This window comes from Salipiger bermudensis (genome assembly GCF_017309175.1).
GTDB lineage: Bacteria > Pseudomonadota > Alphaproteobacteria > Rhodobacterales > Rhodobacteraceae > Salipiger > Salipiger bermudensis.
The window spans coordinates 1-57,671 of record NZ_JAEKJV010000002.1 but is presented as its reverse complement, the minus strand read 5'-3'; the positions used below and the strand labels follow the sequence as shown (position 1 = coordinate 57,671).

General features: G+C 65.5%; 46 protein-coding genes and 2 tRNA genes (1 of these 48 running past the window's edge). 21 read left to right on the top strand and 27 right to left on the bottom strand.

The genetic code is table 11. The annotated features are described in order from the left end of the window. The 6 genes from JF542_RS03050 to JF542_RS03025 all read right to left on the bottom strand — a co-directional run. Positions 1 to 517 carry the 5' end (the start) of an ABC transporter ATP-binding protein gene (locus tag JF542_RS03050; protein ID WP_207074706.1) on the bottom strand. The gene continues 575 nt to the left of window position 1, outside the view, so the window shows 517 of its 1,092 coding nt (coding positions 1-517); its start codon is at positions 515 to 517; its stop codon lies off the left edge, out of view. Positions 518 to 536: 19 nt separating this feature from the next. Next, on the bottom strand, positions 537 to 2,192 hold the full coding sequence (locus JF542_RS03045; RefSeq protein ID WP_207074705.1) for an alpha-amylase family glycosyl hydrolase: 1,656 nt from the start codon (positions 2,190 to 2,192) through the stop codon (positions 537 to 539). Between the two features lie 15 nt (positions 2,193 to 2,207). Continuing rightward, entirely contained in the window at positions 2,208 to 3,464 is a 1,257-nt protein-coding gene (locus tag JF542_RS03040) for a carbohydrate ABC transporter permease (protein WP_007800396.1), read from the bottom strand. A gap of 2 nt (positions 3,465 to 3,466) precedes the next feature. Further along, the gene (locus JF542_RS03035; protein WP_207074704.1) at positions 3,467 to 4,441 is read right to left on the bottom strand and encodes a carbohydrate ABC transporter permease; all 975 of its coding nucleotides are present in this window, start codon (positions 4,439 to 4,441) and stop codon (positions 3,467 to 3,469) included. Positions 4,442 to 4,527: 86 nt separating this feature from the next. Further along, a complete protein-coding gene (locus JF542_RS03030) occupies positions 4,528 to 5,892 on the bottom strand; it encodes an ABC transporter substrate-binding protein (RefSeq protein WP_207074703.1) in 1,365 nt (454 codons plus the stop codon). Then, positions 5,889 to 6,119: a hypothetical protein gene (locus JF542_RS03025; RefSeq protein WP_207074943.1), complete on the bottom strand. Its 231-nt coding sequence runs from the start codon at positions 6,117 to 6,119 to the stop codon at positions 5,889 to 5,891. Before JF542_RS03025 ends, JF542_RS03030 begins: the two co-directional genes overlap by 4 nt. A gap of 25 nt (positions 6,120 to 6,144) precedes the next feature. Between JF542_RS03025 and JF542_RS03020 the strand changes: the two genes are divergently transcribed. The 11 genes from JF542_RS03020 to JF542_RS02970 all read left to right on the top strand — a co-directional run bounded on the left by JF542_RS03020 (position 6,145) and on the right by JF542_RS02970 (position 23,418). Then, the gene (locus JF542_RS03020) at positions 6,145 to 7,176 is read left to right on the top strand and encodes a LacI family DNA-binding transcriptional regulator (protein ID WP_040544837.1); all 1,032 of its coding nucleotides are present in this window, start codon (positions 6,145 to 6,147) and stop codon (positions 7,174 to 7,176) included. An 11-nt stretch (positions 7,177 to 7,187) separates the two neighbouring features. Beyond that, positions 7,188 to 8,519: a GH1 family beta-glucosidase gene (locus tag JF542_RS03015; protein WP_207074702.1), complete on the top strand. Its 1,332-nt coding sequence runs from the start codon at positions 7,188 to 7,190 to the stop codon at positions 8,517 to 8,519. After that, complete coding sequence (locus JF542_RS03010) at positions 8,516 to 9,499, top strand: glucokinase (protein WP_207074701.1); 984 nt, start codon at positions 8,516 to 8,518, stop codon at positions 9,497 to 9,499. The genes JF542_RS03015 and JF542_RS03010 overlap by 4 nt, the downstream gene beginning before the upstream one ends. Before the next feature lie 93 nt (positions 9,500 to 9,592). Beyond that, positions 9,593 to 11,977, top strand: coding sequence for a glycogen/starch/alpha-glucan phosphorylase (locus JF542_RS03005; RefSeq protein WP_207074700.1), 2,385 nt, complete (start codon positions 9,593 to 9,595; stop codon positions 11,975 to 11,977). 61 nt (positions 11,978 to 12,038) lie between these two features. After that, positions 12,039 to 14,225, top strand: a complete 2,187-nt coding sequence (gene glgB, locus JF542_RS03000; RefSeq protein ID WP_207074699.1) for a 1,4-alpha-glucan branching protein GlgB — start codon at positions 12,039 to 12,041, stop codon at positions 14,223 to 14,225. Positions 14,226 to 14,298: 73 nt separating this feature from the next. Then, positions 14,299 to 15,564, top strand: a complete 1,266-nt coding sequence (glgC, locus tag JF542_RS02995) for a glucose-1-phosphate adenylyltransferase (protein ID WP_083793944.1) — start codon at positions 14,299 to 14,301, stop codon at positions 15,562 to 15,564. After that, complete coding sequence (gene glgA / locus JF542_RS02990; protein ID WP_207074698.1) at positions 15,561 to 16,973, top strand: glycogen synthase GlgA; 1,413 nt, start codon at positions 15,561 to 15,563, stop codon at positions 16,971 to 16,973. Before glgC ends, glgA begins: the two co-directional genes overlap by 4 nt. Then, complete coding sequence (glgX, locus tag JF542_RS02985) at positions 16,970 to 19,027, top strand: glycogen debranching protein GlgX (RefSeq protein WP_207074697.1); 2,058 nt, start codon at positions 16,970 to 16,972, stop codon at positions 19,025 to 19,027. Before glgA ends, glgX begins: the two co-directional genes overlap by 4 nt. Continuing rightward, positions 19,024 to 20,880, top strand: a complete 1,857-nt coding sequence (gene malQ / locus JF542_RS02980; protein ID WP_207074696.1) for a 4-alpha-glucanotransferase — start codon at positions 19,024 to 19,026, stop codon at positions 20,878 to 20,880. Before glgX ends, malQ begins: the two co-directional genes overlap by 4 nt. 12 nt (positions 20,881 to 20,892) lie before the next feature. Then, positions 20,893 to 22,527, top strand: a complete 1,635-nt coding sequence (locus JF542_RS02975) for an alpha-D-glucose phosphate-specific phosphoglucomutase (protein WP_207074695.1) — start codon at positions 20,893 to 20,895, stop codon at positions 22,525 to 22,527. A gap of 6 nt (positions 22,528 to 22,533) precedes the next feature. Next, a complete protein-coding gene (locus JF542_RS02970) occupies positions 22,534 to 23,418 on the top strand; it encodes an EamA family transporter (RefSeq protein WP_207074694.1) in 885 nt (294 codons plus the stop codon). Between the two features lie 156 nt (positions 23,419 to 23,574). Here JF542_RS02970 and JF542_RS02965 read toward each other — a convergent pair whose 3' ends face one another. Then, complete coding sequence (locus JF542_RS02965; RefSeq protein ID WP_207074693.1) at positions 23,575 to 24,723, bottom strand: mechanosensitive ion channel family protein; 1,149 nt, start codon at positions 24,721 to 24,723, stop codon at positions 23,575 to 23,577. 231 nt (positions 24,724 to 24,954) lie between these two features. Between JF542_RS02965 and eno the strand changes: the two genes are divergently transcribed. Next, positions 24,955 to 26,229, top strand: coding sequence for a phosphopyruvate hydratase (gene eno, locus JF542_RS02960; protein ID WP_207074692.1), 1,275 nt, complete (start codon positions 24,955 to 24,957; stop codon positions 26,227 to 26,229). Positions 26,230 to 26,729: 500 nt separating this feature from the next. Beyond that, entirely contained in the window at positions 26,730 to 28,688 is a 1,959-nt protein-coding gene (locus JF542_RS02955; RefSeq protein WP_207074691.1) for a DUF4214 domain-containing protein, read from the top strand. Positions 28,689 to 28,992: 304 nt separating this feature from the next. Here JF542_RS02955 and JF542_RS02950 read toward each other — a convergent pair whose 3' ends face one another. Together JF542_RS02950 and JF542_RS02945 are read right to left on the bottom strand one after the other, a co-directional pair. Continuing rightward, positions 28,993 to 29,397 carry a cell division protein ZapA gene (locus tag JF542_RS02950; RefSeq protein ID WP_007800372.1) on the bottom strand — a complete coding sequence of 135 codons (405 nt, stop codon included), beginning with the start codon at positions 29,395 to 29,397 and terminating at the stop codon, positions 28,993 to 28,995. Further along, positions 29,394 to 29,939: a hypothetical protein gene (locus tag JF542_RS02945; protein WP_207074690.1), complete on the bottom strand. Its 546-nt coding sequence runs from the start codon at positions 29,937 to 29,939 to the stop codon at positions 29,394 to 29,396. Before JF542_RS02945 ends, JF542_RS02950 begins: the two co-directional genes overlap by 4 nt. A gap of 231 nt (positions 29,940 to 30,170) precedes the next feature. On the opposite strand from JF542_RS02945, the gene tkt reads away from it, so the two are divergent. Then, positions 30,171 to 32,189: a transketolase gene (gene tkt, locus JF542_RS02940; protein ID WP_207074689.1), complete on the top strand. Its 2,019-nt coding sequence runs from the start codon at positions 30,171 to 30,173 to the stop codon at positions 32,187 to 32,189. A gap of 113 nt (positions 32,190 to 32,302) precedes the next feature. Here the strand turns inward: tkt and JF542_RS02935 are convergent, their stop codons facing one another. After that, entirely contained in the window at positions 32,303 to 33,271 is a 969-nt protein-coding gene (locus JF542_RS02935; RefSeq protein ID WP_207074688.1) for a DUF808 domain-containing protein, read from the bottom strand. Between the two features lie 267 nt (positions 33,272 to 33,538). Between JF542_RS02935 and gap the strand changes: the two genes are divergently transcribed. Continuing rightward, entirely contained in the window at positions 33,539 to 34,546 is a 1,008-nt protein-coding gene (gap, locus tag JF542_RS02930; protein ID WP_207074687.1) for a type I glyceraldehyde-3-phosphate dehydrogenase, read from the top strand. Between the two features lie 113 nt (positions 34,547 to 34,659). On the opposite strand, the gene JF542_RS02925 is transcribed toward gap, so the two are convergent. The 5 genes from JF542_RS02925 to JF542_RS02905 all read right to left on the bottom strand — a co-directional run bounded on the left by JF542_RS02925 (position 34,660) and on the right by JF542_RS02905 (position 39,613). After that, positions 34,660 to 35,211, bottom strand: coding sequence for an NADPH-dependent FMN reductase (locus JF542_RS02925; RefSeq protein WP_083793970.1), 552 nt, complete (start codon positions 35,209 to 35,211; stop codon positions 34,660 to 34,662). 138 nt (positions 35,212 to 35,349) lie between these two features. Then, positions 35,350 to 36,558 (bottom strand): beta-ketoacyl-[acyl-carrier-protein] synthase family protein, encoded by a 1,209-nt coding sequence (locus tag JF542_RS02920; RefSeq protein ID WP_207074686.1) that lies wholly within the window; start codon positions 36,556 to 36,558, stop codon positions 35,350 to 35,352. Continuing rightward, a complete protein-coding gene (locus JF542_RS02915; RefSeq protein ID WP_040544829.1) occupies positions 36,555 to 36,815 on the bottom strand; it encodes an acyl carrier protein in 261 nt (86 codons plus the stop codon). Before JF542_RS02915 ends, JF542_RS02920 begins: the two co-directional genes overlap by 4 nt. A 38-nt stretch (positions 36,816 to 36,853) precedes the next feature. Beyond that, complete coding sequence (gene lpxD, locus JF542_RS02910; RefSeq protein ID WP_007800358.1) at positions 36,854 to 37,948, bottom strand: UDP-3-O-(3-hydroxymyristoyl)glucosamine N-acyltransferase; 1,095 nt, start codon at positions 37,946 to 37,948, stop codon at positions 36,854 to 36,856. A 30-nt stretch (positions 37,949 to 37,978) separates the two neighbouring features. Beyond that, the gene (locus tag JF542_RS02905; RefSeq protein WP_207074685.1) at positions 37,979 to 39,613 is read right to left on the bottom strand and encodes a L,D-transpeptidase family protein; all 1,635 of its coding nucleotides are present in this window, start codon (positions 39,611 to 39,613) and stop codon (positions 37,979 to 37,981) included. Between the two features lie 334 nt (positions 39,614 to 39,947). Between JF542_RS02905 and mepK the strand changes: the two genes are divergently transcribed. Beyond that, positions 39,948 to 40,517 (top strand): peptidoglycan L,D-endopeptidase MepK, encoded by a 570-nt coding sequence (gene mepK, locus JF542_RS02900; protein ID WP_207074684.1) that lies wholly within the window; start codon positions 39,948 to 39,950, stop codon positions 40,515 to 40,517. A gap of 206 nt (positions 40,518 to 40,723) precedes the next feature. Here mepK and JF542_RS02895 read toward each other — a convergent pair whose 3' ends face one another. The 4 genes from JF542_RS02895 to JF542_RS02880 all read right to left on the bottom strand — a co-directional run bounded on the left by JF542_RS02895 (position 40,724) and on the right by JF542_RS02880 (position 43,302). Continuing rightward, a complete protein-coding gene (locus JF542_RS02895; RefSeq protein WP_007800354.1) occupies positions 40,724 to 41,290 on the bottom strand; it encodes a GNAT family N-acetyltransferase in 567 nt (188 codons plus the stop codon). A gap of 110 nt (positions 41,291 to 41,400) precedes the next feature. Beyond that, a complete protein-coding gene (gene rpmA, locus JF542_RS02890; protein ID WP_207074683.1) occupies positions 41,401 to 41,679 on the bottom strand; it encodes a 50S ribosomal protein L27 in 279 nt (92 codons plus the stop codon). Positions 41,680 to 41,697: 18 nt separating this feature from the next. Next, positions 41,698 to 42,276: a 50S ribosomal protein L21 gene (locus JF542_RS02885; RefSeq protein WP_207074682.1), complete on the bottom strand. Its 579-nt coding sequence runs from the start codon at positions 42,274 to 42,276 to the stop codon at positions 41,698 to 41,700. 207 nt (positions 42,277 to 42,483) lie between these two features. Then, on the bottom strand, positions 42,484 to 43,302 hold the full coding sequence (locus tag JF542_RS02880) for a DUF2059 domain-containing protein (protein WP_007800347.1): 819 nt from the start codon (positions 43,300 to 43,302) through the stop codon (positions 42,484 to 42,486). Between the two features lie 168 nt (positions 43,303 to 43,470). Here JF542_RS02880 and JF542_RS02875 point away from each other — a divergent pair. Continuing rightward, positions 43,471 to 43,560: transfer RNA gene (locus tag JF542_RS02875), tRNA-Ser, on the top strand. Between the two features lie 269 nt (positions 43,561 to 43,829). On the opposite strand, the gene JF542_RS02870 is transcribed toward JF542_RS02875, so the two are convergent. After that, positions 43,830 to 47,258, bottom strand: a complete 3,429-nt coding sequence (locus tag JF542_RS02870; RefSeq protein ID WP_207074681.1) for a calcium-binding protein — start codon at positions 47,256 to 47,258, stop codon at positions 43,830 to 43,832. A gap of 314 nt (positions 47,259 to 47,572) precedes the next feature. Here JF542_RS02870 and JF542_RS02865 point away from each other — a divergent pair, with 314 nt between their 5' ends. Continuing rightward, positions 47,573 to 47,992, top strand: a complete 420-nt coding sequence (locus JF542_RS02865; RefSeq protein ID WP_207074680.1) for a hypothetical protein — start codon at positions 47,573 to 47,575, stop codon at positions 47,990 to 47,992. A 21-nt stretch (positions 47,993 to 48,013) separates the two neighbouring features. Here the strand turns inward: JF542_RS02865 and JF542_RS02860 are convergent, their stop codons facing one another. From JF542_RS02860 to purC, 6 genes are all read right to left on the bottom strand, one after another. After that, positions 48,014 to 49,348: a sigma-54-dependent transcriptional regulator gene (locus JF542_RS02860; protein WP_083793943.1), complete on the bottom strand. Its 1,335-nt coding sequence runs from the start codon at positions 49,346 to 49,348 to the stop codon at positions 48,014 to 48,016. 43 nt (positions 49,349 to 49,391) lie between these two features. Then, a complete protein-coding gene (locus JF542_RS02855) occupies positions 49,392 to 51,158 on the bottom strand; it encodes a sensor histidine kinase (RefSeq protein ID WP_040544825.1) in 1,767 nt (588 codons plus the stop codon). Between the two features lie 37 nt (positions 51,159 to 51,195). Further along, on the bottom strand, positions 51,196 to 51,864 hold the full coding sequence (gene purQ / locus JF542_RS02850) for a phosphoribosylformylglycinamidine synthase subunit PurQ (RefSeq protein WP_007800338.1): 669 nt from the start codon (positions 51,862 to 51,864) through the stop codon (positions 51,196 to 51,198). Between the two features lie 127 nt (positions 51,865 to 51,991). Next, on the bottom strand, positions 51,992 to 53,029 hold the full coding sequence (locus tag JF542_RS02845; protein WP_207074679.1) for a zinc-dependent alcohol dehydrogenase family protein: 1,038 nt from the start codon (positions 53,027 to 53,029) through the stop codon (positions 51,992 to 51,994). 140 nt (positions 53,030 to 53,169) lie between these two features. Further along, complete coding sequence (gene purS, locus JF542_RS02840) at positions 53,170 to 53,400, bottom strand: phosphoribosylformylglycinamidine synthase subunit PurS (protein ID WP_007800335.1); 231 nt, start codon at positions 53,398 to 53,400, stop codon at positions 53,170 to 53,172. 75 nt (positions 53,401 to 53,475) lie between these two features. Further along, the gene (gene purC, locus JF542_RS02835; protein WP_007800333.1) at positions 53,476 to 54,237 is read right to left on the bottom strand and encodes a phosphoribosylaminoimidazolesuccinocarboxamide synthase; all 762 of its coding nucleotides are present in this window, start codon (positions 54,235 to 54,237) and stop codon (positions 53,476 to 53,478) included. A 159-nt stretch (positions 54,238 to 54,396) separates the two neighbouring features. Here purC and JF542_RS02830 point away from each other — a divergent pair, with 159 nt between their 5' ends. Further along, complete coding sequence (locus JF542_RS02830; protein ID WP_007800332.1) at positions 54,397 to 54,711, top strand: DUF1476 domain-containing protein; 315 nt, start codon at positions 54,397 to 54,399, stop codon at positions 54,709 to 54,711. 293 nt (positions 54,712 to 55,004) lie between these two features. On the opposite strand, the gene JF542_RS02825 is transcribed toward JF542_RS02830, so the two are convergent. Continuing rightward, entirely contained in the window at positions 55,005 to 56,285 is a 1,281-nt protein-coding gene (locus JF542_RS02825; RefSeq protein WP_207074678.1) for an ATP-binding protein, read from the bottom strand. A 42-nt stretch (positions 56,286 to 56,327) separates the two neighbouring features. On the opposite strand from JF542_RS02825, the gene JF542_RS02820 reads away from it, so the two are divergent. Together JF542_RS02820 and JF542_RS02815 are read left to right on the top strand one after the other, a co-directional pair. Further along, positions 56,328 to 57,242 (top strand): MBL fold metallo-hydrolase, encoded by a 915-nt coding sequence (locus JF542_RS02820; RefSeq protein ID WP_207074677.1) that lies wholly within the window; start codon positions 56,328 to 56,330, stop codon positions 57,240 to 57,242. Between the two features lie 129 nt (positions 57,243 to 57,371). Beyond that, positions 57,372 to 57,446, top strand: a tRNA-Asn gene (locus tag JF542_RS02815). Positions 57,447 to 57,671: the final 225 nt, after the last annotated feature.

The window sequence follows — 57,671 nt, the reverse complement described above, 5'->3', positions numbered from 1 at the left end:
TGGCGACGCGCAGCGCCGCGTCGAGGTTCGAGAGCGGCTCATCGAAGAGAAAGACCTTGGGGTCGCGCACAATGGCGCGGCCAATGGCGACGCGCTGGCGCTGGCCGCCCGAGAGCGCTTTGGGCAGGCGGTCGAGATAGGGCTCGAGCTGAAGCATCTTTGCGGCACGGTCCACCGACTCGCGGATCTCGTCCTTGGACTTCTTGGCGATCTGCAGCGCGAAGGACATGTTCTCGCGCACGGTCATGTGCGGATAGAGTGCGTAGCTCTGGAACACCATGGCGATGCCGCGCTGCGCCGGCGGCACGTCGTTGACCCGCTGGCCGTCGATCTCGAGCGTGCCGGCGGTGATCTTCTCGAGCCCCGCGATCATCCGCAACAGCGTGGACTTGCCGCACCCCGAGGGCCCGACGAAGACAATCAGCTCGCCGGCCTTGATGTCGAGATCGATGTGTTTGAGCACCTCGACGGTGCCGCCATAGGTCTTGCCAACATCCGTGAGTTTCAGATCGGCCATTTGCGTACCCCCTCCGAGATCAAGATTTCAGCGCCAGCACGGGCTGCCAGCGCCCGAAATGCAGCTTGCCGTCGGGCGCAGGTCCAGCCGATCCGAGCTCGGCTCCGATCTGGTGCCAGGGTCCCGCCGGCGCGTTTATGGTCACGGGCTCGTCGCCGATGTTGAAGGCGCAGAACAGCTCTTCGCGACCGAGGCAGCGGCGGAAACTGAGCACCGTGCCGTCGCAGTGCACCTCCGAGATGTCGCCCTTCTTCAGCGCCTCGTGGCTGTGCCGGAACGAGATCGCCCGGCGGTAATGATGCAGCATCGCCAGCGGGTCGGCCTCTTCTCCCGCGACGGTGCGGCTGAGATGGGCGTGGCTCACCGGCAGCCAGGTGCGCATGGCACTGCTGAAGCCGCCATTGTGCTCGTTGGGATCCCAGACCATCGGCGTGCGAGCGCCGTCGCGGCCCTTGAAGGCGGGCCAGAAGCGCTTGCCATAGGGATCCTGAAGATCCTCGAAGGCGACCTCTGCCTCGGGCAGCGCCAGTTCCTCGCCCTGGTAGAGGCAGGCCGAGCCGCGCAGGCACATCATCAGCGTGATGTAGAGCCGGGCCGCCGCCTCGGGGATGTTCCAGCGGGTGATGTGGCGCACCACGTCGTGGTTCGAGAACGCCCAGCAGGCCCAGCCTCCCGGCGCCTTCTCTTCCATGTCGTCCATCACCTTCTTGATGAAGGCAGCAGTGGGCGCGTGGTCCGAGAGCAGCTCGAAGGCGTAGGACATATGCAGGTGATCGTCGCCACGCGTGTACTCGCCCAGTACCTCGAGCCCGCGCTGATCCTCGCCGACCTCGCCCACGGCGGCGGCGTCGTACTCGTTCATCAGCGTGCGCAGCCGCGCGAGGAAGTCGAGATTCTCGGGCTGGGTCTTGTCGTAGAGGTGGTTCTGCCAGGTGTAGGGATTCACCGCCGGAGCGGTGATCGGGTTGCGCTCTTCCGGCGGCAACGCCGGATTGTCGCGCAGCTGCTCGTCGTGGAAGTAGAAATTCACCGTATCGAGGCGGAAGCCATCGACGCCCCGGTCGAGCCAGAACTTCGTCACGTCGAGAAGCGCCTGCTGCAGCGCTGGCTCGTGGAAGTTCATGTCGGGCTGCTCGGTGAGGAAGTTGTGCAGGTAGTACTGGCAGCGGGTCGGATCCCATTGCCAGGACGAGCCGCCAAAGATCGACAGCCAGTTGTTGGGCGGTGTGCCGTCGGGCTTGGCATCGGCCCAGACATACCAGTTGGCGCGCGGGTTGTCCTTCGAGCTGCGGCTCTCCTTGAACCACGGATGCTCGATCGAGCTGTGCGAGATCACCAGGTCCATCAGCACCTTGATGCCAAGCGCGTGGGCGGTCTCGATCACCGTGTCGAAATCCGACAGCGTGCCGAACATCGGGTCGATGTCGCAGTAATCGCTGACGTCGTAGCCGAAATCATGCATTGGCGAGCGGAAGAACGGCGAGATCCAGATCGCGTCCACACCGAGCGAGGCGACATAGGGCAGCCGCTGGGCGATGCCCAGCAGGTCGCCGACCCCGTCGCCGTTGCTGTCCTGATAGCTGCGCGGGTAGATCTGGTAGATCACCGCGCCGCGCCACCAGTCGGGATCCTTCTTGAGGTGGCGTTGCGCGGTCATGTCCGGAGTGTCGGTCATGGGGTGTATTCGTCCTTATTTCACCGAGCCGGCCAGCAGGCCGCGCACGAGGTATTTCTGCATTGCGAAGAAGACCACCAGCGGCACCGCGATCGACACGAAGGCGGCGGCGGCGAGGATGCCCCAGTCGCCCCCGCGCGACCCCAGAAGGTCGTCGGCGATCTTGACGGTCATCACCCAGCTCTCGCTGTTGGACGGCAGGAAGACCTTGGCGACGAGCAGGTCGTTCCACGTCCAGAGGAATTGAAAGATGGCGAAGGAGGCCAGCGCCGGGAAGCTCAGCGGCAGCACGATCTTGGTGAAGACCTGGAAATCCGTGGCGCCGTCGACCTTGGCGCTTTCGATGATATCGCGCGGCAGGCCGATCATGTAGTTGCGCAGAAGGTAGACCGCGAGTGGCAGGCCAAAGCCGGTATGCGCGAGCCAGATGCCGAGGAAGCTCTGCCCGATGCCGATCTGGTTGTGCAGCGTCAGCATCGGCACCAGCGCCAGCTGCAACGGCACCACCAGAAGGCCCACCACGGCCGCGACGAGCCAGCCGCGCCCCGGAAAATCCATCCACGCCAGCGCGTAGGCCGCGAAGGCCGCGATCAGGATCGGAATGACCGTCGCGGGCACCGTCACCGTCAGGGTGTTGATGAAGGCACGGTCCATGCCATCGGAGGTCAGGATCTGGCGGTAGTTCTGCCAGCCGAAATCCGGCGGCTGCTTGGTGATGACATAGAGCGAGGGCGCGCGGCTGATCTCGCCGTCATTCACGTAGGAGAAATCGCCGTTTTCGGCAACGGTCAGAGAGCGTTGCAGCACCGCGCTGCCCGGCGTGATCGGCAACCCGTCCTCGGTGGCCTCGGGGAATTCGGGCTCGCCATCGGCGGGATAGGCGATCTCGATGCGCTCGTCGTCGATCTCACCATCCTCTTCTGTCACCTCGACCTCGAACCACGCGTAGGTCTGGCCCACCTCGGCGGCGCCCGGGTCACGCCCGGTCAGCCCGAAGCCCGACACGCTGCCCGAGCCGGCCTCGAAGACGTTGCCTTCGAGCACGTAATAGTCGCCGTCCTGCGTCACGCCCTCGGGCTCGGGGCGCATTCGCTCGGCGCTTTCGACCGGGAACATCGCGGCCCACCAGCCGGTCTCGGAGATCTGCTCGCGGTCGCGGAAAGACGACACCAGAAGCCCCACCGTGGGGATCAGCCAGATCACCACGAGACACAGCACCGCGATATTGGTGACAAGGCTGAGCGAGGATTTGTGGCCTGCAATATTGTCCATGATTACAGCTCCTTGTGCGCCTGGCGGATGTTGTAGATCATCACCGGCGTGACGATCAGCATGATCACGAAGGCGACCGCCGTGGCGCGCCCGTCATCGCGGAACATGTAGCTCATCATGTAGCTCGGCAGGATCTCGGTATCGAAATTGCCGCCCGTCATCGTGTAGACGATGTCGAACACCTTGAGCGTCAGGAAGGTGATGGTGGTCCAGACCACGGCGATGGTGCCGGCGATCTGCGGGATCTTGATGCGGAAAAAGATCTGAAACGGGTTGGCCCCGTCGAGGATCGCGGCCTCGATGGTCTCTTCCGGAATGCCGCGCAGCGCCGCCGAGAGGATCACCATGGCAAAGCCGGTCTGCATCCAGACCATGATGATCATGACGAAGAAGTTGTTCCAGAACGGGATCTGCAGCGGATCGATGGCGGCAAGGCCGAAATAGTCGCGCACCGCGTTGATGATGCCGATATTCGGGTCGACCGCGTAGACGAATTTCCAGATCAGCGAGGCACCGACGAAGCTGATCGCCATCGGCATGAAGATCAGCGACTTGGCGATGGAGCCCCATCTCAGCCGGTCGGTGAGCTGCGCCACCAGCAGGCCGAAGAAGGTCGCCGCGGCGGGCACGAAGAGCACCCAGAGGAAGTTGTTGAACAGCGCCACGCGGAAGCCGTGCTCGGAGAACATCTGCACGTAGTTGCCGAGGCCGATGAACTCGTCGCCCGATCGGTTGTAGAGCGAGCGCAGGAAGCTGCCGACAACCGGATAGACGAGGTAGAGCCCCAGAGCGAGGATCGCGGGCATCAGGAACAGCCACGGCCGCACCGCGGTCGCGCGGGCGATGTTGCGGCCCTGGTCGTCCTTGCGCGCCGGAAAGACGAAGCGGTCGAGAATGATGTTGGAGAGGTAGAAGTAGCCCACGCATCCGCCGACCCCGATGATGATGGTCAGAATGCCCTGAAGGATCGGTGACATGGCGTGCGTGCTCCCCTCGCGTTAGCCTTGTGGGCGGCCCCCCGCGCCCGGACGGCACGGGGGAGGTTTGTTGTGGCGTCAGCCGGTCAGCGGATCGAGTCCCAGCGGTCCTGAATCGTCTCGGCCACGCTCTCGGCATCGTCGCCGCCCACGTAGTCGATCATGCCCGTCCAGAAGGCGCCTGCGCCGATCTCGGCCGGCATCAGGTCCGAGGCATCGAAGCGGAAGGTGGTCGCGTCAGCGAGGATCTCGCCCATCGCGCGCTGCGCGTCGGTGGCATAGACCTCCGGGTTGACGCCGGCATGGGCGGTGAGGAACCCGTCCTGCGCCATCCACAGCTCATGCGCGATCGGCAGCTTGAGATACTCGAGCATCACGTTCGTCGCCTCGGACGGGTTGGTGATCGAGAACAGCGTCCCGGCGCCCAGCACCGGATTGCCGAGGTCCTTCTCCTCGTAGGACGGGAAGTAGAAGAAATCGACATTGTCGCCGAGTTCTGCGCTTTCGGGGAAGAAGGCCGGGATGAAGCTTGCCTGACGGTGCAGGTAGCAGGTCGGCGGCACCGCGAAGAGGCCCGAGGGGCTGTCGCGGAAATCGGTGGTGGCCGCGGCCTGCGCGCCGCCGCGCACGTACTCGTCGTTGCGGATGAACCAGCCGAATTCGTCGATGCTCTCGACAACCTGCGGGTCGTTGAACGGGATCTCGTTGGTTACCCACTGATCGTAGACCTCCGGCGCGTGCATTCGAAGCATCAGATCCTCGACCCAGTCGGTTGCCGGCCAGCCGGTGGCCGCACCGGACCCCAGCCCGATGCACCAGGGCGTGCCGCCATCGTCGACGATCTGCTCGGTCAGTTCCTTGAGCTCTTCCATGCTCTCGGGGATCTCATATCCCATCTCGTCGAAGGCAATGGGCGAGTACCACACGAGGCTCTTGAGATCGACGCGGTAGAACAGACCGTAGACATGCTCCTCGCCGTCCTCGCCCTCATAGGTCGACAGGTCGACCCAGCTGTCCCCGGCAGAGAAGTTCTCGGCCACCCACTCGGCGGTGTCGTCGGGCAGCGGCGTCAGCAGGCCCTGGCTCGCCATGTCGGCAGCAAGACCGGGTTGCGGGAACACCGCGAGGTTGGGCGCGGTGCCGGCGCGGGCCGAGATCACGATATCCTGCTCGAAGCTGTCGGAGCCGGAATAGTTGACGTTGGCGCCGGTGGCCTCTTCGAAGTAGCGGAAGACGACGTCCACCTTTTCCTTCTCGTTGCCTGTCCAGGGGCCGGTGATCTCGACGGTCTGGCCGCTGAGGTCGTGCTGTTCGGCAAAGGTCTCGTAACCGTCCCACTGGAAATCGCCCTCGCCCACCTCGAAGGGCATGTCCTGGGCAAAGGCGGCACCGGCGGACAGCGCAAGAACTGCGGCACTGCCTAGAAACGAGGGTTTCGAGAGATACTTCATGTGTGATCGTCCTCCACGGTTTCGCGAGATACGGCTCGCGCGTTCACCGCTTTGAAGCGAGTCACCCCAAAGCGCTTTGAAGTTGGCCGAGCGTTGCGTGTTTCCAACGGCAAGTCAATCGCCATATAGCTTCTTTTTCTGAGGTTTCCATGCTGCACTGCAGCTTTCCGCGGCTTGAACAAAACCCCTTTTCGTCGTGTTGGATTTGCGTCTATGGTGATGGTCATCCGAAGCGCTTTGGAGGGCCGTGCCATGAATCTGAAGCAACTCGCCGCCCATCTCGGACTGTCGCAGACGACCGTGAGTCGCGCCCTCAACGGCTATCCGGAGGTCAGCGAACAGACGCGCATCCGCGTGGCCGAGGCCGCGCGGGCGCTGAACTATTCCCCCAACGCCCGCGCCAAGGGGCTGGCGACGGGCCGCGCCATGGCGATCGGGCACGTGATCCCGATCTCGACCCAGCACGAGATGGTCAATCCGGTCTTCGGGGATTTCATCGCCGGCGCGTCGGAGGCCTATCTCAAGGCCGGCTACGACATGACGCTGTCGCTCTCGGGCGACGAGGACGAGGCCGACAATTACCGCCGGCTCAAGGCCAAGGGTCACGTCGATGGCATCATCGTGCACGGACCAAAGATGGCCGACGGGCGCATCCCCTTCCTGCGCGGGCTCGACCTGCCCTTCGTGGTGCATGGCCGCGCCTCCGAACTCGACATTCCCTACAGCTGGATCGACATGAACAACACCAGCGCCTTCAAGCGCGCGACCTCGTTCCTGCTCGATCTCGGCCATACCCGGATCGCGCTGCTCAACGGGCTCGAGTTCATGGATTTCGCCTATCGGCGCCGCATCGGCTATGAAGAGGCCCTGACCGACCGTGGCATCGCGCCGGATCCGGCCCTCATGCGCGGCGAGGAGATGACCGAGCCCTTCGGCTACCGCGCCGCCGCCGAACTGCTGGCCGCCGCGCATCCGCCCACCGCCTTCCTGACCTCTTCGCTGATCACCGCCATCGGCATCCGCCGGGCGATCCACGAGGCCGGGCTCGAGATGGGCCGCGACGTGTCTGTCATCACCCATGACGACGATCTGAGCTACCTCGCCAATGGCCGCGACATGCCGATCTTCACCGCCACCCGCTCCTCGGTGCGCGAGGCCGGACGGCTCGCAGCCGAGATGCTGCTGCGCCACATCGCGGCACCGGCGCGCGATCCCGAAACCCATCTGCTCGAAGCGCAACTGATCATCGGCGGGTCCACCGGCCCTGCCCCGAAACCGACTTAGGATTTGCACTCATGCTCTTGACCCGAAAGGACTTCCCCGAAGGCTTCACCTTCGGCACAGCCACCTCGAGCTACCAGATCGAGGGCCACAAGTTCGGCGGCGCGGGCCGCACCCATTGGGATGATTTCGCCGATACGCCCGGCAACGTGGTCCGGGCCGAGAATGGCGACGTGGCCTGCGACCACTATCACCGCTATGCCGAGGATCTCGATCTCGTGGCCGCCGCCGGTTTTGACGCCTACCGCTTCTCGATCTCCTGGGCGCGGGTGCTGCCCGAGGGCCGTGGCGAGGTCAATGCCGAGGGGCTCGATTTCTACGACCGGCTCACCGATGCCATGCTTGAGCGCGGGCTCAAGCCCTACGCCACGCTCTACCACTGGGAGCTGCCCTCGGCGCTGGCCGATCTCGGCGGCTGGCGCAACCGCGACATCGCGCAGTGGTTCGGCGATTTCACCGAGGTGGTGATGTCGAAGCTCGGCGACCGCATGGAGACCGTGGCCCCGATCAACGAGCCGTGGTGCGTGGCGTGGCTGAGCCATTTCCTTGGCGGCCAGGCACCGGGCCTCAGGGACATCCGCGCCGCCACCCGCGCGATGCACCACGTGCTTCTGGCGCATGGGCGCTCGATCGAGGTGATGCGTGGGCTTGGCATGTCGAACCTCGGCGGCGTGTTCAACCTCGAATGGTCGGAACCCGCCGACAGCAGCGAAGAGGCCTATCAGGCCGCCGCGCGCTATGACGGCATCTACAACCGCTGGTTCATGGGCGGCGTGTTCAAGGGCGAATACCCGCAGATCGTGCTAGACGGGCTCGAGCCGCACATGCCGGCCAACTGGCAGGATGATATGGCGCTGATCTCGCAACCGATCGACTGGTGCGGCATCAACTACTACACCCGCAAGCTCATCACCGCCGACAAGAGCCCGTGGCCCTCGCTCAAGGAGGTCGATGGCATCCTGCCCAAGACCTACATGGGCTGGGAGATCTATCCCGAGGGCCTGCTCAACTTCCTTGAGCGCACGGCACGGGAATATACCGGCGAGCTGCCGATCTTCGTCACCGAGAACGGCATGGCGGCGCATGACGACATCGTCGCGGGCGAGGTTCAGGACGAGCACCGCATCGCCTATATCGAGGCGCATCTGGCGGATGTCCGGCGTGCCATCGCGCGCGGCGTGCCGGTGAAGGGCTATTTCTGCTGGTCGCTGCTCGACAATTACGAATGGAGCTTCGGCTACGACAAGCGCTTCGGGCTGGTGCATGTGGATTTCGACACGCTTGCACGCCTGCCCAAAGCCTCCTACCACGCGCTTAAGGGAGCGCTAACGGAGGGCCAGTCATGAGCCACGCGATCACCGCAGTTCTTGCCGATATCGGCGGCACCAACACCCGCGTCGCGCTGGCAGCCGGCCCGACGGTGCAGGAGGCCAGCGTCAAGCGCTATCGCAATGCCGAGTGGAGCGGCATCGGCGCCGTCCTGCGCGACTATCTCGATGCCGCCGAGATCGCGCCCGACGCCGCCTGCGTCGCCATGGCGGGCCCGGTGCGCGACAGCGCCGGCAAGCTCACCAACCTCGACTGGGAGGTGAACCGCGAGATCTTGCAGAACGCCACCGGCGCCCGCACCCTCGCGGTGCTCAACGACATGCAGGCGCAGGGCCACGCGCTGGGGCACATCCCCGTCGAGAACCTCACCACGCTGCACGAGGGCGCGCCCGCCAGCCCGCATTCGGCGCGGCTGGTGGTGGGGGTCGGCACCGGCATGAACGCCGCACCGGTCTATCGCCTTGGCGAGCAGACGCTGGTGCCGCCGGGCGAGGCCGGCCATGCCACGCTTGCGCTGCGCTCGGATGACGAGTTGCGGCTGTTCCAGTACGTCTCGCGCAAGCATGACGGCGCAGGCGTCGAGCATTTCCTCTCGGGCCGCGGCTTCGAGCGGATCTGGCACTGGCTCTGCGAGGAGGACGGTGTCACCGATGCCTCCAAGGTCGACATCCCGGCCGCCGAGATCATGGCGCTGAAGGAAGCGGGCGATCCGCGCGCCGCGCGGGCGGTCGAGACCTTCTCGCGGCTGCTGGGACGGGTCTGCGGCGATCTGGCGCTGATCACCCTGCCCTTCGGCGGCCTCTACCTGATCGGCGGCGTGGCGCGGCATTTCGGCCCCTACCTGCTCGAGAACGGTTTCACGGAAGGATTCCGCGACAAGGGCCGGTTCAGCACCTTCATGGATCAGTTCCCGGTGCATCTGGTCACCGATGACTTCGCAGCGCTTACGGGTTGTGCATGTCACCTGACCGAACAGCTGCAATTGCAGAACCATTGAGACGGTAACCTTGTATTCTGACCGGAAGCGCTATTGATAGCAGGACACTCCGCTCAGGAGCACCTCTGACCCTATCGAGCGAGCCAAAAGACCATGCTGCAACTTTCCACGCCCTCCCTGCGCGACTCGATCCTGCGCCATCTGACCTATTCCTTCGGCAAGGATCCCGAGCACGCCATTCTCGAAGACTGGCGCATGGCGCTGAGTTACGCGGTGCGCGACCGCATTGTCGATGCGTGGTTCAAGGCCACTCACCAGACCTATGAGACCGGCGCCAAGCGGGTCTATTACCTGTCGATGGAATTCCTCATCGGGCGCCTGCTCGAGGATGGCATCGTCAATCTCGAACTGGTCGAGGAGGCGAAATCGGCGCTGGCCGAGTTCTCCAAGGATTACAACGACGTGCTGGCGGACGAGCCGGATGCGGCGCTGGGCAATGGCGGCCTTGGCCGGCTTGCCGCCTGTTTCCTCGAAAGCCTGTCGACCATCGGCTGCCCGGCGCATGGCTACGGCATCCGCTACGAGCACGGCCTGTTCCGGCAGAGCTTTGTCGGCGGCCGCCAGGTCGAACAGCCCGAGCTCTGGCTCGGCCAACGCCACGCCTGGGAATTCGAACGCCCCGAGGTCCGCTACCGCATCGGCTTTGGCGGCCACGTGACCAACCACGGCGAGACCGTGCGCTGGCACCCGGCCGAAGAGGTCGAGGCCGAGGCGTTCGACACGCCGGTGGTCGGCTGGAAGGGCCGCTGGGCCAATACCCTGCGCCTGTGGTCGGGCCGCGCGATCCACCCGTTCGACCTTGCCGCGTTCAATCACGGCGATTATGCCGCCGCCGCCGCCCCCGAGGCGCTGGCGCGGACCATCAGCCGCGTGCTCTACCCGGACGACACCACCGAGCAGGGCAAGGAGCTGCGCCTCAAGCAGGAGTACTTCCTGACCGGTGCTGCGCTGCGCGACATCCTGCGCCGCTTCAACAACCAGTTCGGCGACCTGCGCAAGCTGCCCTCGAAGGTGGCGATCCAGCTCAACGACACCCACCCGGCCATCGCCGGGCCCGAGCTGATCCGCATCCTGCATGACGAGCGCGGCATTCCTTTCGACGAGTCGATGGACATCGCCCGCAACACGCTCAGCTACACCAACCACACGCTCCTGCCCGAGGCGCTGGAAAGCTGGGGCGAGGCGCTGTTCGGCAGGCTGCTGCCGCGTCACATCCAGATCATCGACCAGATCGACAACGAGCACGCCAACCGCAACCCGTCGCGGACCCAGTCGATGCGCGCCGACCATCAGGTCAAGATGGGCCAGCTCTCCTTCGTCATGGCGCACAAGGTCAACGGCGTCTCGGCGCTGCACACCGAGCTGATGAAGACGACCGTGTTCGAGGAACTGCACAACCTGCACCCCGACCGCATCGTCAACCAGACCAACGGCGTCACGCCACGGCGCTGGCTGCTGGCCTGCAACCCGCGCCTCGCCGGCCTGATCACCGAGTCGATCGGCGAGGCCTGGGTCGACGATCTCGAGCAGCTCGAGAAGCTCGAACCCTATATCGAGGACGCCGGCTGGCTCGACCGCTACGGCAAGGTCAAGCGCGACAACAAGGTCGAGCTGTCGAACTGGATGGGCCAGGCGCATGGCTTCCATGTCGATCCCGACATGATCTTCGACGTGCAGATCAAGCGCCTGCACGAGTACAAGCGCCAGCATCTCAACATCCTCGAGACCATCGCCCACTGGCTCGAGATCCGCGACAACCCGGACGCGGACTGGACGCCGCGGCTCAAGCTTTTCGCCGGCAAGGCGGCGCCGGGCTATTTCTTCGCCAAGGACATCATCCGCCTGATCAATGATGCGGCGGCGGTGATCAATGCGGATCCGCTGACCAACAAATATCTCAAGATCGCCTTCCTGCCGAACTACAACGTGACGCTCGCCGAGCGGCTGGTGCCGGCAGCCGACCTGTCGGAGCAGATCTCGACCGCCGGCAAGGAAGCCTCGGGCACCGGCAACATGAAGTTCGCGCTCAACGGCGCGCCCACCGTGGGCACGCTTGACGGCGCCAATGTCGAGATCCGCGATCACGTGGGTGCCGAGAACTTCTTCCTCTTCGGCATGACCGCCGAGGAGGTGATGGAGCGCCGCATGGTCGAGAGCCACGCCCAGAAGGCCATCGCCGCAGATCCGCGCCTTGCCCGCGCGCTCGAGGTGATCCGCGAGGGCCGCTTCTCGCCCGCCGAGCCCGAGCGCTATCACAACATCACCGGCAATCTCGAAGGTGCGGATTACTTCCTCGTCTGCTCGGACTTCAGCGATTACTGGCGCGCGCAGCGCGAGGTGGATGCGGCCTTCAAGGACCAGCAGGGCTGGGCCCGGATGGCGGCCTTCAACACCGCACGCTCGGGCTGGTTCTCGTCCGACCGCACGATCCGCGGCTACATGAAGGATATTTGGGACGCCAAGAGCCTTCTCGACTGATACGCGATAAGAGTTGACGCGAGTCATTGCAGCTCGCGTCAATCGCACTAAAGTTCGAGGCATGACTGATGCAAATCATCCTCCCGCCTCGGAATTTCATCGCCTGACCCAAGGTCAGCACGACGATCCATTCGCCCTGCTCGGGCCGCACAGGACAGAGGGTGGTGACCGCCATGTCACCGCCTTCGACCCCGGCGCCAAGCAGATGTGGGCGGTGATCGGCTCAGACACCCACCCGCTCGATCCGCTTCCCGATGCGCCCGGAATCTTCCGTGGCAAGGTGCCGGGCGATGCGCCCTACCATCTGCGCGGTGCAGCCGGAGACGCGAGCTGGGATTTCGAGGATCCCTATCGTTTCGGCCCGGTCCTCGGCGAGATGGACGAATACCTGCTCGGCGAAGGCAGCCACCTGCGGATGTGGGAGGCGCTCGGCGCGCATGTCATGGAGCACGAGGGCTGCCACGGCACGCATTTCGCGGTCTGGGCGCCGAACGCCCGGCGCGTCTCGGTCGTTGGCGACTTCAACTGGTGGGACGGCCTGCGCCATACCATGCGCAAGCGCGGCGCCACCGGCGTGTGGGAGATCTTCATCCCCAATGTCGGCGATGGCGCATTCTACCGCTACGAGATCGTCGGCCCCGATGGCACCATCCAGCCGCGCAAGGCCGACCCGGTGGGCTTCGGTTCCGAGCATCCCCCCGCAAACGCCTCGATCGTACGCGACATCCGCGAATACGGCTGGTCGGACGGCGACTGGATGACCAAGCGCGAGGCCATGCAAAGCCGCGAGGCGCCGATCTCGGTCTACGAGGTCCACCTGCCCTCGTGGCGCCGCAAGGACTGGGGCCGCCCGATCTCCTATATCGAGGCCTCTGACGAGCTCATCGCCTATGTCAAGGAGATGGGCTTCACCCATATCGAACTGATGCCGATCAGCGAGTACCCGTTCGACGGCTCCTGGGGTTACCAGCCCATCGGCATGTTCGCGCCGACCATCCGCTGCGGCCTGCCGAACGAGTTCCGCGACCTGATGAACGCCGCCCACCGCGCAGGCGTCGGGGTGATCCTCGACTGGGTGCCGGGGCACTTCCCGTCCGACCCGCACGGGCTCGGCAAGTTTGACGGAACTTCGCTCTACGAACACGCGGACCCGCGCGAAGGCTTCCACAAGGACTGGAACACGCTGATCTACAATTACGGCCGCGCCGAGGTGTCGAACTTCCTCACCGCGAACGCGCTTTACTGGCTCGAGGAGTTCCACGCCGACGGCCTTCGCGTCGACGCGGTGGCCTCGATGCTCTACCGCGACTACTCGCGCAGCCCCGGTGAATGGGTGCCCAACAAGGATGGTGGGCGCGAGAACTACGAGGCCATCGCGGTGCTGCAGCGGATGAACACCGCCACCTACGGCGACAACCCCGGCATCATGACCGTGGCCGAGGAAAGCACCGCCTATCCGGGCGTGTCGCAGCCGGTTGATCAGGGCGGGCTTGGCTTTGGCTTCAAGTGGAACATGGGGTGGATGAACGACACCCTCGAATACATCAAGAAGGACCCGATCCACCGCTCGTATCACCACCACCAGATGACCTTCGGGCTGGTCTACGCCTTCTCGGAGAACTTCATTTTGCCGATCAGCCACGACGAGGTGGTGCACGGCAAGGGCTCGATGTTCGGCAAGATGCCGGGCAACGAGTGGGAGAAGTTTGCCAACCTACGGAGCTATTACGGCTTCATGTGGGGCCATCCGGGCAAGAAGCTGCTGTTCATGGGCCAGGAACTGGCGCAGCGCAGCGAGTGGAACCACGACGCGCAGGTCGACTGGGAGTGCCTCTCGGACCCGAACCACGCTGGCATCCAGCGCCTCGTGCGCGATCTCAACCACCTCTACCGCGACACCCCGGCCCTGCACGCCAAGGACTGCTTCGAGGATGGCTTCCAGTGGATCAATGGTGGCGACTCGCAGAACTCGGTGTTCTCGTGGGTGCGGCGCGGCGGTCCGGATGATCCGGAGGTCGTGGTGGTCTGCAACTTCACGCCGCAGGAGCACGGCGCCTACCGCTTGGGGATGCCGGCCGCCGGCACCTGGCGCGAGGCGCTCAATTCCGACGCCGAGATCTACGGCGGCAGCAATCGCGGCAATTACGGATCTGTCGAGGCAAGCGACGGGGAATATCACGGTCAGCCGGCCCATGCCGACGTGACCATCCCGCCGCTCTCGGCCATTTACCTGGTGCGCGACACCTGAGTAGCTGACGGGGCATTTCAATCGGTCACCAAACCACGGGGGAGAGGCGACCGGAAAATTAGGAGGAATTGACATGCCTTTGACACACCAGAGGCTGTCGGGACGGAGTATGGCCTTCGTCCTGGCGGGAGGTCGTGGATCGCGACTGCACGAGCTGACCAACAGCCGGGTGAAACCGGCGGTGTATTTCGGCGGCAAGGCGCGGATCATCGACTTCGCGCTGTCCAACGCGCTGAATTCCGGCATCCGAAAGATCGCGCTGGCGACGCAATACAAGGCGCACAGCCTGATCCGGCATTGCCAGCGCGGCTGGAACTTCTTCCGCGCCGAGCGCAACGAGTTCCTCGACATCCTCCCCGCCTCGCAGCGGGTCTCGGAGGGCATGTGGTATCGCGGCACCGTGGATGCGGTGGCGCAGAACATCGACATCATCGACAGCTACGATATCGACTACATCGTCATCCTCGCCGGCGACCACATCTACAAGATGGATTACGAGGCGATGATTCGCCAGCATGTGGAAACCAGCGCCGAGGTCACCGTGGGCTGTCTCACCGTCGACCGTCCCGAGGCAAGTGCCTTTGGCTGCATGGCCGTCGACAGCCGCGACCGCATCACCTCGTTCCTCGAGAAGCCCGCCGACCCGCCGGGCCTGCCCGACGATCCGGAAAAGACGCTGGTGTCGATGGGCATCTACGTCTTCAACTGGCACTACCTGCGTGAGCGGCTGATGGAAGACATGGCCAACGAGGCCTCGAGCCACGATTTCGGCAATGACATGATCCCCGAGATCGTCGCCAAGGGCACCGCGCAGGCGCACCGTTTCGAGGATAGCTGTGTTCGGTCGCGCCCCGATGCGCCGGCCTACTGGCGCGACGTCGGCACCATCGACGCGTTCTGGAAGGCCAATATCGACCTGACGGACTTTTCACCCGATCTCGACCTGTGGGACCGAGACTGGCCGATCTGGACCTATTCCGAGCTGGTCCCGCCGGCCAAGTTCATTCATGACGAGGACGACCGGCGCGGCGCTGCCGTCAGCTCGATGATCTCGGGCGGGTGCATCGTCTCGGGCACCGAGATCCGCAACTCGCTGCTCTACACCATGTGCCACACCAACTCCTATGCCTCGCTGCAGGGGGTCGTGGCGCTTCCATACGTCAACGTGTCGCGCCATGCGCGGCTTACCAATGTTGTCATAAACCGTGGTGTACACATCCCCGAGGGGCTCGTCGTCGGCGAGGACCCCGAGGAAGACGCCAAGTGGTTCCGCGTCAGCCCCGGTGGCGTGACGCTCATCACCCAGCGGATGCTGGATCGGAGGGAAGCCGAGAAATGACCAGAGTGCTGTCCGTCACGTCGGAATGCGTGCCACTCATCAAGACCGGAGGGCTCGCGGACGTGGCGGGCGCGCTGCCCGGCGCGCTGGCCACCAAGGGGGTCGAGATGCGCACCCTGCTGCCGGGCTATCCCAAGGTGATGGCCGAGGTCGGCCGGCGCCGCAAGGTGGCCGAATGGGATGACCTGTTCGGCGGCTTCGCGCGGGTCTACCGCGGCAAGCTTGGCGATCAGGTGCTCTACGCGCTCGATGCGCCGCATCTCTTTGACCGCGACGGCGGCCCCTATCTCGACAGCCACGGCCGCGACTACCCCGACAATGCCGAGCGCTTCGCCGCGCTCTCGGTGGCCGCGGCGATGCTCTGTGCAGAGGGAGTCGAGGGCTGGTTTCCGCAGATCATGCACTGCCACGACTGGCAGGCCGGCTATGCGCCGCTCTACCTGCGCGAGCTTGGCGCCAGCGATCGGGTGGCGTCTCTGATGACCATCCACAACATTGCCTTCCAAGGCCTGTCGCCGGCTTCGATGATCTCGCGGCTGGGACTTCCGCGCTCGGAATTCAACGAGCGCGGATATGAATACTGGAACAATATCAGCGCCTTGAAGGCCGGTCTTGTCTACGCGGACAAACTTTCCACCGTCTCGCCCACCTATGCCTCGGAGCTGATGACCGAGGAATATGGCATGGGGCTCGATGGCGTGCTGCGCGAGCGTCAGGAAGATCTTGTCGGCATACTCAACGGCATCGACGAAGCGCTCTGGATGCCGCCCTACAAATCGCCCTCGGGCAAGGCAAAGCACCGCGCCACGCTGCGCAAGGAGTTCGGCCTGCCGGATTGGCCGGGTCCGGTCTGTGTGCTGGTCTCGCGCCTCACCGAGCAGAAAGGGATCGACATCCTGCTGCAGGCCCTGCCCGCGCTGCTCGACCGTGGCGGCCAGCTGGTGCTTCTGGGCAGCGGCAACCGCGACCTCGAGCGCGCCTTCCAGGACTATGCCGAAGCGCATTCCGGCGTTGCTGCCACCATAGGCTACGACGAGGCTCTGGCGCGGAGAATGATCGCCGGGGGCGATGCCATCCTCGTGCCGTCACGATTCGAGCCCTGCGGCCTCACCCAGCTCTACGGGCTGCGCCACGGCACCCTCCCGGTGGTCGGCCTGACCGGCGGGCTTGCCGACACGGTGATCAACGCATCGCCTGCAGGATTGGCAGCCGGTGCGGCAACCGGGCTTCAGTTCCACCCGCTGACCGCGCAGGCCCTTGCGCAGGCCCTGATGAAACTGGTCAATCTCTACCAGGATCGAGATACCTGGACGAAAATGATGAAGAACGCCATGGCCGCCCCCGTGGGCTGGGACCAATCCGCCGCCACCTATGCGGCGCTCTATGCCGAGATGGTCAGACCCGGATGAGCGCACCGGAAATGCTGGCAGGCCGCGCCGCGCCCCTCGGCGCGAGCTTCGACGGCGACGGGGTGAACTTCGCCGTGTTCTCCGAGCACGCCGAAGCCATCCACCTGTGTCTCTTTGACGAGCATGGCACCGAGACCGCGCGGCTTGCCATGCCCGAGCGTGACGGCGATATCTGGTACGGTCGGGTTCCCGGCCTGACACCGGGTCAACTCTACGGCTACCGCGTCGAGGGGCCCTTTGCCCCGCGTGAGGGCCACCGTTTCAACCCCGCCAAGCTGCTGCTCGACCCTTACGCGCGGCGGCTCACCGGCCACCCCACGTGGCACGCCGCACTTTATGGCGGGTCCGAGGCGCCCGATCCGCATGACAGCGCCCGCTACATGCCGAAATGCGTGGTCGAGGACACCAGCTTTGACTGGGGCAGCCACAAGGCCCCCAACACACCGCTCGAGGAAAGCATCATCTACGAGGCCCATGTAAAGGGCCTGACAAAGAAATTCCCCGGCGCAGACCACCCGGGACATTTCCTTTCACTGGCTTCGGACGCGGTGCTCGAGCACCTGATCAAGCTCGGCATCACCGCGGTCGAGTTGCTGCCGGTGCATGCCTTTCTCAATGATCGCTTTCTGGTTAAGAAAGGCCTCGTAAACTACTGGGGTTACCAGACCTTGGGCTTCTTCGCGCCCGAGCCGCGCTATCTCAGCCACGGCCGCCTCTGGGAGTTCCAGTACATGGTCGCCCGGCTGCATTCGGTGGGCATCGAGGTGATCCTCGACGTGGTCTACAACCACACCTGCGAGGGCGATGAGAACGGCCCGACCTTCTCGTTCCGCGGGCTCGACAACCGCTCCTATTATCGGCTGCACGAGGACAAGCGCTTTTATCACAACGACACCGGCACCGGGAACACCGTCAATATCGAACACCCGATGGTGCTGCGCATGGTGCTGGACTCGCTGCGCTACTGGTCGACGACCATGGGCGTCGACGGCTTCCGCTTCGACCTCTGCTCGACGCTGGGGCGCACCGAGACCGGCTTCGACCCCAATAGCGCCTTCTTCAAGGCCGTCAGGCAAGACCCTGTTTTGGCGACGAAAAAGCTCATTGCAGAGCCGTGGGATATCGGTCCCGGTGGCTATCAGCTTGGCAATTACCCGCCGCCCTTCGCCGAGTGGAACGACCAGTATCGCGACGGTGTGCGGCGGTTCTGGCGCGGCGATCTCGGCCATGTGCCGGTGATGGCCGACCGCATCACCGGCTCGGCCGGCCTGTTCGACCATTCGGGGCGCCACGCCACCTCTTCGGTCAACCTGCTCACCGCCCATGACGGATTCACGCTGATGGACGTGGTGAGCTACACCGAGCGCCACAACGAGGCCAACGGCGAGAACAATCGCGACGGCCACGGCGAGAACTACTCGGACAATTTCGGTGTCGAGGGCCCGACCGGGGACGCCGAGATCGTCGAGAAGCGCGCACAGCGCCGCCGCAACATGATGGCGACGCTGCTCCTCAGCCAAGGCACGCCGATGATCCTGGCCGGCGACGAGCTCGGCAACTCGCAAAACGGCAACAACAACGCCTACGCTCAGGACAACGACACCACCTGGATCGACTGGGAGGCCGCCGACGAGGCGTTCCTCGCGTTCACGCGCTGGCTCATCAGCTTCCGCAAGGCGCACCCGATCCTGCGGCAGAAACGCTTCCTGCACTCGATTCCGCGCAAGGTCGACGGCGTCACAGACCTGTTCTGGTGGCGCCCCGACGGCGCTGAAATGACCCGCGCCGACTGGACCAACGGGCATATGACGGTGCTTTGCGCCGAGTTTCGCATGGCCAGCGGCACCCCGAAATACGCGCAGCGAGAGGAGGCGATCTATCTTGCCTTCAATTCCGGCGATGCCACCGCACTGACCCTTCCCAAGCTCCCCGACGGCTTCTGCTGGGTCCGCCATGTCGACACCGCAAGCCCCGATCTCGGCGCCGAGCGCGTCGGAACCACCATTCAGATGGCCGCAAATTCGGTGATCGCCCTTGTCGAGGAACCGGTATGAGTGACAGCATGAACGACCGCGCCGCAAAGGCTGGAATTATATCTGAATTCCGCGACTTGTACGGAGATATTCAGGTCGCAAGTGAGGAGACGAAGGCGGCCCTTCTGGCCGCGATGGGGCTCGAGGATGCGCCCGACCGGCCAGAGCCTGTCCTGCCGCGCTGGCATGTCTGTGAGCCGGGCGAGCCGGTGGGTCTCGTGCCCGCGGGCGCCTGGCAGCTGACCCGCGAGGACGGCAGCCAGACCGAGGGCCGCGGCGCGCTCCCCGAGTTGCCGCTGGGCCGGCACCGGCTCGAAAGCGGCGGAGAGCGCTGCTGGCTGCTCTGCGCACCCGCGCGCCTGCCGCTGCCGCGCAAGCTCTGGGGTCTCATGGCGCCGCTCGCTTGCCTGCGCAGCGAGACCGAGGGCGGGATCGGCAGCTACGAGGATCTCGCGCGGCTCGCCGAAGGGCTCGGTCCCACTGGCGCGGCTTTCCTCGGCATCAACCCGATCCACGCGGGCTTCCTGACAAATCCCGAGGGCTTCAGCCCCTACACGCCCTCGCACCGCCGCCGCGTCGCACCGCTCTACCTGCCGACCGCGGCCCGGGCCGAGACCCCCGGCCCGGTGCTGATCCTGCCCGAGGAGCTGCCGGCCCGTCTTGCCGCGCTCGAGGAAGAGTTTCGCGCCGCGCCGCCCGGGCCCGGCTTCGACGAGTATCTGCGCCACGAGGGGGCCTCGCTGCATCACTTCGCCACTCACCAGGCACTGTCAGAGAAATTCGGCGCCTTCTGGGACAGCTGGCCCGCCGCCTATCACGACCCTGACAGCCCGGAGGTGGCTCAGGCTGCGCATGATCTCGCCGACCGCGTGCGCTTTCATGCCTGGCTGCAATACAGCGCCGAGGGGGCGCTGTCGGAGACCCAGCGGCGGGCGCAGGCGGCAGGGCTCGAGCTCGGGCTCTATCTCGACCTTGCCGTGGGCACCCACCCGCACGGCGCCGAGACCTGGGAGGACCGCGAGAGCTTTGCCTTCGGCGCCAGCCTCGGCGCGCCGCCGGACGCCTTCGCGCCACAGGGCCAGAACTGGCACCTCGCGCCGTTCAACCCGGTGCACCTGATCGACACCGGCTTCGCGGCGCTGGCCGCCACGCTGCGCCAGCAGCTGCGCTTCTCGGGTGCGCTGCGCATCGACCATATCCTCGGCTTCGAGCGCGCCTACTGGGTGCCCGATGGCGACCTGCCCGGCGCCTATGTCACGATGCCACGCGAGGCCATGCTGGCGGTGGCGCGCATGGAGGCGGCGCGGGCCGGCGCGGTGATTGTCGGCGAGGATCTGGGCGTCATTCCCGACGGGCTGCAGCACGCGCTGAAGGACAGCGGCATCCTCGGCTGCCGGCTGATGTGCTTCGAGCACACCGGCGATCCGCCCTGGTACAAGGCACCGCAAGAGTATGACGAGGGCGTCATCGCCAGCTTTTCCTCGCATGATCTGCCGACCTGGAAAGGCTGGCGCGAGGGCCGCGAGATCGCGCTGCGCCGCGACATGGGGATCATTCCCGCCGAGCATACCGAGGGCATGTTCGGTTTCCGTGGCCGCGAGGTCGAGGGCATGGACGGCGCCACCGCGCCCTACCGCAATGGCTACGCCCCCGAGAGCCCCGAGGCGATGGCGGCGCTGCTGGCCGAAACCGCCTCTTGCATGGTGGCGTTACAGGTCGAGGATATGCTCGAGATGGAGAGCCAGCCCAACATGCCGGGAACGGTATGGGAGTACCCGAACTGGCGTCAGCGGCTGCCCGCTGGCGTCGACGAGATCGCGGCAAGCCCGGTGCTTGCAAACGCCGCCCGGATCATGAAACGTGCCGGGCGATAGGAGACAGGAATTATGACCAGCATTCGTACCATCCCGACCGAGCCGATCGAGGGCCAGAAGCCGGGCACCTCGGGCCTGCGCAAGAAGACCGAGGTGTTCCAGACGCATCACTACCTCGAGAACTTCATCCAGAGCATCTGGAACGGCATTGGCGGCGTCGAGGGCAAGACGCTGGTGCTTGGCGGCGACGGGCGCCACTTCAACTCGCAGGCCGCGCAGGTGGTGCTGCGCATGGCCGCAGCCAGCGGCGCCAAGAAGGTCATCGTGGGCAAGCGGGCGCTGCTGTCGACCCCCGCCGCCTCCAACCTGATCCGCAAGCGCGGCGCCGATGGCGGCATCATCCTGTCGGCCAGCCACAACCCCGGCGGCCCGAAAGGTGATTTCGGCGTCAAGTTCAATGCCGCCAACGGCGGCCCCGCCGCCGAGGGCATCACCGGAAAGATCTTCGACGCCACGAAGGAGATCGCCGAGTTCCACATCGCCGAAAGCCAGGATATCGGCCTGCGCATGACCGACACGGTGATGCTGGGCGAGATGGAAATCGAGATCGTCGACCCGGTGGACGACTATGCCGAACTGATGGCCGAGCTGTTCGATTTCGATGCCATCCGAGCGCTCTTCAAGTCGGGTTTCCGCATGCGCTTCGACGCGATGCACGCGGTCACGGGCCCCTATGCGACGCGGGTTCTGGAAGAGACCCTGGGGGCCTCGCCCGGCACCGTGTTCAATGCCATCCCGCTGCCGGATTTCGGCGAGGGCCACCCCGATCCGAACCCGACCTGGGCCAAGCAACTCTGGGACGAGATGATGTCGGACAGCGGCCCCGATTTCGGCGCCGCCTCCGATGGCGACGGCGACCGCAACATGGTGGTGGGCCGGCATTGCTACGTCTCGCCCTCCGACAGCCTCGCCGTCCTTGCCGCCAATGCCACGTTGGTGCCGGGCTACAAGGACGGGCTCAAGGGCGTCGCGCGCTCGATGCCGACCTCGCAGGCAGTGGACCGCGTGGCCGAGAAGCTGGGCATCGACTGCTACGAGACCCCGACCGGCTGGAAGTTCTTCGGCAACCTGCTCGATGCCGGCCGCGCGACTCTCTGTGGCGAGGAAAGCTTCGGCACCGGCTCCGACCATGTGCGCGAAAAGGACGGGCTCTGGGCGGTGCTGTTCTGGCTCAACATCCTCGCGGTGAAGAAATGCTCCGTCGCCGAGCTGATGGAGGCGCACTGGGCCGCGTATGGCCGCAACTACTATTCGCGCCACGACTACGAGGCGGTCGACAGCGACGCGGCGGCGGGCGTGATGGAGCATGTGCGCTCCCAGCTCACCACCCTGCCCGGCACCAGCTTCGGCAGCCTGACCGTCGCGGCGGCCGACGAGTTCGCCTATGACGATCCGGTCGACGGCTCGCGCGCCGAGGGCCAGGGCCTGCGGGTTCTGTTCGAAGGCGGAGGACGCCTCGTGCTGCGCCTCTCGGGCACCGGCACCGAGGGCGCGACGCTGCGGGTCTATCTTGAGAAGGTCGAGACCGATCCCGCTGCCTTCGGGCTCGATCCGCAGGAGGCGCTGGCCGAGGTCATCGCCGCCGCCGAGACCATCGCCGAGATCACGTCCCGCACCGGTCGCGACGCGCCCGACGTCATCACCTGATCCAAGGTGGACACGTTACGCGCCATCGCGCTGATGGTGGCCGGCATGGCGTTGCTGGCCGCCAGCGACGCCTTTCTCAAACTCGCCTCCCAGACCGCCCCCGTGGGTCAGGTCATGGTGATGCTGAGCATCGGGGCCACCGCGCTGTTCCTTGTGCTCGCCGCGCTCCGCGGCGTGCGGCTGAGCCTGTCCGAAGCCTTCGAGCCCAAGGTGATGCTGCGCAATCTCTTCGAGATGATCGGCGCTCTGGGCATGATCGTGGGGCTGTCGAAGATCCCGCTGGCCCTGATGGCGGCAATCATGCAGACCGCGCCTCTGGTGGTCACGCTCGGCGCGGCGCTGTTCCTGCAAGAGCCGGTGGGCTGGCGGCGCTGGCTGGCGATCGGCGTGGGGCTCGTGGGCATGCTGATGGTGATCCGCCCCGGCGGCGCGGCGTTCACCGGCTGGGAGATCTTCCCCGTCGTCGGCGTCACCGGACTGGCCGCGCGTGATCTCGTGACCCGGCTCCTGCCGGCGCGCATCCCCTCGCTCGCGGTGTCCGCCTACGGCTTCGCCGCCGTGCTGCCGGTCGGTCTCGTGGTGCTGCTGATAACCGGCGCACCGTTCTCGGGCGAGGGAGAGACCTTCGGCTACATGACCGGCGCCGTTGTGGTGACGGCAGCCGGCTACCTTGCCGTGACGATGGCGATGCGCATGGCGCCGGTCTCCTCCGTGGCCCCCTTCCGCTACACGCGGCTGGTGTTCACCGCAGGCCTCGGCATGGCGATCTTCGGTGAGCGTCCGGACGGCTGGACCTGGACCGGCGCAGCGCTGATCCTCGCCGCCGGGCTCTACAGCTTCCTGCGAGAGAACCGGCTGGCGCGGCAGCAGGCCGCTGTTCTTCGGCCCTGAAACCGCCTCCCGGCCGCCAGGAGCGGCCTGCCTCCGGCGGGAGTATTTTTGACGAAGAGAAGCCAAGGGCACAGCGCTGCTGGCTTCTTCTGGCTGAAAATATCCCGGGGGAGTCCGCGCGCATCGCGCGGGCGGGTGCAGCGCCCCCATACGTCCCTATCCGCCCACGACCTCGATCCCTGCCGGCATCGGACGGTTTCCGCCATCCACCGAAACCGTCTCGCGGGTGCGCGGCAGCGCCTCGGGCATCTCCTTCTGGATCCAGGTGATCAGCTCCTCGCGGATCTCGCAGCGCAGGTCATAGGTGCGCGGCGCGTTGCGGGCCGAGGCCAGCACCCGCACCTCCATCACCCGCTCGCGGAAATCGTTGACCTGCACGTGGCAGACATTGCCATCCCAGAGCGCCGAGTTGCGGCAGACCTCCTCGGTCTTGGCGCGCAGTCGCTTGATGTCGGCGCAATGGTCGAGATAGAGCAGCACGCCGCCGATCAGGGACGAGCTGTCGCGGGTCCAGTTCTGGAACGGCTGCTCGATGAAGTAGCTCAGCGGCACCACGAGCCGGCGCCAGTCCCAGATCTTGATCACCACGTAGGTGCCGGTGATCTCCTCGACCCAGCCCCATTCGCCCTCGACGATCACCGCGTCGTCGATGCGGATCGGCTGGGTGACGGCGAGCTGGATGCCGGCGATCAGGTTCTTCAGCACCGGCTGGAACGCGAAGCCAACCACGATCCCGGCGGCACCACCGGCCGCCAGCAGCGACACGCCCCATTGCCGCACCCCCTCGAAGGTCATCAGGATCGCCGCCGTGGCGACGATGACGATCACCCAGCCCGCCAGCCGTACCATGATGCGGCTCTGGGTGACGTGCTTGCGGGCGAGGTAATTGTCCTCCGCATCCAGCGTGAATTTGCGCAGATGCACCGTGGTCCAGATGTGCAGCGCCGTGTGCAGCGTCCAGGCGACCAGCACCATGAAGGCGATGAGCAGCGCGTGCTGGCCGAAATCGGTCTGCTCCGGACCGAGCGGCGCCACCGCCACCCCGATGAACAGCGACGCCACCACGAGCGCCAGCCGCAGCGGACGGCGCGTGCGCGCCACGAGGCTGCGCCAGAACAGGTCCTTGCCGGCCACTGCACGGTTGAGGATGGCATAGACCAGCCGGAACACCAGCAGCCCGAGAAAGAAGAACGCCACCACCACCGCCACCGGCATGACCCAGTCCGGCAGGACGGGAATGACCGCCTCGATATCGGTCGTGATCTCGGCCACCTGCTGCTCGATCTGATCCAGCTCTTCTTCCATGCGTGCTCCTTGCCGGTGCACGCCTCCTCTCGCGCCCGCGTTCGTTGCCTGTTGCCTCCCTGTCTCCACAAACAATAGCTGCGCCGCGGCATTTGGCAAAACCCCGACCCCGCGGCGAGAAATGTTAGCGATATCGCGCCACCTAGCCATCTGTTAGCGCTGCGCAAGTTTACTTTCGCGCACCGGCTGTTATAGCTCGCTCAAACCCAATTGGAGGCGAGGGACGCACCCATGAGCACCATCATCGACATTCACGCCCGCGAGATCCTTGACAGCCGTGGCAACCCCACAGTCGAGGTCGACGTCATGCTGGAAGACGGCACGCTGGGCCGCGCCGCCGTGCCCTCGGGTGCCTCGACCGGCGTGCACGAGGCGCATGAGCGCCGCGACGGCGACAAGGGCCGCTACATGGGCAAGGGCGTGCTCGACGCCGTGGCCGCGGTCAATGGCGAGATCGCCGAGGCGCTGGTGGGCTTCGACGCCACCGAGCAGGAAGCCATCGACGGCGCGATGATCGAGCTCGACGGCACCGACAATAAGGGCCGTCTCGGCGCCAACGCCATTCTCGGCGTCAGCCTCGCCACCGCCAAGGCCGCGGCAGAGTTCACCGCCCAGCCGCTCTATCGCTACGTTGGCGGCACCGCCGCCCGCGTCCTGCCGGTGCCGATGATGAACATCATCAATGGCGGCGAGCACGCGGACAACCCGATCGACATCCAGGAATTCATGATCATGCCGGTCAGCGCGGAGAACATCCGCGAGGCCGTTCGCATGGGCTCCGAGGTGTTCCACACCCTGAAGAAAGAGCTCTCCGCCGCCGGCATGTCGACCGGCCTCGGCGACGAGGGCGGCTTTGCCCCCGAGCTCGGCGGCACCCGCGAGGCGCTGGACTTCATCCTGAAGTCGATCGAGAAGGCCGGCTACAAGCCCGGCGAGGACATCTACCTCGCGCTCGACGCCGCCTCGACCGAGTATTACAAGGACGGCAAGTACGAGATGAAGGGCGAAGGCCTCTCGCTCTCCTCGGCCGAGAATGTCGACTATCTCGCCAAGCTCTGCGCCGACTACCCGATCATCTCGATCGAGGATGGCTGCGCCGAGGATGACTGGGAGGGCTGGAAGCTGCTCACCGAGAAGCTCGGCGACAGCGTGCAGCTGGTGGGCGATGATCTCTTCGTGACCAACCCCGCGCGCCTGTCGATGGGCATCGAGCAGGGCGTGGCGAACTCCATGCTGGTCAAGGTGAACCAGATCGGCTCCCTCTCCGAGACCCTGCGGGCGGTCGAGATGGCCCACCGCGCGCGCTACACCAACGTGATGTCGCACCGCTCGGGCGAGACCGAGGACTCGACGATTGCCGATCTCGCCGTGGCCACCAACTGCGGCCAGATCAAGACCGGCTCGCTGGCACGCTCGGACCGGCTCGCGAAGTACAACCAGCTGATCCGCATCGAGGAGATGCTGGGCGACACGGCGATCTACGCCGGCCGCTCGATCCTGCGCTGAGGGCTGGGCGCCCCTGTGGGGGCGTTTGATGGAGATTGTGGAGGGGCGGTGACCTGTGGTCGCCGCCCTTTTTTCTGGACCATTAAGGTCCATGCGAGTTCGAAATAAGAGTGACGACCTCTTTCACTCACCCCAAGCGGGCCGCACACACCGCTCATCGCAAGAAGAGTCTGGTCTGTTTCCTGAACGCTGTGCTCTGTGACGGAGTTGCGCACTCCTCACCGCGGCCCAGGTGGTGCTTCGAGAGCTTTCGATAATTCCGTATCACCATTTCTTCTCTGGAGGCTGCGACGGCGGGCACACAGGCTCGGGAACACAGTTCAGCGCGTGCACATTGCGCAGGTGGTGCCCTTTAGATCGTGCAAAACTTGTGCCTTTTCGAAGCAGTCTCATGACTGTTTCAGAGATATTTTCCGGTTCTTTTTGCATCAAATCAGAAACTATTCTGCGCAGGCCACGTGAGTAGTTGGTGTGACCCATGATGAAAGAGGAGATCACCAATGGCACATCTGGCTTCGTCTTACAGCTCGTTCGAAACGTTTCTTTCACGCGCAGACGCGTTCTGGACGGTCGACTTCAACGCGCTAAACAGTTCCGGTGTGAACGCGACTGCGATCATCGCCATGGAGACCGAGGAGGATGGTTCGTCCTACCTCAATGTGGCTATCGCGGGCAACGGCCTTACTCCATCGCAGACCCATGCGCAGCATGTGCACGGGCTTTTTGACGAGGATGGCAATCCCATCGATTCGACAGCCCCGACACTGGCGGATGACGCTGATCTCGACGGCATGGTCGAGGTTCTGGAGGGGCTGGGGAAGTACGGTGACGTGCTGTTGCCGCTGGTCTCCCCCGAGGGGGGGGCGATGCCAATGGCTGACGAGACGGGTGCGATCTCATTCGTTCAGAGCTACGATCTGACCGACGACAGCAACTTCTTCAGCCCGGTCTCGATGGCCGACTATACTGCCGAAGACCTCATGCCCCTCACGCTACGCGAGATCGTGATCCATGGTGTGGATGTCCCCGATGGCATCGGTGAGGGCACCGGGGGTGAGGTCGATGGCGGCGAGAACGGCTATACCAGCATTCTGCCCGCGGCCGCTGGCGACATTGAAGCGGCGACAATCGAAGAGGCCATGGCTCTACTGAGCGCGCAGCGCTCTCTGGCATCGACGACGACGATGCTTGGAGACGGCGACGACATGTATGACGCCGGTCTCGGAGACGACAAGGTCAATGGTCAAGCCGGCGACGACAGCATCAACGGCGGCGCGGACAACGATACGCTCATCGGCGAAGCTGGACGGGACGTCCTCTATGGCGCCGGCGGCGATGATGATCTCCGGGCCGGAACGATGGACCAAAATCAGACGGATGCTGCGGATGACGGTGCATCCGGAGCGTTGATGCTTGGCGATTATGACAACGGCTACGCCGGCGGCGCAGGCGATGACATTATCCACGGCGGCGCTGGCGACGACATCATCACCGGCGATGACGACAGCCGGGTGTCCGACGCGATCGGCACGACGTTCGACGCGTCTGCGGATGGCGCAGACACGATCTATGGCGGCGCCGGCAACGACGAGATCCACACCGGCACCTGGGCGGATGGTGATCAGGGCCTCAGCAATGCCTCGACGGGCATGACGGGCGACTGGGCGTCCGGCGGCATGGGCGATGATATCCTGCGCGGTGCAGGTGGTGACGATACGTTGTTCGGGGATCGTGGCGCAGACAATATTGGCGGCGGCGGCGGCGATGACATGATCTACGGGGATTTCGAGAACAGCGCGAGCCTCGAGGTCGAGACTGCCCAGATCTTCCGCCTCTACCAGACCGCCTTCGACCGCGATCCGGACAAGGGGGGGCTGAGCCGCTGGGTCGAGGACTACGCGACCGGCGAGCTGACGCAGCTCGGCGTCGCCAGTGGCTTCGTCGGCAGCGCGGAGTTCAATGAGATCTACGGCAACACCTCGAATGGGGAATATGTGACGGCTCTCTACGAGAACGCGCTCGATCGTGACCCCGACGCGCAGGGCCTGGCAAACTGGACAGCCCGCCTTGACGAGGGCGCTTCGCGCGCCGAGATCCTTATCGGCTTCGCACAAAGCCCGGAGTTCAGTGCGAAGACCGTGAGCGACATGAACGCCTGGGTTATGGCTCAGGATACAGACGACGTTCTGATGGGCAATGGCGGCGACAACACCCTCTCGGGCGGCGTCCTTTCGGATCACTTCGTATTCTCAACGGATACCGACAGCTCCCACACCGTCACTGACCTCGAATCCTGGGACGTGCTCGACTTCACCGCGTTCGGATATGACAGCGCCGATGACGTCATCGCGAACATGACTGAAGAGAACGGTGGTGTGGTCTTTGAAGACATGGATGTCACCGTCGTTCTAAACGATACCGGGCTGGCCGATCTTGACAGTGACATGATCATGGTTTGACCTCGCAATCTCTCACGGATCCGGCCCGAGGGCCGGATCCGTTCTTTAACGTTGGCGCTCGGCGCATGTGGTCAAAGTGGACAGTTTACCGGTTTGAGGCATTCTTGAATGCCTCCTAGTTTCGTGACCGCTCCCTGCGCATCTTAGTCATACAAGACTTGACCTCCTGCATGTCTTTGAGACTGGGTGCAAAAATCTCCGAAGGGATCGGAGTGGCGCCTTTAGGCAAGTTCAGCCCCACAGGGTCCAAGAGGCGGTCACCAAAATCGATCTCCTCTTTCTCAGCTCGAACTCCAAGCAGCCCTCAGCCCGCCGCCTTGGCCTCGATCTCCTCGGCCACCGCCTCGGCGCGCGCGGCGAGTTCGGCGAGCGTATCAGAGACGCTCGCCGGGATCACCGGGACCTCGACCTTCTCGGGCTCCGGCAAGGGCCGCTCGCGGAGCTCGCGCAGCTCCTCGGCCATTTCGCCCAGCTTGTCCTCGGCCTCGCGCAGGCGATCCTCGAGACCGGCGGTCTTGTCGGCCAGCATCAGCCCCGACATCAGCAGCATCCGCGCCTCGGGCATGCGGCCGATCTGGTCCACCAGCACCGAGGCCTCGGTGTCGAGCATGCGCGCGGCGGTGAGCAGGTATTGCTCCTCGCCCTCCTGGCAGGCGACGTCGAAGGTCCGGCCACCGATGTTGATCTGTACTTCGATCTGCTGGCTCATTGCGCCGCCTCCTCTTCGCCTGCAGCCTGCGCCAGCACCGGCTCGAGCGCGCCGAGCACCGCCCGCGCCTCGGCCACCTCGACCGCGCGGGCCGCGCGCAGCGCCTCGAGTTCGGCCAACATCGCCTCGTTGATCAGGTGCGGCTCGCCGAGGTTCTCGGCCAGCGCCTCGCGCATCTCGGTGCAGCTTTTCAGCAGCGCGTCATTGGCCTGACGCAGGCGCTGCAGCTCGCCGTCGAGCGCCTGCATGCCCTCACGCTGCGCCGCGATCTGTTCCTGCAGCGCGGCGTCGGGCTCGGGGGCCTCCGGGGTCTCGGGCTGCGCCTCGATCTGGTCGTGCAGCGACTTGACCCGTGCCTCGAGCTGGGCATTGGCCATCTGCTCGTCCTCGAGCGCCGCGCTCAGGCGGGCGATCTCTTCGGCGGAGCCGTCATCCACAGGCTCCGGCGCGGGAGGCTCCATCGCGGACAGCGTCTCGACCCCTTTCGAGATGCGGTCGAGCGCCCGCGTCATCCGTGACTGCAACTCGTCAATCTGGCTCATCTTGCCCTCTCTCGATCTGCCTTCGGGACCTGTCGCGTCGATCGTTGCGAATCGAACCCGCCCCGTTTCGCATCAGTTTATCAAGCGCTCACGGAAAATGCGCCCCATATGTCCCAAGTGGTTACGGGCGGGAGTTCACCCACCGGCGGCGCATTGCCGGCGCTAACGCTTGATCTTCGGCCCCACACTGCTATTAGCCCCGAAACGGCTCTGGGATAGAGAGGACTGCCCGTGGATATCAATGCCCTTCGAGACGCACATCCCGATCACTGGATGCGTGCCACCGCCATCCGTGCCCTGACGCTCGACGCGGTCGCGGCAGCCAATTCGGGCCACTCCGGCATGCCCATCGGCATGGCCGACGTGGCGACCGTGCTGTGGTCGAAGCACCTGAAATTCGACGCGAAGACACCGACCTGGGCGGATCGCGACCGCTTCATCCTGTCGGCGGGCCACGGCTCGATGCTGCTCTATGCGCTGCTCTATCTCAGCGGCGACGAGCAGATCACCCTCGAGCAGGTGAAGAACTTCCGCCAGTGGGGCTCGCGCACCGCCGGCCACCCGGAGAACTTCCACGCCGACGCCATCGAGATGACCACCGGTCCGCTCGGCCAGGGCATCGCGCATTCGGTCGGCTTCGCCATGGCCGAGGAAATCCTGCGCGCCCGCTTCGGCAAGGCCGCGATGAACCACCACACCTACGTCATCGCCGGTGACGGCTGCCTGATGGAAGGCGTGAGCCAGGAGGCCCTCGGCCTCGCCGGGCGCTACGAGCTCGGCCGCCTGATCGTGATGTGGGACAACAACGACATCACCATCGACGGCAAGGTGTCGCTGTCGGACCGCACCGACCAGGTGGCGCGCTTCAAGGCGTCGGGCTGGCACGTGCAGGAGATCGACGGCCACGACCCCGAGGCCATCGACGCGGCCATCACCGCGGCCAAAAAGGTCACCGACAAGCCGTCGATGATCGCCTGCAAGACCCACATCGCACTGGGTCACGCCGCGCAGGACACCTCCAAGGGTCACGGCGCACTGACCAATGCCGAGCAGAACGCCGACGCCAAAGCCGGCTGGGGCTGGACCACCGGCCCGTTCGAGGTGCCCGCCGAGATCAAGAGCTGGTGGGAAGAGATCGGCACCCGCGGTGCCGCCGAGCGTGAGGCCTGGGACGGCCGGATCGCGTCGATGTCGGACCGCAAGCAAGCCGAGTTCGCCCGCACCATGGCCGGCGACGCTCCCAAGAAACTGTCCTCGGTGATCCGCGCGCTGAAGAAGCAGAGCACCGAGACCGAACCCAAGGTTGCGACCCGGAAGGCCTCGGAGATGGTGCTCGAGGTGATCAACCCGGTGATGCCCGAGACCGTGGGCGGCTCGGCCGACCTCACCGGCTCGAACAACACCAAGACCGGCGACATGGGCGTGTTCGACACCGACAACCGCGGTGGCCGTTACGTCTACTGGGGCATCCGCGAGCACGGCATGTCCTCGGCGATGAACGGCATGGGCCTGCATGGTGGCATCCGCCCCTATGGCGGCACCTTCATGGCGTTCACCGATTACGCCCGTCCGGCGATGCGTCTGGCCGCGCTGCAACAGACCCCGACGGTCTTCGTCATGACCCATGACAGCATCGGCCTTGGCGAGGACGGCCCGACGCACCAGCCGATCGAGCATCTCGCGATCTCGCGCGCGACGCCGAACACCCTCGTGTTCCGCCCCGCCGACGTGGTCGAGACCGCCGAGGCGTGGGAGATCGCTCTGACCCAGAAGACCACGCCCTCGGTGCTGTCGCTGACGCGTCAGAACGTGCCGACCGTGCGCACCCAGCACAAGACCAACAACCTCGTCGAAAAGGGCGCCTACGTCCTCGCCGATGCCGAGGGCAAGCGTCAGGTGATCCTGATGGCCACCGGCTCCGAGGTCGCGATCGCGCTCGAAGCGCGCGATCTGCTGCAGGCCGAGGGCATCGGCACCCGCGTGGTCTCCATGCCCTGCTTCGAGCTCTTCGAGGCGCAGGACGAAGCCTACCGCAAGCGCGTGCTGCCGGGTGGCCCGGTCCGCGTCGCCGTGGAAGCCGCGACCCGCTTCGGCTGGGACAAGTGGCTGCTGGGCGAACGTGGCCGCGAGGCCAAGGCCGGCTTCGTGGGCATGGACAGCTTTGGCGCGTCGGCCCCGGCAGAGACGCTTTACGAGCAGTTCGGCATCACCGCCGAAGGCGTGGCCGCGAAGGCGAAGTCGCTGCTCTGAGCCCTGCCCTTCATCGTGAGACAGAAAAGCGCGCCGCAGCTGCGGCGCGCTTTTTTCGTCTGGCCCTATGACACGAGCGTAAAGCGCAGCTGCGTCAGTAACCCGTTCAGGCGTCAATGCGCCTCTTTCGCGCCCCCGAAGAGCGGCATGACCAGCTTGGTGACGATCGGCACCAGCACCAGCCCCCAGGCCAGGCCAACAACGAAATCCATCGCAGCCGTGGCCAGCCAGAGCACCGCCCCCTGCCATTGCTCGCTCACCGCGTGCTCGGCGATCACCGCGTAGTGGTGGATGAACTCCTCCGGCGCGTGCCAGCCGATCTGCGCCAGCGAGTGGATGATGATCGAGCCGCCGACCCAGAGCATCGCCGCTGTGCCGACGATGGACAGCAGCTTCATCACGTAGGGCATGCCCTTGACGATGCCGCGGCCCACGGCGCGAGTGACCGAGAGCTTGCCCACCTGCGTGAGCCACAGGCCCACATCATCCATCTTCACGATCAGCGCCACCGCGCCATAGACCAGCGCCGTGATGCCAATGGCCACCAGCGCCAGCACCACCGCCTGGATCCAGACCTCGGGCGCCTCGATGGTCGAGAGCGCCAGCGTCATGATCTCGGCCGAGAGAATGAAGTCGGTCTTGATCGCGCCCTTGACCTTGGTCTCTTCAAGATGCGCCGGGTCGCCGATATCGTGGCTGCCATCCGGTCCACCGGAGTGGTCGTCATGCGGCAAAACCACGTGGGCGACCTTCTCAGCGCCTTCGAAGCAGAGATAGGACCCGCCGAGCACAAGCAGGTACGGCACCAGCCATGGCGCGAAGGCCGCCATCAGCAGCGCCGCAGGCAACAGGATGATGAGCTTGTTGAAGATCGACCCGCGGGCGATCTTCCAGATGATCGGCAACTCACGCGAGGCTTCGAACCCGTGCACGTATTTCGGCGTCACCGCCGCGTCGTCGATCACCACGCCCACGGCCTTGGAGCCGGCCTTGGCGGCGTGGGCCGAGATGTCGTCGACAGAAGCCGCCGCGATCTTGGCGATGCCCGCCACGTCGTCGAGTAGCGCCAGAAGCCCGCTCATGTCTGTCTCCGTCCGTTCGTTTCGCTCAACCTAGCGGACGCCCTGCCCGGTTCAAGCGCCGTTCTCTTCAGACCCGCGCCTGGCGTGGCCGGAGGAGCGTTACCGCAACCGTGCAAGATGCCATGGCGACAGGCTCAAAAATGTTAGCGCAACCCACATGTTTATCGCTAACATATTGTCTTTTCTGCATAATTAGGATTGAGCGCGTGGTGTACATACGTATACAGATCAGGAAATTCCGAGCCACAGCCAAGAGGACATCGCCCCATGACCGTCACCGTCGGGATCAACGGATTCGGCCGCATTGGCCGCTGCACGCTGGCCCATATCGCCGAGAGCGCCCGCAACGACGTGCAGGTGGTGAAGATCAACGCCACCGGCCCGATCGAAACCTCCGCCCACTTGCTGCGCTACGACAGCGTGCACGGCCGTTTCGGCGGCGAGGTGAAGGTGGTGAACGGCAACGCTCTGGATCTGGGCCGCGGCCCGATCGACGTCATGTCGACCTACGAGATGGGCGAGCTCGACTGGACCGGCTGCGACGTGGTGCTCGAGTGCACCGGCAAGTTCAACGACGGCGACAAGGCGGTGCAGCACATTCACCAGGGCGCCAAATCGGTGCTGATCTCGGCCCCCGCCAAGAACGTTCAGAAGACCATCGTCTACGGCGTCAACCACCGCGAGCTCGTGCAGGGCGACGTGATGATCTCGAACGGCTCCTGCACCACCAACGGCCTTGCGCCGCTGGCCAAGGTGCTCGACGAGGCCATCGGTATCGAAAGCGGCGTGATGACCACGATTCACAGCTATACCGGCGACCAGCCGACGCTGGACCGTCGCCACAACGACCTCTATCGCGCCCGTGCCGCGGCCATGGCGATGATCCCCACCTCGACCGGTGCCGCGAAGGCACTTGGAGAAGTATTGCCAAATTTGAAGGGAAAGCTTGACGGATCGGCCATTCGTGTGCCAACTCCTAACGTCTCGGCCGTGGACCTGACCTTTCAGGCCTCCAAGGACGTGACCGTCGAGGATGTGAACGAGATCGTGCGCGAAGCCGCGTCTGGCCGGATGGGAATGGTCCTGTCCTATGACCCGGAACCCAAGGTCTCGGTTGATTTCAACCACACGACGGCCAGCTCGATCTTTGCACCCGAGCAGACCAAGGTCGTCGGCAAGCGCACGGTGCGTGTGCTCGCGTGGTATGACAACGAGTGGGGCTTTTCCGCCCGTATGGCGGATGTGGCCGCAGCAATGGGTCGCCTTCATCACTGATGGAGCGACCTCGGTCCTGACCCCACATCGAGGGGCGGCGGAGGGGAGACCGCCGCCCCTTTTTGCGTCTTGCGCAATGTCGGGCGCCCCTATCGGCGCCCGCCTGCTTCGCCTCAGGTCAGCTTCTCGATCCACGCGGCGAAGGCCTGCATGAAGCCTTTCAGGAAGTCCTTCGTGCCCTCGTTGGTCAGCCGCCCTTCCTCATCGAAGAGCTTGGCGATATTGCCGATATAGGCCTCGGGCTGCTGCATCGGTGCGGCGTTGAGGAACACCAGGCTCTGGCGGAGGTGGTGGTTGGCGCCAAAGCCGCCGATGCCACCCGGCGAGCCGGTGACGATGGCCGAAGGCTTGCCGTCCCAGACGCTCTCGCCCATCGGGCGCGACCCCACGTCGAGCGCGTTCTTGAGGTTGGCGGGCACCGAGCGGTTGTACTCGGGCGTCACGAACAGGATGGCATCGCTGCGGCCGACGCAGCGGCGGAAGCTCTGCCACGCCTCGGGCGGCGTCCCCTCGTCGAGATCAGGGTTGTAGAGCGGCAGCTCTCCGGTGCGCACGAAGCTGAACTCAAGCCCCTCGGGGGCGAGCTCGGTAAGGGTACAGGCGAGCTTGCGGTTATAGGACCCCTCGCGGAGGGATCCGACAATGACAGTGACGTGTTTGGACATGATGGTCTCCAATGTTCGGTGACCAAAAGGTAAGCGCTTCGAGCGACTTACTTTAGGGGCCGAAACGCACCGCCGCTGTTCATGGATTGACGGAACGTCAGACCGGGCCGCGACCGGAAGAGGCGTACGGCGCCGGGCTCAGGCCCGGCGCAGCGCGAGCACCGCGTTCAATCCGCCGAAGGCAAAGGCGTTCGACAGCACCACCGAGACATCCGCCTCTCGGGCCTCGTTCGGCACCACGTCGAGGGCGCATTCCGGGTCGGGTTCTTCGTAGCCGATGGTCGGTGCGATGATACCGTCGCGCAGCGCCATGATGCAGGCCAGAAGCTCGATCGCCCCGGTGCCGCCGATGCAGTGGCCGTGCATCGCCTTGGTCGAGGAGATCATCACCCGGTCCGCCTGACCGCCGAGCGCATCCGCGACGGCGGCGCATTCGGTCTTGTCATTGGCAGCGGTGCCGGTGCCATGCGCGTTGATATAGCCGACCTCGGAGGCATTGATGCCGCCGTCGCGCAGCGCGCCGGTAATGGCTCGCGCCGCGCCCTGCTTGGAGGGCATCACGATGTCGGAGGCATCCGAGGTCATGGCAAAGCCCACCACCTCGGCGAGGATCTCGGCGCCGCGCGCCTTTGCGTGCTCGTATTCCTCGAACACGTAGACCCCGGCGCCCTCGCCCTGCACCATGCCGTTGCGGTTGGCCGAGAACGGCCGGCATGCGTCGCGCGACATCACCCGCAGCCCTTCCCAGGCCTTCACGCCGCCGAAGCAGAGCATGCTCTCGGAGCCGCCGGTGAGCATCACCGAGCAACTGCCGCCGCGCACCATGTGATAGGCCAGCCCCATGGCGTGGTTCGACGAGGCACAGGCGGTGGCGACGGTGAAGGTCGGACCGCGCAGGTTCATCTCCATGCTGACATGGGAGGCGGCGGCATTGTTCATCAGCTTCGGCACGACGAAGGGATGAACGCGGTTCTTGCCCTCCTCGTAGACCGAGCGGTAATTCTCGTCCTGCGTGGTCAGACCGCCGCCGGACGTGCCCAGCACCACGCCCGAGCAATCCGCCAGGGCGCCGGTGAAATCGAGCCCGGACTGTGCCACCGCCTGCCTTGCGGCGAGAAGCGCGAACTGGGTGAAGCGGTCATAGAGCGACATCTGCTGGCGATTGAAGGAGCTCTCGGGCTCGTAGCCCTTGATCTGGCCACCGATGCGGATCGCCAGCCGCTCCACGTCGCGGAACTCGAGCCCGGAGATACCGCAGCGGCCTTCGCGCATCGCTTCGAGGGTTTCCGGCACGTCGCGCCCGAGAGCATTGATCGTGCCGGCGCCGGTAATGACGACGCGTTTCACTTCTTCTGCTCGGCGATCAGCGCTTCGATGCCGGCCACGATGCTGGCGACCGACGAGATGTCGAAATCGCTCTTCTCGGGCTCGTTGGCGTTGAAGGGGACTGAAATGTCGAACTCTTCCTCGATGGCGAAGATGCTTTCGACGAGGCCGAGGCTGTCGATGCCCAGATCCTCGAGCGTGCTCTCCATCGTGACATCGGACGGTTCCAACACGGCCTGTTCGGCGATGATCGCGATCACGCGGTCCTTAACACTCATGGGCGGCGCTCCCTATTCGTCGCAGAGTCCCGGCTCGTCTACTCATTCCCCGTCAGCTTGGAAACCGCTTTCTTCAGCTCCGCGACATCGCGGAACAGCCGTGGCAGGCGGCGCATCCCCTTGTAGCTTTCCACGTGCTGATCCATCTTGATCGCCGGGTAGCCGAGCATGGCGCGGCCGGCAGGCACATTGGCCAAGACCTTGGCGCCGGCGCCGATCACCACGTTGTCGCCGACGAAGACGTTGTCGACGAGCCCGCTCTGACCGGCCATCACAACGTTGTTGCCAACCTTGGCCGAGCCGGCGATCCCGGACAGACCGCAGAGCAGGCAATTCTCGCCCACGATGGTGTTGTGGCCGACCTGCACAAGGTTGTCGATCTTGGTGCCCGCGCCGATCATCGTGTCGCGCACGGTGCCGCGGTCGATACAGGCATTCGCGCCCACCTCGACATCGTCGGCGATGGTCACGCCGCCCAGCGAGTGGATGCGGGCCCAGGCCTGCGCCTCGCCTCCGGCCTCCTTGCCGAGGCTCTCGCGCACCTTCTCGACCCCCGAGGGCTCGGGCGTCACGAAGGAGAAGCCGTCGCCACCGATCACCGCGTTGGGCTGGGCAATGAAGCGCGCGCCGATGGTGCAGCGCGCGCCGATCCTAGCGCCGGCATGGATCAGCGCGCTCGCGCCGATCGTGGTGTTCCAGCCGATATTGACCTGCGGCCCGATCACCGAACCCGCCCCGATGCTGACACCGGCCCCGATCACCGTGAATGGCCCGACCGAGACGCCTTCGCCAAGCCGTGCCGAGGGGTCGATCACCGCCATCGGGTGGATCCCCTCGTGATAGCCCTGACCGGGATCCATCATCGCCGAGACGCCGGACAGAGTATGACGCGGGCGCTTCGGCAGCAGCACCGCGCTCAATCCCATGGCCTGCCAGTCAGCGCCCTCCCAGAGCAGCGCGGCGCGCGCCCTGCCCTCGGAAAGCTGCTCGGCGTATTCCGGCTTCATCGCGAGTGCGAGGTGCTCCTCGCTCGCCATCGCAGGCTCGGCCACGCCGCTGACGCGGATATCGGTGTCGCCAAGCGCCTCGAGCCCGAGGGCAGCGGCAATGTCGGAAATGCTGTAGGTCGGCATCGGATCCTCCGGGATGTCTCCCCGAAGGACTTAACTCTCCACGCCGCCCAGTGCCACCCCTGCTGCCGCGAGGGCGTCCCAGATCTTGGCATCACGCCCGTAGACATCGGCGCGGTAATTGACCCGGCCCTTCGCCTGCGTGAACGCGGTGCGGTAGATCAGGTGCACCGGCACCGGCTGCTCGAGATTGACCCGGCTCTCCGAGCCGCCTCGCAGACGCGACGCGAAGAAACCCTCGGGATCATCGGTCTGCAGCGCCAGCAGCGCATAGGCGAAATCCTTGGGATCGCCGAGCCGGATGCAGCCGTGCGAAAAGGTCCGCTGGCCACGCGCGAACAGGTGCTTCGACGGCGTGTCATGCAGGTAGATGTTGTACTTGTTCGGGAACATGAACTTCACCTGCCCGAGCGCGTTCTTCGGGCCCGGGGGCTGGCGCATGGCAAACGGGAAGCTTGCGGCAGAGTACTGGGCAAAGCCGTTGCCGCGATTGACCCGTCGCCCTCGGCTGTCGGTGATCACCAGATGGCTCACCGCACCCGGGTTGCGGCGCAGCAGCGGCAGGTACTCGTTCACCACGATCGAGCGCGGCACGTACCACGACGGGTTGATCACCATGAACTCCATCACGTCCGAGAACTCGGGCGTGCGGCGATCAGGGTCCTGATGGCCCACCACCGAGCGCGTCTCGAAGGTGACCTTGCCGTCATCGATGATGCGGGCGTGGAAATCGACGATGTTCACCAACACATGACGCTCACCCAGACCGTCGGCGAAGTTGATCCAGCGTTCGCGCTCCATCGCCACGATCACCGATTTCAGGCGCTCGGTCGCAGGCACGTTCACGGCGCTCAGGGTCGAGGAGCCGGCCACCCCGTCCGCTTCGAGCCCATGGTCACCCTGAAAGGCCAGCACGGCGTCGCGCAGCGCATCGTCATAGCGCGCAGACAGCGTCGGCTTGAGGTAGCCCATCTCGATCAGCCGGTCGCGCAGGATCACCACGCCGGGACCGCTGTCGCCGGGATCGAGCTTTCCCACAGTCACCGGCGCGCCCCAGCCGCCGCGGGCGATGACCCGCTCGAGGCTCAGCTTCTCGCGCATCAGGCGCGTGTACTCGGGCGTTTTCGGCGCGAGATCGCGAAACACCGCGCGCGGCTCACCCGTCGCGAGCGCCTCGAGCAGATCCTCCGAGGCGCGGCGAGCGGGCTCGCGCTTGATGCCGCTGTCGATGCGGCGGCCATCGAGGGCACCGCCGCTGAGATCGCGGGCGAATTGCAGATAGGCGCGCGACAGCTCGATCTCGAGCTGCCCCCGGTCACGATCACTGCGGACCGCGCGCATCCGGGCCAACAGCGACACGGGATCGTAGCGACGGGCCGGCAATCCGTGCTGGCCAGCACTCGAAAGCGCCTGGATCAGTGCCGCGCGCCGCGCCGTGGCAGCGTCATCCGCAGAGGTCCAGATCGGCTCGAAACCGCGAGCCCGGTAGAACGCCGCCATGCCTTCGTCTTCCGAGAGCGACTCGGCCACCGCCTGTTTGTACCCGGTCAGTGCGAGGCTCTGGGCCTGCGCCGCCTGTGGCGCGGCGGCACACATCCAGCCAGCGGCCATCCCGGCCACGAGACCGAGTTTCAGAGCGGTGGAAAGCTGCCTGCGTGAATTTGTCATAGTGATCCCTGAACTCGAACGGCCTGCTACAAAACTAGTGTTGGACGTCAGTATCCTACACTGTCCACTCACATTTCCCGAAGGCGTGATAATTCCGCCGCAGCGCGGCAGCGCTGCACCGGTCATGCGTGTCGGCGCGTTCCGGCCACAAGATGTACGCTATTTGCGCAGGATCTTGCCGAAAACGGCTCAATCTCTTCGACCCACCGAAAACCGCCTTCTCAGAATTTTTACTCTGTGGCATATAATCCACGCATCTGGGGATAGATGGCAGGTGTCGTCCAACGAGGCGACGCAAACAGGTACAGCGACTTAACGGGACAGGCGCTTTCACATGACAAAATCAACTGCAGGCGGCCTCACACGCCGCGGCCTTCTTGGCGCATTTGGCGCTACACTCGTCACAGCAGCTCCGACATACGCAAACGCGGCAGGGTTCCTGCGCGGCGCTGGCGATATTCGCCGGCTCAAGATGTATTCCGGGCGCACCGGCGAGAAGATCGACATGATCTATTGGATCGAGGGTGAGTACATCTCTGAATCCCTCAAGCAGATCAACTACTTCATGCGCGACTGGCGGACCAACGACGTCACGTCGATTGATCCGCGCACCATCGACATCATGACCGCGGCGCACAATCTGCTCGATTCCGATGAGCCGTACATGCTGATCTCGGGCTATCGCAGTCCCAAGACCAATGCCATGCTGCGTGCGCGCAGTTCGGGCGTTGCCAAGAATTCGCGCCACCTCCTCGGCGAGGCGGCCGACCTTCATCTGAAGTCGCGCTCCGTCAACCAGATCGCGCGCGCAGCCTCTGCCTGCAAGGCCGGTGGCGTCGGGCGCTACACCAGCTCGAGCTTCGTTCACATGGATTGCGGTCCGGTGCGCACCTGGGGAAGCTGAGCACCGACTTTTACCGCGTGTTGAGAGTATAACATGTTGCAAGGCGTCCGGTTCCGGGCGCCTTTGCTTTTTTCAGCAATTCATGACTTTTTCACGGACCATGCGCGTCGGCTGCGCGCCGCCTGCCCCAAGCCGCCCAGAAATCGAAAAGCGCCCCGCGATGGGGGCGCTTCCGGAACGGGATTTCAGGTAAGCCTGCGTGCGGATCAGGCCATGCGACGCAGGTAGGTCCAGGTCGGCACCTTCGCGTTGCGTGCCACTGAAAAGGCCTCGGCATCGCCGATATACTCGAAGCCGCAATTCGTCAGCACCCGCGCCGAGGCCGGGTTGTCCTGAAACACGCTGGCGAACATGGTTGCCGAGCCGAAGGGGTTCGCCTCGATCAGCGCACGCAGCGCCTCGGAGGCGTGTCCGGTGTTCCAGTATTGCGGCGCCACCCAGTAGCCGATTTCGCTCTGGTTGCCCTCGAGACGCTCGAGCGAGATGACACCCATGACCTCGGGGCCCTCCTGCGCCGAGGCGTCCAGGACCCAGATATCCTCTGCCCGGTCCTCGGCGGTGCCGCGCGCGATGAACGCCTCGGTGGCGCCGGGCGGCAGCGGGTGCGGGATCGAAGTGGTCATGCGGGCGACGCGCTCATCCGAAGAATAGAGCGAGATCAGCCCAGCGTCCGAGCGCCGCAGCGGGCGCAGGACAAAGCGCTCCGTCGGGATCTCGGGCTGCAGAACGACGGGCTTGGGCCGCGTCGGCATTTTCAGTTGGTCCAGACTCATGTGCATACTCCTCAATGCACGTTCCGGTGGATCGGCGCCCCCTCCTCAAGAAACGCCGAAGGGGACCGGCTTTCGCCGATCCCCCTGATTTTCACATCCTGTGGATCGGCTTACTCGGCAGCCTCGGCAGCCTCGGCCACCGGCAGGACGGATACGAAGGTGCGGCCCTTCAGGCCTTTGTGGAAGGTCACGGAACCGGCTTCGGTTGCAAAGATGGTGTGATCCTTGCCCATGCCGACGCCGTTGCCCGGCCAGAACTTGGTGCCGCGCTGACGGATGATGATGCTGCCCGGAGCCGCGTCCTGACCGCCATAGAGTTTGACGCCAAGACGGCGGCCAGCGGAGTCGCGGCCGTTACGGGACGAACCGCCTGCTTTTTTATGTGCCATGGGTTAGTCTCCTTGTTCTCAGGCGAGGGTCTTGGCCTGCTCGACCCACTCGGGCTTCACCTTGGTGGCCTCGAAGGTCTCGGGGTTCACTGCGGCGAGCTCGGCGTAGGTGGTGATGCCGGCCTCGTTGAGCTTCTTGGCGGCGGCGGGGCCGACACCGGTGATTGCGGTCAGGTCGTCACCTGCGGCAGCGGCCTGAGCGGCAGCCTTCGGTGCGGCAGCAGCAGCCGGAGCGGCCACGGAGCCTGCGCCAGCGGCAGCCTTGACGCCCGATGCGTCGGCGCCCGAAGCAAGGATCTCGGTCACGCGGACGAGGGTCAGCTTCTGGCGGTGGCCCTTGGTGCGCTGCGAGCTGTGCTTGCGGCGACGCTTGACGAAGTGGATGACCTTGTCACCCTTGATCTGGTCGATCACCTCGGCCTGCACGGCGGCACCAGCCACCAGCGGCGCGCCGACGGTGACGCTGTCGCCGCCCAGCATGAGGATATCGTTGAACTGCACGGTTTCACCCGCGTCTGCGGCCAGCTTTTCCACGCGGAGCACGTCGCCCGCCTGGACCTTGTATTGCTTGCCGCCGGTTTTCATCACCGCGAACATCTGCATCTTCCTTCGTTTCCCGCGTCCTATGGTGCCCTTGCGGGTCTTTCCCGAGCCTTAAGGCCCACCTCGGACAGCGCGCCCTCTTGGGGCTGTCATTGATATAAGAATCGAAACCGGGGCCGCAATAGCCCCGATCCGAGCCGCGCTTATGCGAGGATACCGCCGCTTTGTCAACCCGCACGGGTGACGAGCGGGAGAAAAGCCTTACAGCTCTTGCGCCTGCATCTGCTTGGCCGCCGCAAGGCCGAGCGCGTAGGAGATATTGTCGTACATCGTGTTGAAGCCGGCAAACAGCGCGCGGTTCATCGCCTTGCCCTCGGGGCTGGACGACAGATCCACATAGGCCTCGAGATCGCCCTCCGGCAGAGGCTCGTAGGCCATCAGAAGGTAGGCGTAGAGCCATTCGCGGCTGTCAGCCCGGGTCTCTGGCTCCTGCGACCAGACCTCGTCGAGGATCTCGCGCTCGGTCATCTCGAGCGCGCCACCATCCACCAGCCCGGCATAGAACTGGAAGCTGGCGTTGAGCGCGCCGGTCACGTTGGCTTCGACCAGATCGTTGGCCTGCACGAAATCGGTCACCAGCCCGAGCCGCTCGTCCGATGAACCGTCGAGCCCACGAAACACCTCGCGCGCGGCGGCCTCGACGCCGTCGTCGATCAACGCGCGCCGCGCCGAGAGCTCGACCTCGACCACCCGCTCGCCGGTCTCGCTGCCGAAGAAGCGCAGCAGCGGCGTGGCATCGGTGTCTCCAAAGCTCTCCTGAAACTCGGCCCGGACGACCTCTTCCATGGCGTCGGTGTCGTAGATCCGTGCAACGGAGGCCTGCCACCCCTGTGTTGCGCCCCCCGGAATCAGGTCGCGCGCCATCTCGGTGCCGTAGCCGATGCCCTCCTCGCGCATGATCTGAACGATCTCGGGAAGGCCCAGACGGTCGAGCAGCGCATCCGCCGGGCGCGCCGGATCGGCGATCACCGGCGAGGCCAGGGTTGCGGACAGAAGGCAGGCGACGAAGCGCAGGGCCATGTGAAAGATTCTCCGGTCATCGGGTCGGGGCGAGACTAGGCTCGGACACGAGGTTTTCCAAGGCCGCAGGGGCTGACGGACCAACTTCGACAAGTTCTGCACGGTTCCGCAAATTTCCCTGTTGCACCCCGTCGCGCATCTCGTTAAACGGCCCTCCACGACCCCCGCGGAGAGGTGCCGGAGTGGTCGAACGGGGCGGTCTCGAAAACCGTTGACCCTTCACGGGGTCCCAGGGTTCGAATCCCTGTCTCTCCGCCACTTACCTTTGTTTTCAAAGGTGAAACGGCAGTTCGCGGCACACCCGATGGTGCGCGCTACGCAGATTATCCTTGATCACGTCAGGTTCCACTACCCCGGCAGGGGTAGCGCGTGCCATTGGCGTCGCGACCACCCGCGAGGCCGGTTCGGTGCTCTGCGCAGGCGCAGGTCCCCCTTTCGACAAGGCGGCGTGAAGCCTCGTGACGGTTCGAACCCCTTGCGGCATCGTCGGGATTTTTCATCGCTGCCGAAGCGAAGACGTGCGCCCGTTACAAGAACACGAAGTTTCGCGCCGCGTTCACGTCGGCGATGCGCAGGTCGCCCTGCAGAAGAAGGCTGCCCTCCGAGCCGAAGCGGACGGTGATGCCGTCCTCGCCTGCGACGAAGGACACATCCGAAAGACCGGCGATCCCGGGCAGATCAACCTCGATCACGTCCTCGCCAGGCGTGAAATCCGTCACCACGTCGCCGCCCGTGAGATCGCCCTCCGCGAGAGCGAAGATGTCCGCCCCGAACCAGCCGGTCACGGTGTCGGCCCCCGGCCCGCCGACGGCGCTGTCGTCGCCCACCATGCCGTTCAGCTCGTCGTCGTCCTCGGCCCCGTTCAGGGTGTCGTTGCCCAAGCTGCCGACCAGCGTGTCATCGCCCTGGTTGCCCGAGATCTGGTCGTCGCCGTCGGCGCCCTTGAGGTAATCGGCGCCGCCCCAGCCCCGCAGCCGGTCGTCGCCTTCGCCGCCAAGCACCCGGTCGTCGCCCTTGGCGCCGGTGAGCGTGTCGTCCCCGGCCAGACCATCGAGCGTGTCGTCGCCATCACCACCGGTGAGCGTGTCGGCCCCGGGCGTGCCGGTGACCGTCAGGCCTTCGGGCGCCTCGGGCTCGGGCGGCGGTGCGTCGATGCCGGTGGTGTCGAAGGTGATCTCGATCACCTCGAAGGGGCGCAGCGTGACCGGCACCGTGGTGCCGTCGATCTCGAGGTCGGTGAGCGCGGCGCGCACGTCGTTCTCGTTGATGTAGTAGCGCTGGCCGTCGATCAGCAGGCTCTCGGCCTCCTGATAGCCCTCGCCCGGCACGAAATGCACGCCATCGCTGGAATTGGTCGAGAAATCGGCGCTGATCCGGATCGCCGAGGCCTCGACGTACTCGGGCACCAGCTCCGACAGATCCAGGTCCAGGTCCAGCGTGTCCGTCGCGCGCGAGGCGACGTAGACCACGGTACTGTCCTCGCCCTGCCAGGCGTGGAAGGTGAAGCTGCCGTCTTCCAGCGACAACTCGGTGTCGAGCGCCTCGAGCCCCACGAGGCTCGACGACATCAGGTCGAAGGCCGCGCCGTTGATGGTGTTGATCACCCGCCCCTCGGCATCCGTGATCACGTCTTCCTGCTGCTTGCCGGCAAGATCCGTCGGCGTGTTGTGCTGCACCGGCCAGACATGCGCCGCGTCGACGCCCAGATCGCTCATGTTCGAAGTCATCTCGAGCATCACCGAAGCCGAGCGCAGCCCGGTCTCGGATGTGGTCGAGGTGCGCACGTTCCACTCGGTGATGTAGAGGTCGAGCTCCTTGTCGAAAGCCTCGTCCCAGGTCGAGAAGTCGCGGCTGATGAAGTTGACCTCGCCGGTGGTGCCTTCGAACCCCAGCACCTGCTTGTCGAAATAGTAGTGCTCCACGACGCCGTCGATGGCATCGCGCGATGCCTCGCCGAGCTGGTCGATGATGGTCTGGTTGGCAAGGTCGACGCGCTGCGCGAAGGGCCGGTCATCGACCGAGACGTGGAATTCCGAGCCCGCGAAGGGCGAGGCCATCTGCACGAGGATCGCCGCCTGATCGTCTTCCTCGACCCCCGCCGCCTCCATGCCCCGCGCCAGAGCGCCGGCGGCGACATCGGCCTTGGATCCGTAGGCCGTCTCGCCCATGCTCCAGTATTCGTTGCCGATCTCGAAGGCCTCGACCACGTCGGCGTAATCGCGCACCACCGCCTCAGCGAAGCGTTCAATATCGCCGCCCAGGTCCTCGTACTCGGCCACGGTATAGTTCTTGGTGGGCAGCACCAGCGTGAGCTGGGCATCGTTCTCGCGCGCCCATTCCAGCGCCGAGACCAACTCGTCGCGCAGCTCGTATTCGCCGTCGGCGCCCTGCTCCATGACAAGGATGTTGAGGAAGCCCTCGCCGTCCACCTCGAGATCGCCCGCGTCGCCCTGCCCCGCCGGAAAGCGCAGATGCGAGATGTCGAGCGCCTCGGCGGCGGGGCCGAAGGTCGGCTTCGGGACGCCGTCGATGGTGTTGACGCTGAACACCATGTTGCCGCCGAAATAGGCCTCGTTCATGACCTCTCCGGTGCCGCTGGACGACAGAACCGTGATCTCGGTGGCCGCTGGCGGAGGTGGCGCCGCCGCGAGCGGCGTGGCGGGCCCGAGATTGCCGAGCCAGTCCGAAGGCGGGCCCATGTCATCGGGTGCGATGCCCTCGACCACCGCGATGACCGTGCCGTTGAACACCAGCGCCGTGCCGCTGCCATCCTCGGCCTCGGTTACGGCCCCACCTGCCACGGCCTCGGCGGCAGAGAGCGGCGTGCCGTCGGCGGTGACCAGCGTGATGGTCTCGCGACCGCCCTCGTTGCCCTGAAGATCGTAGGTGTAGATCCGCATCGGCTCGAAATCGCCCTCGCCGTCGGGCACCACCAGTTCGTAGCGGTCATTGCCGAGCCCACCGGCCAGCGCGTCGCCTTCGTCACCGCGCAGCGTGTCGTCGCCGCCATTGCCGACCAATGTGTCGCCCACGGTCTCGGCGCCGGGTCCGTCGACGCCGATGATGACATCGTCATCCGCCTGACCGTCGAGATAATCGCCGCCGCCGAGGCCGATCAGCGTATCCATGCCGTTGCCGCCGAACAGCTCGTCGCGCCCCTCGGTGCCGGTCAGGTCGTCGTCGCCATCATAGAATCCGGTGAGCGCGGGAGAGAAGTTGCCGACCCAGATGGTGTCGTACAACAGCTCTTCGGCGCTGTAGCCCTCGATGATCGCGATGGTGTCGTTGCCGTTGACCACGAAGGACCCGCTGCCATCCGCAATGTCGCCGATGCCGACCGCCAGGCTGCCATCGAAGAACGACGAGCGTGGGATGATCTCGCCTTCGGGGGTGACAAAGACCACCCGGTCGGGCACGTCCTGATCGGTGAAGCGAGTGAAGTCGAGATCGGTGATGGTCACCGGATCCGCCCCTTCATCGCCGATCGGGACCACGAAGATATCCGCGTTCGCGCCGCCGGTCAGCGTGTCGCCATCATCGCCCCAAAGAATGTCGTTGCCGTCACCGCCATTCACCACATCCGGCGCGCCTTGCATCTCGTCGGTGAACATCATCAGGTCGAGCCCGGCCCCGCCGCTCGCCGTGTCGGACCCCCGATCATCGACGAGGACGTCGCGCCCCTCTCCACCCTCGAGCACGTCGTTGCCAGCCCCGCCGGTCAGCGCATCGTCACCGGGCAGCCCGGCGAGTGTATCGTCGCCATCGCCGCCCTCGAGCGTGTCATCGCCGTCGGTTCCGAGCAGAAAGTCGCCCTCATCGGAACGCGGGCTCTCGCGGTCATCGAGATCGTCCTCATCCTCGATCTCGTCTTCGAGATCCGCAGCACCTGACCCGGAGCCGCTCGTGCTGGCGAGAACGCCCCCAAACAGCAGCATGAAGAGTACGAAGGGGGTCATCAAAACCTCCGGGAAGACGAATCGACAGAAAAAAACAAACCGGCGCGAACAAACGTGACGAAAACGTTAATGCCATTTTTCAGCCACAGTTGAAGATGTTTTTCGAAACAGACTGTTCCCGAACCGCCCGGCGAGCGGTCGTTCGAGGTCCGCCACACGCGTCGGTCTCGCGCATCGCTCGGCATGACCGGCGAGAAATATGCTCGATAAAGTTGTCGGACCTTCGCAGACTTCGCCCAACCAGCTAGACTGCCACGAGCAAAGCGATTTCAGACCAATGGATTGCGAGGGGGATGCGCATGGATCAGGTCGGCATGACGACACTCGGATATTTCACCATCAGCGCGAGCGTGCTCTGCGTCATAACCGTCGCAAGCCTGTGCTGGGTGGCGGCAGGCTCTGCGCGGATGCCCCGCGCTCTGCGCGCACTGTCACTGCTGGCGCTGGCAGTTTCGGCCGTGCCCGCGGTTCTAACGCTGGCACTGACGCCGCTGCTGACCGGCACTCCCGCTGCCGAAGACGTCGCCACGCTCTACAGCCTGCCGCTCGATCTCGGCCCTCTCCTGCCGGCTGGAGCCGCGGTCATGATCGCGCCGAAGCATCTGGTCTGGCCGCACGTGCTCGGCCTGCTGATCGGCCTCGTGCTTTATGCCATCGGGGCCATCGCGACCCCGCGTGAGGAGTTGGAAGCCGCACCCCGCAAGGCGCGGCTCCCGATGTCCAAGCACCACTAGGCCGGTTTGGCCCGGCGCCGGTCAGAGGTAGTCGGCACGCTGCAGGCCGTACTTGGCCATCTTCTCGTTCAGCGTCCGGCGCGGCAGGCAGAGCTCGTCCATCACCGCCGAGATCGACCCCTTGTGGCGACGCATGGTGTTGTCGATCAGCATGCGCTCGAACGCCTCGACATATTCCTTGAGCGGCTTGCCCTCGGTGGTCATCACCGGCTGCATGTCCTCGTGATCGTTCATCAGGAGCGAGGCGATGGTGCCCTGCCCGCGCCGCGATTGCAGCACCGCGCGCTCGGCGAGGTTGATGAGCTGGCGCACGTTGCCGGGCCACGGTGCTTGAAGGAGTTGCGCCGCTTCCTGCGCCGAGACCTTGGGCGCGTCGCAGCCATACTCGTCGGCGAAGCCCTCGGAGAGCCGGGTGAAGAGCGTCAGGATATCCTCGCCGCGGGCGCGCAGCGGCGGCACGGTGATCTTCAGCGCCGCGAGGCGGTAATAGAGATCCGGGCGCAGCGCGCTCTCGCAGGTACGGCCCTCGTCCTGAAGATTGCAGATCGCCACGATGCGGGTTTCCGGCGGGGTGCCCTGATCGTTGATCACCGACAGCAGCCGGGCCTGCGCCGAATCCGACAGCGACTCGACATCCTCGAGCACCAGCGTTCCGCCGCGCGCCTCTTCCATCGCCGGCAGCCGGGTCTCGTCGGGCTGCATCGGGCCGAAGAGCCGGCGCATCAGCGCGTCCTCGTCCATCGCCGCGCAGGACAGCAGCACGAATTTCTTGCCGGCGCGGGAACCCACCGCGTGCAGCGCATGCGCGATCAGCGTCTTGCCGGTGCCGGTCTCGCCCTCGATCAGAACGTGACCGTCAGCCTGGCCGAGATCGAGCACGTCCTCGCGCAGCCGCTCCATCGCCGGGCTCTGACCGATGAGCTTGCTCATCAGCTGGCCGCCATCCGAGAGCTCGCGGCGCAGCGCGCGGTTGTCGAGGGTCAGGCGGCGCGCGTTGGTGGCCTTCTTGGCAAGCTCCGACATGCGGTCGGGGTTGAACGGCTTTTCGAGAAAGTCGAAGGCGCCGATGCGCATCGCCTCGACCGCCATCGGCACGTCGCCGTGACCGGTGATCATGATGACAGGCAGCGCGCTGTCAGCGCCCATCAGCTTCTTGAGAAACTGGATCCCGTCCATGCCGGGCATCTTGATGTCCGAGATCACGATGCCGGGGTAATCGGTGCCGAGCGCGCCGAGCGCCTCTTCGGCGCTGCCAAAGGCCTCGGTGTCGTACCCCGACAGCGCCAGCCACTGGCTGATCGACTGCCGCATGTCCTTTTCGTCGTCGACGATGGCGATCTTCATGGCTTTTGTCATTCTGGTCTTGCGCCTTTTCTGCCTGCGTCTTTCCCGCTGCCAACTACTCGGCGGCGCGGGTGGTTTCATTCAAGATAGGAAGCTGCATCTCGAAAACAGCCCCACCGTCGACCCCGTTTCGGGCCGTCAGGCGCCCGCCGAGATCGGCCACGATGCCGGAACTGATGGCAAGGCCGAGCCCGGTGCCGTCGCCGGGCTGCTTGGTGGTGTAGAACGGCTCGAACAAGGCATCCATGTCCTCGATGCCGTGGCCGTTGTCGCGCACCGAAAGCGTCGCGGTCTCGCCGCTGGCGAGGATGATCTCCAGCTCGGGCTGGGCCACGGATTTTGTCGCGTCGATGGCGTTGCGCAGCAGGTTCACCAGAACCTGCTCGATGCGCATCCGGTCGCCCATCACCCGCACCGGCTCATCCGGCAGGATCTTGGAGATCCGCACCCGCCGCGCCTTGAGCTGCGGCTCCATCATCGACAGCGACGAGGCCAGCGCCTCGGCCATGTCGACCGGAGACAGCTGCTCCTGCCCCTTGCGGGCATAGGATTTGAGTTGCCGGGTGATCGCGCCCATGCGCTCGATCAGATCGTCGATGCGGTGGAAGGCGGTCATCGCCTCATCGGGACGGTTGCGCCGCAGCAGCAGCCGCGCGCCGGCAAGGTAGGTCTTCATTGCCGCAAGCGGCTGGTTGAGTTCGTGGCTGACCGCCGCCGACATCTCACCAAGGGCGGCGAGCTTCGAGCTCTGTTCGAGCGTCTGCTCGGCGGAGGCGAGGTCCTTCTGGACCTTCTCGCGCTCAGAAATCTCGCGCTGGAGGCGCGCGTTGAGGCGGCGCAGCTCAGCGGATTCGCGCTGGAACAGGGCCATGCGCAGCGCCGTGCGGCGGCTGAGGGCGTAGAAGGCCAGCGCCGCCAGAAGCGCGAAGCCCATGATCTCGAGCGCCAGCACCGCGTTCACCTTCTCGCGCACCGAGGCGTAGGTGGTGAAGGTCGCCATGGTCCAGCCGCGGAACGGGATGCGCCCGTCAACCCGCATCACCGCCTCGCCCTGCAGGTAGGCGTCGGGCGGCAGCGCGGTCCAGTCGGCGGTGGCCTTGATGGCCCGCTCGATGGCGCTTTCGGGCGACTGGCGCACCAGCGCCTCGTCCATGGTGCGCCCGCGCCAGCGTGGCTCGGTGGCGAGAATGATGGTGCCTTCCGAGTTCAGCACCGCCACCGCGTCGGTGATCCCGGCCCAGGCGCGTTCGAACTTCGCCAGATCGACCTCGACCATGATCACGCCGACGACGCTGTTCTGGCTCTCGACGCGGCGCGAGTAGGTGAAGGTGTAGCCCCCCGCCTCGCGTTCCTGCGTGGTGAAGACGGTGGTGTTCGAGCGCAGCGCCTCGACGAAATGCGGCGCGTTGCGGTGCTGCTCGCCCAGACGGTTGCGGTCGGTCGCGGCCACGGTGCGGCCGTCGCGGTCGAGCAGCATCAGCGAGGCGGCGCCGATCTCGTCGACATAGGAGATCAGGCGCTGCGACGACTGGCTGAAATCACCGGAGTTCAACGCCCCGATCAGCGCCGGGTCGCGCGCCAATAGCTGTGGCACGATGGCGTTGCTGCGCAGTTCCGACAGGATGTTGCCGGAATAGAGCGCCAGCCGCAGCTCGGCCCGGTTGCGGGTCGATTCCGTGAACCGGTCGGTGAGCATCATGTTGGTGACCCAGACGGTCACCACGGCCAACACGACAAGAAGGACGAGCGCGACCCGCACCCGCCATCCCAGTGGCCCCGAGCGCCTTGCGCGCCGGGCCTTGTCCTTGGCCGTCCCTGACATGGGCGGCAGAGTACGCGCCCGGGCTCAGGCTCTCAAGTCAGGCTTCCGCGAGGGCGGCGGTCAGATGGGCGAAAAGACGCGCACCGTCCTCGTTGCCCTGCGCGGGATCGCAGGCCCGCTCGGGGTGCGGCATCATTCCCAGCACCCGGCGGTTCGACGACAGGATGCCGGCGATGTCGCGGTCCGAGCCGTTGGGGTTGTCGGTGTAGCGGAACGCCACCCGGTCCTCGGCCTCGAGCGCATCGAGGGTCGCGGCATCGGCAGTGTAGTTGCCGTCATGATGCGCGATCGGGATGCGGATGGTCTCGCCGACCTCGTAGCCTTGGGTGAAGACCGACTGGCTCTCGGCCACGTCGAGCCCCACGGTGCGGCAGATATACTTGAGGTTGGCGTTGCGAAGCAGCGCGCCCGGCAGGATCTTGGTCTCGGTCAGCACCTGGAAGCCGTTGCAGATGCCGATGGCATAGCCGCCACGCTCGGCATGGGCCTTGACCTCGTGGCAGATCGGCGAGTTCGCGGCGATGGCGCCGCAGCGCAGGTAGTCACCGAACGAAAAGCCGCCCGGGATGCCGACGATGTCGATGCCCGAGGGCAGCGCCGTGTCCTTGTGCCACACCATCTGCACGTCGAGGCCCGCCTTGCGGAAGCCCTCGGCAAGATCGCGATCGCAGTTCGATCCGGGAAAGACGATGACGGCAGCTTTCATGGCGGGCTCGCTTGGCATTGGTGGGGTCAGATTGCGCTCCGCATAGCGGCTTTTGCATCCCGGCGCAATCGCGTGCAGGCCCCCCGGCGAGATGCCGGGGCGCCCTGCCCTTCATGCGCCGCGGCGCTCAGGTACGGAAGTCGGTGATCACCGCCACGCCCGGCGGCGTCGGCCCGTTGAAGGCGGCGAGCTCGGCGCTGGCGCCGCTGAGAGGTACCTCGCGCGCGATGAGCGGCGAGAGATCGACCTTGTCGCGGGTGATCAGGCCCAGCAACGACGGGTAGCGATGCGCCGGCATCCCCCGCGTGCCGTAGAGCGCAAGGTTGCCCTGATAGACCGCCGACATGTCGACATCCATATGCGCGGTGTGCCCCACCGGCATGCCCACCTGCACGTGCCGCCCCAAGGGGCGCAGGCAGCGGATCGACGCGTTCACGGTCTGCGGGATCCCCAGCGCCTCGATGCTGACATGCACGCCGCCGCCGGTGATCTCGCGGATCTGCTCGGCGGCATCGCCCTCCGCGGCGTTGACGGCTGCGTCCATGCCCAGCGACAGCGCGTGGTCAAGCTTGTCCTGCACCACGTCGACGACGATGACATGCGCGCCGAGCGCCCGGCCCAGAAGTGCCGCCGAAAGCCCGACACCGCCGGTGCCATGCACCGCCAGCCACTCGCCACCCTGCAGCGCCGCGCGTCCGGTCAGCGCGTGCCATGCGGTGGTCACCCGGCAGCCGAGCCCCGCCGCAAGCGTCGGCGACATGCCCTCCGGCAGGCGTGCAAGGTTGAAATCTCGCGGCACGGGGACGTATTCGGCGAAGGCGCCCGGCTCGATGAAGCCCGGCAGGCGCTGATCGGCGCAGACGGTCTGCTGTCCGGCGCGGCAGCTCGGGCAGGTGCCGCAGGACAGGATGAACGGCGCCACCAGCACGTCGCCTGTGGCCCATTGCGAGTTCGGCCCGGCAGCGATCACGCGGCCGCAATACTCGTGCCCCTGAATCTGGCCCGGCTTGACCCGGGGATGCTCGCCGACCCAGCCGTGCCAGTCCGAGCGGCAAACGCCGCAGGCAAGCACCTCGAGCACGACGCCGTCGTCCGGGCAGTCCGGATCGGGCACCGTCTCGAGCGACAGATCCTCGTTGTACTCTCTCAGCACCGCTGCGCGCATGGCTCTCTCCTCCCTCTTCTCGCGAGGAGGTGACGCCAATTCGCGCCAGAACGCAAGCGGGGCGCCGAAGCGCCCCGTCATGGCAGGCCGTGGCCCGCCGAACCCAAGAGAGCCCACCGGCGCAGCGCGCCGGGCCAGGCTCAGGCCATCTCGATCGAGTAGCTCTCGATCACGGTGTTGGCGAGCAGCTTCTCGCACATCTCGCGCACCGCGTCCTCGCCAGTGCCGTCCTCGAGGTCGAGCTCGATCACCTTGCCCTGACGCACGCCGCCGACGCCATCAAAGCCCATCCCGTGCAGGGCATGCTTCACCGCTTCGCCCTGCGGGTCGAGCACGCCGTCCTTGAGCATCACATGCACCCGTGCCTTCATGGCGTCTTCTCCGTCTGTTGCGGGAGGCGCGGCCTCCCGTCCTTGAAATCACCGCGCCGAAAGCGCGCGCCCGGCTCAGTTGATAAGCTTGGGCTTGGAAATATGAGTCGCCTGCTTCGGCATCACGCCGAGGCGTTCGGCCACTTCGGTATAGGCGTCGGTCAGCGAGCCGAGGTCGCGGCGGAACACGTCCTTGTCGAGCTTCTGGCCGGTCTGGAGGTCCCAAAGGCGGCAGCTGTCCGGCGAGATCTCGTCGGCCACGACGAGGCGCTGGAAGTCGCCGTCATAGACGCGGCCGATCTCGATCTTGAAGTCGACGAGACGAATGCCGACGCCGTACATCAGGCCCGACAGGTAATCGTTCACCCGCAGCGCGAGGCTGAGGATGTCGTCCATGTCCTGCTGGCTGGCCCAGCCGAACGCGGCGATGTGCTCCTCGGTGACCAGCGGGTCGCCCAGCTTGTCGTCCTTGTAGCAGTACTCGACGATCGGGCGCGGCAGCGGCGTGCCTTCCTCGAGCCCCAGACGCTTGGCCAACGATCCGGCGGCGAAGTTGCGCACGATGACCTCGAGCGGAATGATCTCGCAGGAGCGCACCAGCTGCTCGCGCATGTTGAGGCGCTTCAGGAAGTGGGTCGGAACGCCGATGTTGTTCAGACCGGTCATGAAGAACTCGGACAGGCGGTTGTTGAGCACACCCTTTCCTTCGATCACGTCCTTCTTCTGGGCGTTGAAAGCGGTCGCGTCATCCTTGAAATACTGCACGATGGTCCCGGGTTCGGGGCCTTCGTAGAGAATCTTTGCCTTGCCTTCGTAGATCTTTTTGCGGCGTGCCATGGGATTCCTTTCCAAGCGGGACACAGAGGGCGCTTCTGCGTCCTGCGTGGCCCTATAAATCATGCCTTCTCGCCTCGCAAGCGGGCGCTTGGACTTGCACGGTTCTGCAGGTGTGAAATACTCGGCCAGGAGGACGAGAGACATAGGGGAGCGAGACTCATGACCACCTTCGACGAACGCGAATCCGCGTTTGAAAACAAGTTCGCACATGATGAGGAGATGGCGTTCCGCGCAGAGGCCCGCTGCAACAAGCTGCTCGGGCTATGGGCTGCCGAAATGCTGGGCAAGAGCGGCGATGCCGCCGAGGCCTATGCGCGCGAGGTGATCAAGGCGGATTTCGAAGAGGCCGGCCACGAGGACGTGGTGCGTAAGGTCGCCGGCGACCTCGGCGACAAGGCCGATGCCGACGCTATCCGGCAGAAGCGCGCCGAACTGCTGGTCGAGGCGAAGGGCCAGATCCTGCTCGAGGGCTGAGCCCCCCCGCCTACGGCGCAGGCGATACCAGTGACAAGCGGCGGCCCGACCATGGGATCGCGCCGTCGCTCGCCTGTTTGATCGGCTTGATCGTCCGGAGCGTCACCGGGTCCGAGGTCGCTGGGGCCGAGGTGTCACGGTCTGAAAGCCCGGAGCGGCGGCCCGCGCCCCTGTCGTCGGCTGCGTCACACGGCCCACTCCGGCACGGGACCCGGTGCCAACCCTTACCAACACGCCCGACGGGACTGCTCAGCGCAGCCCTGCCCGCGACGATGCGCTTTGGAATGCCCCCCTCAGCGCGCGATCACGATATCCGCCCGCAACCCGCCCAGGGTCTCGCTTTCGCCAAGCCGCAGCACACCGCCATGGGCCCGCGCGATGTCGGCGGCGATCGCAAGCCCCAGCCCCACGCCCGGCCCCTTGTCCTGATTGCGCGCCGGATCGAGCCGGACAAAGGGCCGCTGCGCATCCTCGCGCCGCTCGGGCGGGATCCCCGGTCCGTCATCCTCGACCCGAAGCCGCAGGCTCTTGTCGCTGAGCGTGACCGACACCTCGCAGCAGCTGCCATAGCGCACCGCGTTGTTCACGAGGTTCTCCAGCGCGCGGCGCATGGCCAGCGGGCGCAGCGACACCTGCCCCTCGCCCTCGACCGATACCAGCGCCACGTTGCGTCCTGCGCGCTGCGCATCGCCGACAACGCTCTCGACGATATCCACCGGGTCGACCGGCTCCGCCGCGGCCGCCAGCGCATCGCCGCGCGCGAAGTCGAGGAAGGCGTCGATCAGCCGCTGCATGTCCTCGACATCGCGCTCCAGCGGCTCGCGATCCTCGTCGTCGAGCATCGACAGGCCAAGCCGCAGCCGGGTCAGCGGGGTCCGTAGATCGTGGCTCACCCCCGAGAGCATCATGGTGCGCTGCTCGATCTGCCGCTCAATCCGGTTGCGCATGTCGAGAAAGGCGTGCCCGGCGGCCCTGACCTCGACCGCGCCGGCCGGTGAGTACGACTCGTGCCGTCCCCGACCGAAAGCCTCCGCCGCCTGTGCGAGCCGGGTGATCGGGCGCAACTGGTTGCGCAGGTAGAGAAAGGCGATCAGCGTCATCAGCACGCCGAACACCATCATGTTGACGAAAAGCTGGTGCGCGTTGGTGGGCGAGGCACGCCGGCGCGGCACCTCCACCCGGGTCAACCCGTCCTGCCCGCGCACAAAGAGCACGACGTCGAAATCGTCGGGCAGCAGGATCCGCTCGAGCCCGGGCACGGCGCGCTCCAGCGTCTGGGTCACCACGAGCCCCGAGAAATCGAACCAGCGCCGCTGGTTTTCCGCCGGCAAGGCGCTCTCGTCCACCGGGCTCAGGGTAAGATCCAGCGCCGGTGCGAGCTCGGGATGTTCGAGCACCAGCTTGACCTCGCGCGCAAGATCGCGGCTCATCTGGTTCGACACGCCTTCGAAATGGCGCTGCACGAAGACCACCGAGACCACAAGTTGCAGCGTCACCACCGGCAGGATCAGGATCAGCGCCGCGCGCCCGTAAAGACCGCGGGGCACATAGCGTTTGAGCCATTGGAAGGACATGGGTTACCTCTGGTGCGACTGACAGCCAGAAAGCCCCGAAAGATGCAGGACCCGCAACCGGATTTTCAGCCCCTCCCCGGCGCGCCCGAGACCCTCGCCCCCGGCCTGCGCCGGATCGTGGCGCCGAACGCGTCGCCGATGACCTATCGCGGCACCAACACCTACCTCGTCGGCAGGCGCGGCCTCGCGGTGATCGACCCCGGCCCGATGCTCGAGGCCCATCTCGAAGCGATCCTCGCCGCGGTCACGCCGGGCCAGCGCATCACCCACATCCTCGTGACCCATGCGCATCTCGATCACTCTTCCCTCGCCCGGCCGCTCTCCGAGGCCACGGGCGCGCCGGTGCTGGCCTTCGGGGACGCCGCGTCGGGTCGCTCGGAGGCAATGCAGGCGCTGGCCGAAAGCGGTATGGTCGGGGGCGGCGAAGGCGTCGACGCAGGTTTTGCGCCCGACCAGTGTCTGGCCGATGGCGCGCGTGTCGCGGGCGACGGCTGGCAACTCGAGGCGCTGCACACGCCCGGCCATTTCGGCAACCATCTGAGCTTCGCGTGGGACGATATGCTGTTCTCGGGCGACGTGGTGATGGGCTGGGCGAGTTCGCTGGTCTCGCCCCCCGACGGTGACCTGACCGCCTTCATGACCTCGCTGTCGCGGCTGGCCGCGCGGCGCTGGTCCCGCTTTCACCCCGGCCATGGCGCCCCCGTTGACGCTCCCGCAGAGCGGCTGTCGGACTTGCGTGATCACCGCCTGATGCGCGAGGCTCAGATCCTCGCGGCACTGGGGTCCGGCGCGTCCGATGCGACCAGCCTCGCGGCGCGGATCTATACCGACACCCCGGCAGCGCTGCTGCCCGCCGCGACCCGCAACGTGCTGGCGCATCTGCTTGATCTGCAAGCCTCGGGCCGCGCCCGCGTGCTCACCGCCCTGTCGGAAAAGGCAATGTTTGAAGTGACTTAACGGAATCGCAAAAAAATCCCGAAAATCTCAAAATCCCTCTGGACGCCCGGAGTCGCGATTGCTATACGCCCCACACACCGCAGGACGCGGCGCCCCGGACAACGGGGCAAGGCGCTCCAAAGCAAAAGTTCCGGCGTAGCTCAGCGGTAGAGCAGTTGACTGTTAATCAATTGGTCGTAGGTTCGATCCCTACCGCCGGAGCCATTTACACCGCAGCGCACTGTAAAGACTGGATTTAATAAATCCACTCCGACGGTGCTGCGATGGTCTTGGCAGATAGTGCCCCATAGCGTGGTGTAGGAATCCGCGGGCGTCGCCACATGCGACGCTGGCGGTCACCGTCGATCTTCGGAGAAGGTTCGGGTTGCGACACCTGAAACCTGAGACGGAGATGACGATGACCGACGACAGAATGGCTCTGATGGAGCT

Bases quoted from the DNA above. Each gene is read 5' to 3' on its own strand.
- purQ (WP_007800338.1), bottom strand. From the start codon at position 51,864: ATGAAAGCTGCCGTCATCGTCTTTCCCGGATCGAACTGCGATCGCGAT.
- JF542_RS02870 (WP_207074681.1), bottom strand. From the start codon at position 47,258: ATGACCCCCTTCGTACTCTTCATGCTGCTGTTTGGGGGCGTTCTCGCC.
- JF542_RS02975 (WP_207074695.1), top strand. From the start codon at position 20,893: ATGACCAGCATTCGTACCATCCCGACCGAGCCGATCGAGGGCCAGAAG.
- JF542_RS02925 (WP_083793970.1), bottom strand. From the start codon at position 35,211: ATGTCCAAACACGTCACTGTCATTGTCGGATCCCTCCGCGAGGGGTCC.
- JF542_RS02935 (WP_207074688.1), bottom strand. From the start codon at position 33,271: ATGAGCGGGCTTCTGGCGCTACTCGACGACGTGGCGGGCATCGCCAAG.
- JF542_RS02965 (WP_207074693.1), bottom strand. From the start codon at position 24,723: ATGGAAGAAGAGCTGGATCAGATCGAGCAGCAGGTGGCCGAGATCACG.
- JF542_RS02880 (WP_007800347.1), bottom strand. From the start codon at position 43,302: ATGGCCCTGCGCTTCGTCGCCTGCCTTCTGTCCGCAACCCTGGCCTCG.
- glgC (WP_083793944.1), top strand. From the start codon at position 14,299: ATGCCTTTGACACACCAGAGGCTGTCGGGACGGAGTATGGCCTTCGTC.
- JF542_RS03010 (WP_207074701.1), top strand. From the start codon at position 8,516: ATGAGCCACGCGATCACCGCAGTTCTTGCCGATATCGGCGGCACCAAC.
- JF542_RS02860 (WP_083793943.1), bottom strand. From the start codon at position 49,348: ATGACAAAAGCCATGAAGATCGCCATCGTCGACGACGAAAAGGACATG.
- JF542_RS03005 (WP_207074700.1), top strand. From the start codon at position 9,593: ATGCTGCAACTTTCCACGCCCTCCCTGCGCGACTCGATCCTGCGCCAT.
- JF542_RS02820 (WP_207074677.1), top strand. From the start codon at position 56,328: ATGCAGGACCCGCAACCGGATTTTCAGCCCCTCCCCGGCGCGCCCGAG.
- glgB (WP_207074699.1), top strand. From the start codon at position 12,039: ATGACTGATGCAAATCATCCTCCCGCCTCGGAATTTCATCGCCTGACC.
- JF542_RS02895 (WP_007800354.1), bottom strand. From the start codon at position 41,290: ATGAGTCTGGACCAACTGAAAATGCCGACGCGGCCCAAGCCCGTCGTT.
- rpmA (WP_207074683.1), bottom strand. From the start codon at position 41,679: ATGGCACATAAAAAAGCAGGCGGTTCGTCCCGTAACGGCCGCGACTCC.
- JF542_RS02855 (WP_040544825.1), bottom strand. From the start codon at position 51,158: ATGTCAGGGACGGCCAAGGACAAGGCCCGGCGCGCAAGGCGCTCGGGG.
- JF542_RS02955 (WP_207074691.1), top strand. From the start codon at position 26,730: ATGGCACATCTGGCTTCGTCTTACAGCTCGTTCGAAACGTTTCTTTCA.
- JF542_RS02865 (WP_207074680.1), top strand. From the start codon at position 47,573: ATGACGACACTCGGATATTTCACCATCAGCGCGAGCGTGCTCTGCGTC.
- JF542_RS03035 (WP_207074704.1), bottom strand. From the start codon at position 4,441: ATGTCACCGATCCTTCAGGGCATTCTGACCATCATCATCGGGGTCGGC.
- JF542_RS03045 (WP_207074705.1), bottom strand. From the start codon at position 2,192: ATGACCGACACTCCGGACATGACCGCGCAACGCCACCTCAAGAAGGAT.
- JF542_RS02825 (WP_207074678.1), bottom strand. From the start codon at position 56,285: ATGTCCTTCCAATGGCTCAAACGCTATGTGCCCCGCGGTCTTTACGGG.
- glgX (WP_207074697.1), top strand. From the start codon at position 16,970: ATGAGCGCACCGGAAATGCTGGCAGGCCGCGCCGCGCCCCTCGGCGCG.
- JF542_RS02945 (WP_207074690.1), bottom strand. From the start codon at position 29,939: ATGAGCCAGATTGACGAGTTGCAGTCACGGATGACGCGGGCGCTCGAC.
- mepK (WP_207074684.1), top strand. From the start codon at position 39,948: ATGACAAAATCAACTGCAGGCGGCCTCACACGCCGCGGCCTTCTTGGC.
- eno (WP_207074692.1), top strand. From the start codon at position 24,955: ATGAGCACCATCATCGACATTCACGCCCGCGAGATCCTTGACAGCCGT.
- JF542_RS02885 (WP_207074682.1), bottom strand. From the start codon at position 42,276: ATGTTCGCGGTGATGAAAACCGGCGGCAAGCAATACAAGGTCCAGGCG.
- gap (WP_207074687.1), top strand. From the start codon at position 33,539: ATGACCGTCACCGTCGGGATCAACGGATTCGGCCGCATTGGCCGCTGC.
- JF542_RS03020 (WP_040544837.1), top strand. From the start codon at position 6,145: ATGAATCTGAAGCAACTCGCCGCCCATCTCGGACTGTCGCAGACGACC.
- JF542_RS02950 (WP_007800372.1), bottom strand. From the start codon at position 29,397: ATGAGCCAGCAGATCGAAGTACAGATCAACATCGGTGGCCGGACCTTC.
- JF542_RS02915 (WP_040544829.1), bottom strand. From the start codon at position 36,815: ATGAGTGTTAAGGACCGCGTGATCGCGATCATCGCCGAACAGGCCGTG.
- JF542_RS03030 (WP_207074703.1), bottom strand. From the start codon at position 5,892: ATGAAGTATCTCTCGAAACCCTCGTTTCTAGGCAGTGCCGCAGTTCTT.
- JF542_RS02845 (WP_207074679.1), bottom strand. From the start codon at position 53,029: ATGCGCGCAGCGGTGCTGAGAGAGTACAACGAGGATCTGTCGCTCGAG.
- JF542_RS03025 (WP_207074943.1), bottom strand. From the start codon at position 6,119: ATGACCATCACCATAGACGCAAATCCAACACGACGAAAAGGGGTTTTG.
- malQ (WP_207074696.1), top strand. From the start codon at position 19,024: ATGAGTGACAGCATGAACGACCGCGCCGCAAAGGCTGGAATTATATCT.
- JF542_RS03015 (WP_207074702.1), top strand. From the start codon at position 7,188: ATGCTCTTGACCCGAAAGGACTTCCCCGAAGGCTTCACCTTCGGCACA.
- JF542_RS02905 (WP_207074685.1), bottom strand. From the start codon at position 39,613: ATGACAAATTCACGCAGGCAGCTTTCCACCGCTCTGAAACTCGGTCTC.
- lpxD (WP_007800358.1), bottom strand. From the start codon at position 37,948: ATGCCGACCTACAGCATTTCCGACATTGCCGCTGCCCTCGGGCTCGAG.
- glgA (WP_207074698.1), top strand. From the start codon at position 15,561: ATGACCAGAGTGCTGTCCGTCACGTCGGAATGCGTGCCACTCATCAAG.
- JF542_RS02830 (WP_007800332.1), top strand. From the start codon at position 54,397: ATGACCACCTTCGACGAACGCGAATCCGCGTTTGAAAACAAGTTCGCA.
- purC (WP_007800333.1), bottom strand. From the start codon at position 54,237: ATGGCACGCCGCAAAAAGATCTACGAAGGCAAGGCAAAGATTCTCTAC.
- JF542_RS03040 (WP_007800396.1), bottom strand. From the start codon at position 3,464: ATGGACAATATTGCAGGCCACAAATCCTCGCTCAGCCTTGTCACCAAT.
- purS (WP_007800335.1), bottom strand. From the start codon at position 53,400: ATGAAGGCACGGGTGCATGTGATGCTCAAGGACGGCGTGCTCGACCCG.